Source organism: Sporolactobacillus putidus (assembly GCF_014647035.1).
Taxonomy (GTDB): domain Bacteria; phylum Bacillota; class Bacilli; order Bacillales; family Sporolactobacillaceae; genus Sporolactobacillus; species Sporolactobacillus putidus.
This window is the reverse complement of sequence record NZ_BMOK01000002.1, coordinates 1-57,671: the sequence shown is the minus strand read 5'-3', so window position 1 is coordinate 57,671 and position 57,671 is coordinate 1. Positions and strand designations below refer to the sequence as shown.

Sequence of the window (57,671 nt, the reverse complement as noted above, 5' to 3'; positions counted from 1 at the left end):
AAATGAAGGTTGACGAAGTTTCACAGGTCTTATCGGAAAGCCTGCTGTCGAATCTTCTTTCATTGGATGATGGTTCACCGACCGGTAGAAATGATTTTACTTCCGCAGCAATTGAAGATTTCGGGGCCGTTCTGCCTGATGCACACCTGATTGATCAGGAAAACAGAAAGAATCTTGCTGAAGAAATTGAGAAACTGGGAGAAAACGAACGTCTCGTGATTGCCTTGTTCTATTATGAAGAACTGACATTAACGGAAATTGGTCGGGTGCTCGGCTTATCGACCTCACGGATCTCCCAGATTCACAGCAAAGCTTTATTTAAATTGAGAAATTTTTTGAAGAGCCGGCCTTACGATTAATTCTGAGAAATGAAGGTGAGACCTGTGACGGCTGCGTGGATGATCTTTAATTTTGTCCTGATCATTTTGGCCTTATATCTAATTTTGCACCTGTACCAAAGAATCAGGGTACTTGAGCAGAAAAAAACAGATCGGATTATGGATGATATAAATGAAGTTTTTACGGCTTATTTGGAAGATGTTCGAAAAGAAAACGACCGGCTGGCCTCGGAAGTCAGGAATGTAATGAATAAAAATACAGTTATAAAAGAAGAAACGGAAGCGCAGCAGAACAAAACGGCTGCCTCTCCCTTTCCAGAGAGGGAGGAACAGGCCGAATCTCCGGGCTTTGGTCAATTGTTGAAGGAAAAGATAGCAGAAGGGCCAAGCGAACAAAATGTGGATCAAGTTACGGATCACACAACGGCTGCGAACGAAGCCGGGAACCTGAACCCATGGGTGCCGCCGATTGAGAAGATTCAGGACAGCCTCGAGGAGTCACCGTTTGTTCAGGCCGTGAAACTTCAGAAAAAAGGGTACACTGTCCATGAGATAGCAAAAAGACTGAACCGCGGAGAAGGGGAAATAGAACTGCTGTTAAAATTCAGAAACAAAGTGTCCCGCTGATCTTGTAACTGTATTCGGTTTGTGGTATAGTAACGTTTGGTGTCAATCACACACGCAGGCTGATTCATGCACCGGTGCTGGAATCGTTCAGCTGTGCACGAAGGAGAGGCCGGCGGAGGAATAAAACCAACAGGAGGCATTTGAAATGGCAGTTATTTCCATGAAACAGTTACTGGAATCCGGCGTGCATTTCGGTCATCAGACACGCCGCTGGAATCCGAAAATGAAACCTTTTATTTTTACAGAGAGAAACGGTATTTACATCATCGACCTTCAGAAGACGGTCAAAAAAGTTGAGGAAGCCTATCAGTTTGTCAGAAACATTGCGGCGGAGGGCGGAAAGATTCTCTTTGTCGGCACGAAGAAACAGGCGCAGGATTCAGTTAAGGCAGAAGCCGAACGTTCGGGGCAGTACTACATCAATCAGCGCTGGCTCGGCGGTACGCTGACGAACTTCGAAACAATCAGGAAACGGATCCGACGTCTGAAGGACATTGAGAAAATGCAGGAAGACGGTACATTCGACGTGCTCCCTAAAAAAGAAGTTGTCGGTCTCAAGAAAGAATTGGCCCGGCTTGAAAAATTTCTCGGGGGCATCAAGGAAATGGAAAGCCTGCCTCAGGCGCTGTTTGTGATCGATCCTCGCAAGGAAAGAATTGCAATTACTGAAGCACATAAGCTTGACATCCCGATCATTGCGATTGTGGATACAAACTGTGATCCTGACGAAGTTGATGTTATTATTCCGGGTAATGATGATGCGATCCGCGCTGTTAAACTCCTTACCGGGAAAATGGCCGATGCGGTTCTTGAAGCGAATCAGGGTGAGGAAACCGAGGAAGCTTCGGCTGCTCCGGAACAGGCGAAAGCTCCTGCTGAAGAACCCGTAAAAGCAGAATAAAAAAAGACATGGGACTATAACAGGGTGATAAGGGGAAAAGCCCTTTATCACTCTTTTAATGAAAAAAGCAAAATGACAAAGTGATAGGAGGATGTCCATTGGCTGCAATTAGTGCAAAAATGGTTAAAGAACTGCGTGATCTTACCGGAGCCGGAATTATGGATTGCAAAAGGGCACTCGCTGAAACGGAAGGCGACATTAAAAAAGCAATTGATGTACTGAGAGAGAAAGGAGTCGCCAAAGCGGCCAAAAAATCGGGTCGGATTGCTGCCGAGGGCTTGGCGGAAATCAAGATTGACGGTAACAAAGCTGTTGCGCTCGAGGTGAACTCCGAGACGGATTTCGTTGCCAAAAACGCTGAATTCAGGCAGTTAATTGAAACGCTGGCTGAACATCTGCTGAATCAGGAACCGGCGGATGTTGAAGAAGCTTTAAAACAGAACCTCGCCACAGGCGAAACAGTCGCCGAACATATAAACGCCGCCATTGCGAAAATCGGAGAAAAGTTGTCTCTGCGGCGTTTTACAGTTCTCCATAAAACGGATAGCGAAGTTTTTGGGGCGTATCTCCATATGGGCGGCCGAATCGCTGCACTGACTAAACTTGCTGGCGGAGATGCTGAAGCGGCAAAAGATGTGGCCATGCATGTCGCCGCTATTAAACCGCGTTATCTTACGGAGAAAGAAATTCCTGTTGACGTGGTTGCCCACGAAAAAGAAGTTTTGACTCAGGAAGCACTTGGAGAAGGAAAACCGGCTAATATTGTGGATAAAATGGTTGCCGGTCGGCTCAATAAATTTTTTAAGGAAATCTGCCTTGTCGATCAGCCGTTTGTTAAAGACGGCGACATCACCGTTAAAAACTATTTAAAGAGCAAAAATGCTGAAATCAGCGCATTTGTCCGCTATGAGGTCGGCGAGGGTATCGAAAAGAAAACCGAAAATTTTGCTGAAGAAGTCAAAGCTCAAATGAATCAATGATTGGCGCCCGCAGGTGTGTGCTGAAAAAGGAGACAAAAAGGATTGTTGGTGTTTTGCAACATTCAATGTGTTTTCAGCACCTCTGTGAGACAAAGAATGGACAAAATGGGGCACGGATCACGTGTCCCGTTTTTTAAAATTAGAACAAACACGGGCGAAGGGGTAGATGAAAGATGCCGGAGAATGCAAAATATAAGCGTGTCATCCTGAAATTGAGCGGGGAAGCGCTGGCAGGTTCAAGCGGATACGGAATCGACCCGAAAGTCATCCGTTCAATTACCGAACAGGTGAAAGAAGTGGTCGGCCTCGGCGTTGAAGTGGCAATTGTCGTCGGAGCAGGAAATATCTGGCGCGGGAAAACGGGCAGCGAAATGGGAATGGACCGCGCTCAGGCCGATTACATGGGAATGCTGGCAACCGTGCTCAATGCACTTGCTTTGCAGGACGGTCTGGAAGGGCTCGGCGTTGAAACTCGGGTACAGACTTCGATCGATATGAGGCAGGTAGCGGAACCCTATATTCGTAGACGGGCGATCAGGCATCTTGAAAAAGGGCGTGTGGTCATATTTGCTGCCGGAACAGGAAATCCCTATTTTTCAACAGACACCACAGCGGCTTTGAGAGCGGCCGAGATTGAGGCAGACGTGATATTAATGGCTAAGAACAATGTCGACGGTGTTTATTCAGCAGATCCGAAAGTGGATAAAAGTGCGAAAAAATATAAAGAAATCTCATATCTGCGTGTCCTGAATGAGGGCCTTCAAGTTATGGATTCAACCGCTTCCTCACTGAGCATGGATAACGATATTCCGCTTGTCGTTTTCTCTCTGGCAGCGGGAAATATAAAACGTGCCGTCCTGGGCGAAGACATCGGCACGGTCGTAAAGGGGAGATAACCAATGGCTCAAAATGATATTCTGAAAGAAGCACAAGAACGAATGGAAAAAGCAGTGAAGTCGTTTCAGCGTGAATTGGTGACGATTCGTGCGGGACGCGCCAATCCATCGATATTGAATAAAGTCACTGTTGAATATTATGGTGCGGAAACACCGCTGAAACAGATTGCCGCAATTACCGCACCTGAGGCAAGACTGCTTGTTGTTCAGCCTTATGACCGAACCGCTCTGGCAAATATTGAAAAAGGCATCCTGAAATCGGATCTGGGCATCACACCGACGAATGACGGGACGATCATCCGCATTGCCATTCCTCCGCTTACGGAAGAAAGGCGCACAGAACTTGTCAAACTCGTTAAAAAAATTGCTGAAGAAGCTAAAGTTGCCGTCCGAAACGTACGCCGGGATGCGAATGATCAATTGAAAAAGATGGAAAAAAACAATGAATTGACTAAGGACGATGTCCGCAGCGCTGAAGAAGACGTCCAGAAACTGACCGATGAAACGATTAAAAAAATTGATCGTATATCAGTTGAAAAAGAAAAGGAAATGATGGACATTTAATCCGCCGTGCGAATAATATGGATGTTCTCTTCCGTACATCTTGAGCGTAACGAAAATCAGACTGATCGATGCTGACTGATCCTTTTTAAAATTTATATTGTCTTCACTCAGTATCGACAATGGGGGAAAGAGGATGTTTGAGAAGTTTTCCTTTATCAGGACAGGAAAAGTAGGCGGACAGGAGCGGCTCGCGGGCAGCCTGCAAAGAGTTCCGGTGCATGTTGCGATTATCATGGACGGAAACGGGCGATGGGCCAAGAGACGAGGCCTGCCGAGAATTGCCGGACACCGGGAAGCATTAAAAACGGTTAAGAAAGTGACAAATGAGGCGAGACGGTTAGGCATTAAGGTGCTCACACTCTTTGCTTTTTCCACTGAAAATTGGAAACGGCCGAAAACTGAAGTTGAATTTTTAATGAAGCTTCCTGAGCAATTTCTCAACTCTTACCTTGCTGAATTAATTGAAAATAATATTCAGGTCCGCGCAATGGGAGACTTGTCGCTTATTCCGGCCCACACTATGAAAGCTGTGAATTACGCGATTGACCGGACAAAAAATAATAACGGACTGATTTTAAATTTCGCCCTTAATTATGGCGGTCGTTCAGAAATTGTTCAGGCAGTAAAGACTGTTGTACGAGATGTGCAGTCAGATAAGCTGAGGTCAGATACGATTGATGAAGATGTGCTTTCGAAATACATGATGAGCCGGGCATTGCCTGATCCTGATCTTTTGATACGGACAAGCGGTGAAATACGCCTCAGCAATTTTATGCTTTGGCAGCTCGCCTATACCGAACTTTTCTTTACGGACGTCTATTGGCCGGATTTTAATGAAGGGAACCTTCAGGAAGCTGTCCGCGAATTTGCATCCAGGCAGCGCCGATACGGGGGTATTGTTGAAAAAGGGAGCGAAAAGCGATGAAACTGAGAGTGATCACGGGAACTTTGGCCGGTGGATTATTTGTTGCGGTCATGGCTGTCGGTTCCGTCCCGTTTACACTCCTGTCCGCTGCCATTGCCGTTATCTGTTATATGGAACTTGCCGCACTGAAAAAGCTCCCTCTGCTCTCTCCCGGGGTATTGATGGGAGCATTTTGCGTAGCCGGTATCGTACTTGGCACGCTTTTGCCTTCAGAAGATGCGTTCGGCCTTCTGTTTATCAAATTACTTGCGGCCCTTGTGCTGCTGTTTGTCGGTACGACAGTCTTTTCTAAAAATCGTTTTCATTTTGAACAAGCTGCCTATCTCCTGATGTCGGTTTTTTACATAGGATTTTCTTATCATTTGCTCGTCCATGTGAGGCTCAGCAGCTTCTCCCTTGCTTTTTTTGTGCTGGTTATCATTTGGGCGGCAGACAGCGGGGCTTATTTTATCGGCAGAAGGTGGGGCAGGCACAAGCTCGCCCCGAAGATCAGCCCGAAGAAAACCAAGGAGGGAGCAGTCGGTGCACTGTTTACGGCTCTGATCGCGGCCGTCCTTTTCCAATTCGTTTTGCGTGATCCCATCTTTCCATCGTGGTGGTTACTTCTGCTCGTCACTTTACTTATCGCAACGTTCGGTCAGCTTGGAGATTTGGGAGAATCCGCGCTGAAACGTTATTATGGCGTTAAAGATTCCGGAAACATTCTTCCGGGCCACGGCGGATTGCTCGATCGATTCGACAGTCTGATTTTCGTTCTGCCGATTTTATATTTGATTGGCGTCATAAACTGAAAAAGGGGGATCGGCATTGAAACGAATCAGTTTACTTGGAGCAACCGGATCAGTAGGTACGCAAACGCTTGCAGTGATTCGCGAGCATCCGGAACATTTTTCAGTAGCTGCAATGGCTTTTGGCGAGAATATTGAAAAAGCGCTTCCGCTGATTGATGAATTCCGTCCAAAACTAGTTGCCGTGAAAAATAAATGGATTGCCGAACGGCTGAAGGCCGAACTGGGCGGCAGAGAAAAGATCGTCTATGGACTTGCGGGAATGATAGAGGCAGCGACTTTCGCAGACAGTGATATGCTGGTTAATGCGGTACTCGGAAGCATCGGGCTTGAACCGACGCTTGCCGCCATAGAAGCGGGGAAAACGATAGGTCTTGCCAATAAGGAAACGCTGGTAACCGCAGGACATCTTGTCATGGAACAGGCGAAAAAAGCGGGCGTTTCAGTTATTCCTATCGACAGTGAACATTCCGCCATTTTTCAGTCCATGCAGGGGCAAGACCGCACCGCTCTTTCCCGTCTGATCCTGACGGCGTCGGGAGGCAGTTTCCGTGACAAAACACGAGAAGAGCTGAAAAATGTGACCGTGGCCGATGCGCTGAAGCATCCGAACTGGTCGATGGGTGCAAAGATTACTGTCGATTCGGCAACATTGATAAATAAGGGTCTGGAAGTGATCGAAGCCCACTGGCTTTTTCAGGTGCCGTACGACCAAATTGATATTGTCATCCACAAGGAGAGTATTGTTCATTCGTTGGTCGAATATGCTGATCATAGTGTCATTGCCCAGCTCGGACTGCCGAGCATGCTCGTCCCGATTCAGTACGCGCTTACCTATCCCAAAAGACTTGAACTTAAACAGACAAAAAGGTTAAACTTATGGGAAATAGGATCGCTTCATTTTCAAGAGGTGGACAGGCAAAGATTTCCCGCTATGACACTGGCTTATGCAGCGGGAAGGGCCGGCGGGACGATGCCTGCCGTACTGAATGCGGCTAACGAAATAGCTGTACAGGCTTTTCTCGACGGAGAAATTTCATTTCTGGAAATTGAACCACTGGTTGAAGCAGCACTTGAACATCATAAACCTGACCGTGAACCGGGTCTCGAAGCGATAGAAGAAGCAGACCGGCAGGCACGTGCATTTGTCCGTTCACAGATCCGAAAAAAATAACCGCGAGTGAGGTGGAAGACATCGTGGAAACGTTGATCGTTGTTGTGCTTATTTTTGGGCTGCTCGTTTCAATTCATGAACTCGGCCATTTGCTTGTCGCCAAACGATCCGGAATTCTTTGCAGAGAATTTGCCATAGGTTTCGGGCCGAAAATTTTCGCGTTAAAAAAAGGTGAGACGGTTTATACTCTGCGGCTTCTTCCAATCGGCGGGTATGTGCGGATGGCCGGAGAGGACCCCGAAATTATCGAGATCAAGCCGGGGCAAAGCGTCGGTCTGTTTTTTGATTCTAAGGGTATGGTCACAAGAATCGTGACCAATCATCTCGAAAAATACGCGGATGCCCGTTTTATGACAGTGGAACATTGCGACTTGGAGAAAGGGCTGCACATTTCCGGTTACGAGGAAGAAGACGGACCTATTGTTCATTATAACCTGGATCGCAAGGCGACCTATGTGGTTGATGATCAGGACTTTCAGATTGCGCCGCTTGACAGACAGTTCGCTTCGAAAACCCTGCCGGCACGCTTTCTTACGATTTTTGCCGGCCCTTTTATGAATCTTTTGCTGGCCGTGGTTATTTTCATTGTCTACTTCAGCATTCAGGGTGTACCTTCCAATGCTCCGCTTCTCGGAAGCACGATCCCGGGCTATCCCGCGCAAAAAGCGGGGCTGCAGGCGAATGACCAAGTCATTGAAATCAATCGTCAGAAGATGAACAGCTGGCCGTCGATTCAGAACTACATCGGCGCCCACCCCAAACAAAAACTGTCTTTTACCGTTAAGCGTGACGGTAAAATTCGCACCATCAACGTGGTGGCCGACCAGCGAAAGGCGGAAAAGGGGATGGAAGGGTTCATCGGTGTTTATGGACCGACACATCATTCCATCCTTGCTTCTCTTGAAGGCGGTGTGACACAGACGGTTTACTGGATACAAATGGAGCTGAGCGGACTGAAAATGCTGGTTACCGGCGGATTTAACCTGAATCAGCTGGCCGGGCCGGTCGGCATCTATAAAGCGACGGGGCAGGTGGTCGCGCAGGGCTTCCTTCTTGTCTTGAACTGGACGGCGTTCCTCAGCGTCAATCTGGCGGTTATCAATCTGCTGCCGCTCCCTGCCCTGGACGGCGGCCGGCTGTTGTTTCTGATCGTTGAAGCGCTGAGAGGGAAACCGGTCGAACCGCAGAAAGAAGCGTTTGTTCACTTCATCGGTTTCGCATTTTTAATGCTGTTAATGATTCTTGTGACATGGAATGACATACAGAATTTATTCTTGCGTTAGACAGATATCTTAAAGTATGGGGTGCGATACATGAGACAGAGCCAAATGTTTATCCCGACATTGAAGGAAGTGCCGGCAGATGCTGAATCCGCCAGCCACCAGCTGCTTTTGCGCGGCGGTTTCATCAGGCAGAATGCGGCAGGTGTTTACTCCTATCTGCCGCTCGGGTATAAAGTCATTAAAAAGATTGAGGCTATTGTGCGCGAAGAGATGGATCGGGCCGGCGCCCAGGAACTTCTGATGCCGGCCATGCAGCCAGCCGAACTGTGGCATGAATCCGGCCGATGGGATGTCTACGGCCCGGAACTGATGCGGCTGAAGGACCGTCACGGCCGCTTCTTTGCTTTGGGTGCAACAGGGGAAGAGCTGATCACTAGTCTGGTGCGCGATACGCTCAACACCTATAAAAAACTGCCAGTCACACTTTATCAGATTCAGACGAAATACAGAGATGAAAAGAGACCGCGTTTCGGTTTGCTGCGCGGAAGAGAATTTATTATGAAGGATGCCTACTCCTTTCACGCGAATGCAGAAAGTCTTGACGAAGCGTATTGGGCCATATTCCATGCCTATTGCCGCATTTTTGATCGCTGCGGACTGAAGTACAGGGCTGTGCTTGCCGACTCGGGGGCAATGGGCGGCAAGGACACTCATGAGTTCCAGGCGCTCGCTGAAATCGGAGAAGACACGATCGCTTATTCAGACAGTTCGGATTTCGCAGCAAATCTGGAAATGGCAGAAGTTATGGATCAGGGGAAGGAAAGGGCTGAAGACAGTCTGCCTCTGGAGAAAAAAGCGGGCAGAGTGAGCACGGATGACAGCGACTGGGTAAAAGCCGAATGGTTTAAAGCCCGTTCGGAAACGGTTCTTGTTTTTTTGAGGGCCGGCGACGAAGTCAACGATGTTAAAGTGAAAAATGTTCTGGGGACGGATATGATTGAACCGCTTGACCCGGAGCAGAAACCGGATGCGTTTCATCCCGAGAAGGGCGTTCGGGTTCTGGCCGACAATGGAATAAAAGGGTTGACACGTGGCGTTTTATACAGCGAAAAGGAAGACGTGACATATATCCAAATTGATCCCGAGCGCGATTTGAACATTGAAAACTTTTTTGATCTACGCTTCATTAAGGAAGGTGATCCTTCGCCGGACGGTAAGGGAACGATTAAATTCGCAAAGGGAATCGAAATCGGGCAAGTGTTCAAGCTCGGAACAAAATATTCCGAGACGATGAATGCGCTTTTCCTTGATTCAGAGGGAAAGAATCAGCCGCTGATTATGGGGTGTTACGGAATCGGTATTTCACGCACACTATCGGCAATCTGCGAACAGTACCATGACGAGGACGGGCTGATCTGGCCGAAATCGCTTGCTCCGTTTGCGATTCATCTGATTACCGTCAATCCGAAAAACGAGGAGCAGCTTTCATTATCGGATAAACTCTATCATGATCTTCAGGATAAAGGATTTGATGTGCTCTGGGACGATCGGAAAGAGCGTCCGGGTGTAAAATTTGCCGACAGTGAGCTGATCGGATGTCCCGTTCAGGTCATTGTCGGCAAAAAAGCGGCCGATCACATCGTAGAAGTTGCGGACCGCAGGGAGAAGGAACGGGTTGAAACAGGTACTGACAGACTTGAACAGGCCATTACGGAATTACTGAATGGACGGAACTGATCGATTATTTGCCGGACAGGGAGCACAGCAGAAAACGCAGCTCCTTTTTCTTTTTTGATTTCGCTGTCTGCTGCTTCATCTAAAAGAGCAGATCAGCTCCGGTCCGGATGCGTCGTTTAATAGAATCATAGTGAAAGGAGATCATGAAAGATGACCGAACCGCTATCCAAATCGGCACGCTGGGTTATTCTGATGCAGCAGATTGAAGCTCCCGAGGACTGGATGAACAGTTATCTTCGCCGCGGTGAAATCGAAAAACTGACCGTATATAAGGAAGAGCGCCGATGGCATTTTGAATTCATCGTGGAGCGCTTACTGCCCCGCAATGTCTTTGAGTGGCTCGACACTCAGCTGAAGAAACACTTTCAGTCCGTGGTCAGAAGTGTAAGCTTTTCCTTGCAGACGCGGATTGAAGAAGGCTTTGGAGAGTTGTTCGAACAATACTGGCCTATGGCTTGCGCTCATCTCTCGGCAGAATTTCCTTCACTGAAAGGATGCCTCTCCAGACAGACTCCGAGTCTAATCGGAAAACAGCTCTGTCTTTCTGCCTCAAATGAAGCAGAGGCGGGTCTGATCAAGCGGAAACTGCCTCACGCGGTCAACGAAAAACTTCATCGCTGCGGTTTTCCGCCGCTGACGCTTGACGTTAAAGTCGATCAGGAGGATAAGGCGAGAGCCTACGATTCTTTTGTGAAAAAACGTGAAGAAGAAGATCAGCAGAAAGTCATTCAGACTATGATGGAAAGGAAAAAGGCGGAAGAAGCTGCTGATGAAGGAGTACCCGAGGGACCGTTTAAGATCGGTTACGACATTCATGATGAACCGGTCGCAATAGAAACGATACAAGATGAAGAGCGCCGTATAACCATTCAGGGTTATATTTTCGATGTAGAGACTCGTGAATTGCGCAGCGGGAGAACGCTGCTCCTTTTTAAGATGACGGATTACACGGATTCGCTGATCATCAAAATCTTTTCCAGGGATAAAGAAGATGCCGGGAAGTTTCAGGGCCTGAAGAAAGGCATGTGGGCAAAGGTCCGGGGCGGCGTGCAGAATGACAGTTTCGTCCGCGATCTGGTCATGATTGCCAATGACATAGAGGAAATTCCACCCCATAAAAAGCTTGATACAGCGTCTGAAGGCGAAAAAAGGGTGGAACTTCACGCGCATACGGTCATGAGTCAGATGGATGCCGTGGTCACGGCCGGTTCACTGATCAAGCGGGCTAAGGAATGGGGACATCGGGCGATCGCCATTACGGACCACGCGGTTGCCCAGTCTTTCCCGGAAGCTTATTCTGCCGGAAAGAAGTATGGCATCAAGGTTCTTTATGGTGTTGAAGCCAACCTGATCGATGACGGCGTGCCGATTGCCTATAATATGGCACACAGATTGCTTTCGGATGACACGTTTGTCGTATTCGATGTGGAGACAACGGGACTGTCCGCCGTCTATGACACGATCATCGAGCTGGCGGCCGTCAAGATAAAAAACGGCGAGGTGCTTGAAAAGTTTGACGAGTTTGCAAATCCCCATCACCCCCTCCCTAAAAAGATTACGGAATTAACGAGTATTACGGACGAAATGCTGAAAGACGCCCCGGATGCAGGTGAAGTCATCAAAGCGTTCAGAGCGTTCGCAGGCGAGGCCATCCTTGTTGCTCATAATGCGACTTTTGATATGGGGTTCTTAAATAATGGTTATAAAGGACTCGGTTATGAAAAAGCGGACAATCCGGTCATCGATACGCTTGAGCTCGGCCGTTTTCTTTACCCGGGCTTTAAAAACCATAAACTGGATACGCTTTGCAAAGCATTCAATATTGAGCTGACGCATCACCACCGCGCGATCTACGATACGGAAGCGACCGGCTATCTTGCGTGGAAAATGTTCCAAGATGCCGCGGCCAAAGGGATGGTCTACCATGATCAGCTGAACGATAATTTAGGAAAGGGCAACATGGACCGCATCCGTCCGTCGCACGTCATCCTGCTTGTGAAAAATCAGACCGGTCTCAAGAATCTCTATAAGCTGATTTCACTGGCTCATGTAAAGTATTTTTACCGTGTCCCCAGAATTCCCCGTTCCATTCTGGCCAAATACCGTGAAGGGCTGATCGTCGGATCGGGATGCGACAAAGGCGAGCTGTTCGAGGCGATGATGCAGAAGTCGGCGGAGGCTGCAGAAAAAGTCGCGGCATTTTATGATTACATAGAAATACAGCCTCCCTCCAATTACATGCATCTTGTTGAGAAAGGGATTGTACGTGACGAGCTTGCTCTTAAAGATATCATGATTAAGCTGGTGAAGCTCGGCGAAAAAATGGATAAACCGGTAGTGGCGACTGGCGATGTTCACTACCTGGATGAGCACGATAAAATCTATCGGAAAATCCTGATCGCGTCTCAGGCAGGCAACCCGCTCAACCGCCAGACGCAGCCCGATGTCCATTTCCGTACAACCGATGAGATGCTTGAATGCATGAGTTTTCTTGGAGAGGAAAAAGCGAAGAAAGTTGTTGTGGACGATCCGAATGCGATTGCCGAAATGATCAGCGAAGTGCTGCCTATGAAGGACAAACTTTACACACCGACGATCGACGGAGCAGAAGAGGAAGTCAGGGAGAAGACTTACGGACGGGCACATTTTCTGTATGGCGATCAGCTTCCTGAAATCGTCGAAAAAAGACTGGATAAAGAATTGAAGAGTATCATCGGGCATGGTTTTTCAGTTATTTACCTGATTGCCCATAAGCTCGTTAAAAAGTCGCTGTCCGACGGCTATCTGGTCGGATCAAGAGGTTCGGTCGGATCATCGCTCGTTGCGACCATGCTTGAGATCACCGAGGTGAACCCTCTGCCGCCCCACTATCTGTGTCCTGAATGCCATCATGTTGAATTTTTCACCGATGGATCGGTCGCCTGCGGGTTTGACCTTCCCGACCGGAACTGTCCCGAATGCGGCGCGGCGATGAAAAAAGAAGGGCATGACATTCCCTTTGAAACGTTTCTCGGTTTCAAAGGGGACAAAGTTCCGGACATTGATCTGAATTTTTCGGGGGATTATCAGCCGGTTGCCCATAACTATACGAAAGTGCTTTTCGGTGAGGACAAAGTTTTTCGTGCCGGTACGATAGGCACCATCGCTGATAAAACGGCATATGGCTATGTTAAGGGATATGAGGAGGATACGGGAGGCCGTCTCCGCGGGGCTGAACGCGACCGGCTCGCTGCGGGCTGCACCGGAGCCAAACGGACAACCGGCCAGCATCCCGGAGGCATCGTCGTCGTTCCCCGCGACATGGAAATTTATGATTTTACACCCGTTCAGTATCCGGCCGATGACCGGACAGCGGAATGGCAGACAACGCATTTTGATTTCCATTCGATTCATGACAACATTTTAAAACTGGACATTCTTGGGCACGACGATCCGACTGTCATCCGAATGCTGCAGGATCTGAGCGGTATCAACCCAAAATCGATTCCAACCGATGACAAGGAAGTCATAAAAATATTCAGTTCAACGGACTCCCTTGACGTCAGCCCGGAACAAATCCGCTGTAAAACGGGCACACTCGGCATACCCGAATTCGGCACCCGTTTTGTCCGGCAAATGCTGGAGGACACCAAGCCAACGACCTTCGCCGAACTTGTTCAGATATCCGGCCTGTCGCATGGAACGGATGTCTGGCTCGGAAATGCACAGACGCTGATTGACAACGGTACATGCGTCCTGAAAGACGTGATTTCGTGCCGTGACGACATCATGATTGATCTGATGCATAAAGGCCTGGAACCCTCGCACGCATTTAAAATCATGGAATCCGTGCGAAAGGGAAAGGGATTGAACGATGACTGGATTGCCGAGATGAAGGAGAATAATGTTCCGGACTGGTATATGGAATCATGCCTGAAGATTAAATATATGTTTCCTAAAGCTCACGCGACGGCATATGTGCTGATGGCTATACGTATTGCCTATTTTAAGGTGCACTATCCGATTCTTTTTTATGCCACTTATTTTTCTGTCAGAGCCGATGATTTTGATATTGATGTAATGAAACGTGGATCGGACGCGATCAACGAAAAAATGGATGAAATAGAGAAGAAGGGAAATGACGCGCTTCCGAAAGAAAAGAGCCTGCTGACTGTGCTGGAAATTGCGCTCGAAATGTGCGAACGCGGATTCAGTTTTCAGTCTGTCGACCTGTACCATTCGGATGCGACCCGTTTTCTTGTCGACGGTGACACACTGATTCCGCCTTTCAACGCCATTCCCGGCGTCGGAACAAACGCGGCAAAGGCGATTGCCCAAGCGCGGGAACAAGGGGAGTTTCTATCGAAGGAAGACCTGCAGAGGCGCGCAAAAATTTCAAAAACGGTGTTGGAATATCTCGAGAGTCAGGGATGTCTTGAAGGGATGCCTGATGCCAACCAGCTCTCTCTCTTTTGAGCGTCTTTGATGGCCGAAACACAACTTTTTCTGCCGTTCTTGCCTTAAAAAGACGGGTATGTTATAGTATCTATGGAAATACTGGAAATAGTTCGTCTGCAAAGAGTGGGAAATTCCCACTCTTTCGTTTTCCAAAGGAGGCTGAACATGGCTGGTGCGATCGCGAAGATGACGGATGAATTGATTTCTCCGATTTTACGTGAATTAAATCTTGAGCTTGTGAACATCGAGTACGTGAAAGAAGGAAAAAATCGGTTCCTGCGCGTCTTTATTGATTCGCCGCACGGTGTTGATCTGGATACCTGCGCGGCTGTCAGCGAGAAATTAAGCGAAGTGCTCGATGCACACGATCCGATCAAGGAGGCTTACTTTCTTGAAGTCTCATCTGCCGGTGCAGAGAGACCGCTGAAGAAATATGAAGACTTTGTAAGATCAGTGGGCAAAGACGTGCATTTGACAACCTACGAGCCCTTGCACGGTTCAAAAATTTTTGAAGGCCGGCTGACAGAGGTGAACAGGGAAAGTGTGACACTTTTGATTAAAAATAAAACAAAGACGGCTTCAGTCACGCTTCCGTTTGATAAGATTGCGAGCAGCAGGCTTGCGATCATTTTCTGACGCATGATTGCTGGAGTAAAAAGGGGGAAAAAAAATGAGCAGTGATTTGGTGGAAGCCATCACGGCACTGGAAAAAGATAAAGGAATCAGCAAAGAAGTCTTGCTTGAAGCGCTTGAGGCTGCGCTCATTTCGGCGTATAAACGCAATTTTGACCAGGCGCAGAATGTCCGTGTCGACATTAATGAAGGACTTGGCCAGATCAAAGTTTACGCACGAAAAGAAGTGGTTGAATCTGTTGAAAATGAAAACCTGCAGATGTCGCTGGAGCAGGCTAAAAATCTGAATTCACATTATCAGCTTGGCGATACGGTAGAAATCGAAGTCACCCCGCGAAACTTCGGGCGGATTGCCGCGCAGACTGCGAAGCAGGTTGTCACGCAGAGGGTGCGTGAAGCGGAGCGCGGTGTGATTTTTTCTGAATTTATCGACCGCGAGGACGACATTATGACGGGCATTGTCCAACGCCTTGACCATCGTTTCATTTATGTTGATCTTGGCCGTGTTGAAGCCCTTCTTCCTCAGTCCGAGCAGATGCCGAACGAGACCTACCGTCCGCACGACCGGATAAAAGTTTATATTACGAAAGTCGAAAATGCGAAAAAAGGTCCGATGATCACGGTGTCCCGGACACATCCCGGCCTGCTGAAGCGTCTTTTCGAACTTGAAGTGCCGGAAATTTATGATGGAACGGTTGAAATTAAATCAATCTCCCGCGAAGCAGGCGACCGGTCAAAAATTGCGGTACATGCCGAAGATCCGGCAATTGACGCGGTTGGAGCCTGTGTCGGCCAGAAAGGGGCCAGGGTTCAGACCATCGTGAACGAACTGAAAGGCGAGAAGATCGATATTGTCCGCTGGTCCGAAGATCCGGTTACCTATGTCGCTAATGCGCTCAGTCCTTCTAAAGTGGTCAGAGTCATCGTTCATGAAGAAGAAAAAGCGACAACGGTCATCGTACCCGACTACCAGCTCTCTCTTGCTATCGGCAAAAAAGGACAGAACGCGCGCCTTGCCGCAAAGCTTACCGGATGGAAAATCGATATAAAAAGCGAATCAGAAGCAGAAGAGGCCGGCCTGCTGGATGATTTTTCTGATGAAAGGACAGATATTGTTCCGGAAAATGAAGTGGCAGGACAAGAGGCATCTGACGAGTACGGTGAGCCGCTGCCAGAGGATCCTTCTGAAACGGAAAAATAAAGGGGGCTGATCGTATTGCCGAAGCAGCGGAAAATACCTATGCGAAAATGCATCGCCTGCCAGGAATCGACCGAGAAGAGGGGACTGTTCCGGATTGTGCGTTCTCCTGAGGGGGAGGTCTTTCTCGATCTTACCGGAAAGAAAAACGGACGAGGCGCCTATCTGTCGAAAAAAACGGCCTGCGTCCGGAAAGCAAAAGAGAAAAGTCTTCTCTCCCGCCATTTAGGTGTCCCCGTTCCCGACAGTGTTTTTGACGATATGTTCGCTTACCTGGAGGAACATCCCGACGATGCCGGAGAAAAATGAAAAATGGCATTCATTGCTGGGACTCGCAAGGCGGGCGGGAAAGGTCGTTTCGGGAGAAGAAACGGTTCTGAGAGCGATACGTGAGCAGAAGGCCAGAGTTGTGATCATGTCGGCGGACGCCTCGGACCGCACAAAAAAAACCGTGAACGACAAGTGTAATTTTTACAAAGTGCCGATTTTTGAAGCATCGGAAAGGGTGACGCTCGGTCAGGCGATCGGTCAGCCGCCGCGTGTATTGATTGCGGTAACGGACAGCGGATTTGCCGGAAAGCTGATCGAATGGCTTGGACCATCAACACGGGGGTGAATATATGAGCAAAATGCGTGTTTATGAATATGCCAAGGAGCATAAGCTAACGAGCAAAGAAATTATTTCAAATCTTGAAGGACTGGGCTATTCGGTCAAAAGCCATATGTCCATCATTGAAGATAATGCTATTAAACAATTGAATAAAAAGCTGAAAATAAAAACAGTTACTGTCCATCAGGCAGAGACAGCAAAACCGAAAAAAAAGAATGAAGAGGGTCCAGTGAGCCAAACTAAGATAAAAGATACTCGAGCAAACCGTCCAACCAGGGAAATGAATGAAAAACCATCAGGCGTGACAAAAGGAAGACAGGAAATTAATCGCAAAACCGGCACCGCAAACGACAGCAGCGACGGGAATCGCTTCGGCGGAGGTAGCAGGCGGAGCGGCGGCAGACGAAACAGCCGTTCAAATTCAAGAAGACGCGGCGCACAGCAGCATGGAAGCCATCAGAGACAGGAAATCAGGCTTCCGGAGAAAATAACGTTGTCCGGATCGCTTACCGTAGGGCAGTTTGCCGAGAAACTCGGCCGTCCGTCAACCGATATCATCAAGAAATTGATGGCGTTGGGTGTGATGGCAACAAAGAATCAGGATCTCGATAAAGAAACTGTAGAACTGCTCGCTGCGGATTATGGCGTTTCCGTCGAAGAGGAAGTTGTGGTCGATGAAGCAAGCTTTGAAGATGAGGGCCTGGGCATCGACGAAGAGACGGCTGTGATCCGGCCTCCTGTTGTGACGATCATGGGTCACGTCGACCATGGGAAAACGACGCTGCTTGACTCGATTCGCCACACGAAGATCACGGCCGGAGAAGCGGGCGGAATCACTCAGCATATCGGAGCTTACCAGGTCACTCACGATGGGAAAAAGATTACCTTCCTGGATACCCCCGGACACGCTGCCTTCACGACAATGCGTGCCAGGGGAGCCGAGATCACCGATATCACGGTTCTTGTGGTTGCGGCAGACGACGGGGTCATGCCACAGACGATTGAGGCGATTCACCATGCCCGGGCGGCCAAAGTTCCGATCATCGTTGCCGTCAACAAAATCGACAAACCGAATGCCAATCCGGATCATGTCATGCAGGAACTGTCGGAACAGGGACTTGTGCCTGAAGATTGGGGCGGAGATACGATCTTTGTAAAGATTTCCGCAAAAAAAGGCACGGGAATCGATGATCTTCTTGAGATGATCCTGCTTGTTGCGGAAATCGAGGAATTTAAGGCCAATCCTGAGAAACTGGCACGCGGAGCCGTCATCGAAGCACAGCTCGATAAAGGGAAAGGCCCGGTTGCCACTCTGCTCATTCAAAACGGAACACTGAAGATAGGCGACCCCATTGTTGTCGGCAATACGTTTGGCAGGGTTCGCGCTATGGTCAATGATGTCGGCCGTCGCGTCAAAAAAGTAGGGCCGTCGACACCGGTTGAAATCACCGGTTTGAATAATGTTCCGCTTGCCGGAGATCAGTTTATCGTTTTTGAGGATGAGAAAAAAGCACGCCAGATCGGTGAAATCCGGGCTGAACGCGCACTGATCACGGAACGGAAAGAAACGACGAGCAAGGTCAGCCTTGATGATTTATTTGAGAAAATAAAAGAAGGCGAAATGAAAGAAATCAATGTGGTCATCAAAGCAGATGTACAAGGCTCTGTCGAAGCACTCTCAGGATCGCTAAAGAAAATTGATGTGGACGGTGTCAAGATCAACATCATCCACGCGGGTGTCGGGGGCATCAGCGAGTCGGATATTATCCTCGCATCGGCTTCCAATGCCATCATCATCGGCTTTAATGTTCGTCCTGATAATCATGCAAAGAAAGTTGCTGAAGAAGAAAAGGTGGATATTCGCCTTTACCGTGTGATCTATGATGCGATCGATGAAATGGAAGCCGCCATGAAGGGCATGCTGGATCCTGAATATAAGGAAAAAGTGATTGGACAGCTCGAAGTCCGCACCATTTTCAAGGTGTCAAAAATTGGCACCATAGCCGGATGCTATGTTACGGACGGCAAGATCTCCAAGGACGCCGGTATACGGCTCGTTCGTAACGGTGTCGTTATCTACGAGGGGCATGTGGACACGCTGAAGCGTTTCAAAGACGACGCCAAAGAGGTCAAGTCAGGTTTTGAATGCGGCGTGACGCTGGAGAATTTCAATGACATCAAGGAGGGCGACACGATGGAGGCTTATATCATGGAGGAAGTTCAGCCGAAATGATCATCGGTCTCGTGCAGTGTGAATGCATGCTGTACAGTGCGCAGTCTCTAAAAGAAAAACGCGCCGTGATCTTGAGCATCCTGCGAAAAGCGGTAAACGGGCACAATCTCGCGGCCAGCGAGATTGCATATCAGGATGCCTGGCAGCGTACCAAACTGGCATTCGTTTCCATTGGAACGTCTAAGGTTCATGTGGAACGCGAATTAGCCCGGGCTTTGTCCCTCATTGACGGTCGCGTTGACATTGAACGCGCAGACACGGTTTATGAATGGCTTTGAGAAGGAGGATGAACCCATGGCAAATTTACGGGTGCATCGCGTTGCTGAACAGATGAAGAAGGAAATGAGCGACATCATTGAACACCGTATCAAGGATCCGCGGGTCGGCTTTGTTACAGTGACAGGGGTTGATGTAACCGGAGATCTTCAGGACGCTACCGTTTATATCAGCGTTTTTGGGGATGATCAAAAAAAGGCCGCGACGCTTGAGGGTCTGGATAAGGCAAAGGGATTTATACGGAGTGAAATCGGCAAACGGATCCGTCTGAGAAAAACGCCGGAAATTCAATTCAAGTTTGATCAATCTGTTGAATATGGGAACCACATTGACCAATTGATTAACGACCTGCACAAAAGAGAAAAAGAGTAAGGTGGGCTTTTCATGACCGAATATGAAGGGCTTCTGCCGCTCTACAAACCGCGGGGGATGACGTCCCACGACTGTGTCTTCCGCCTTCGGAAACTTCTGAGATTCAAAAAGATCGGGCACTCGGGAACCTTGGATCCTGACGTGGATGGTGTCCTGATTCTTTGCTTGGGAAGGGCCACCAAAGTGGCGCAGTACCTGCTTGAATATGGCAAAAAGTATAAGGGTGTGATCCGCTTCGGGACGTCGACGACAACTGAAGACGCGGGTGGTGAGATCGTTGAAAGGAAGGAAGCCCGGCTGCCGATTGCCAGAGCGCAGGTTGAACGGGTATTCGACGCTTTCAGGGGTGAGATCCGCCAGTCTCCGCCTATGTATTCCGCTGTGAAAGTGAACGGCAGAAAACTCTATGAATATGCCAGAGAGGGTATGACGGTCGAGCGTCCGGTTCGTCATGTACGCATTTTTAATCTAGTCATTGATGGTTGCGAAGATAGCTTCTTACCGGACATTCCCTTTGAGGTTATGTGCAGCAAAGGTACTTATGTGCGGACACTGGCAGTGGATATCGGTCGGAAACTGGGCTATCCCTCTCATCTGCATTCGCTGACGCGGATAAAAGAAGGCCCTTTTGAATTAAGAGATTGTCTGACATTTGAACAAGTTGAAGATCTGATTGCCAATCATCAGTTTGCCGGATACCTGAAACCGCTTGAATCGGGACTCGGCATGCTGGACAGCTGGACGGTTGATGATTTGCTTGAAAGAAAAATCATTCACGGGGCTGTTCTTCCCGCCCCAAAGGGATTTCAGAATCATGCCTGTGCGGTTTATAATAACAAGGGAAACTGTTTGGCTGTTTACCGCCCCCACCCTGACAAACAGGGGCTGGTCAAACCGGAAAAAGTGCTTGTGACCGGGGATTGCTGAATCAATGAGGAAGCGCCGACAGTATTTCAGTTTACGAAAGTAGAAGGTGCCTGCATTGGAAAGAGTTTTTTTGGAAAAGATCCCTTTTATCGAAAAAATTAACAGCAACGAAAAAGTGATTGCACTGGGGGATTTTGACGGTGTCCATCTTGGACACCAAAAAGTGATCCAAAAGGCTGTGGAAATTGCCGGAGAGAAAGGGCTGGCATCCGCGGTCATGACCTTTTACCCTCATCCGTCGGTCGTTCTCAAACCGTCAGCCAAGCGGGTGGATTTTCTTACATCTCTGGAAATGAAAGCCGGTTTGATTGAAAAATTAGGGGTTGACATCCTTTTTTTCGTTCGGTTCGACTTAGCGCTCAGCCAGCTTTCACCACAGGACTTTGTTGACAATTATTTGATCAAGCTGCATGCCAAGCATGTGGTCGCCGGGTACGATTTTACTTTCGGACGCATGGCCAGGGGAAATATGAACAATATAGACGAGTATTCGCGAAGCATGTTCAGTTACACGGTTGTTCCGAAGGTCGAGATGTTCGGTGAAAAAGTGAGCACCACACATATCCGCGCTCTGGTCGCAAAAGGCGCTGTTGATGATGCGGCACTGCTCCTTGGCCGTCCATACCGGACGACAGGCGTTGTCGGACACGGGGACAAGCGGGGAAGAACTCTTGGTTTCCCAACAGCAAACGTTGAATCTAAGGATGCGTTTCTGCTGCCCCCTAATGGAATTTACGCCGTTCGGCTGATCGTTGACGGAAAGGCCATGGCCGGCGCATGCAGTATCGGAACGCGCCCTACTTTTTACGATGAGATGCACGCGAAAACGACCGTTGAGGTTTATGTGCTGAATTACAGCGGAAATCTCTACGACAAAGAGGTTTCGATAGACTGGTATAAACGACTTCGGGCCGAGAAGAAGTTTCAAAGCGCGGATGCGCTGATTGCCCAGATGGAAAAGGACAAAGCGGATACCTCTGGCTATTTTGATTCGGAAAGAGCGGAAAGCAAGTAAGAAATGCTGAAGTTATCTTGAACTCGCAGCGGAAAACATGTATGATGGTACAGTACAGGTTTGATTGGTACAAGAACCTTCGCCCGGCTGCTCGCTCCACCGGCGGCAGCTGAGCTCAAGGGGATTCGAGATAGGGAGGTGAAAGCTCATGGCTTTAACAAAAGAACGCAAGACTCAGCTGATTCAAGAGTATCAGACACATGAGAACGATACCGGTTCACCGGAAGTTCAGATCGCCGTTCTGACGGAACAGATTAATGTACTTAACGAGCATTTGAAGTTGCACAAGAAGGACCACCATTCTCGTCGCGGCCTTCTGAAAATGGTTGGTAAGCGTCGCAATTTGCTGACTTATCTGCGCGGTGTGGATGTTAAAAGATACCGTGATTTAATTAACAAATTGGGACTGCGTCGATAAGAAAAACGAAAAAGCGGGCGATGTCCCGCTTTTTTATTAGCATAAAGATATTTCCCACTTATGGCGGAATTTATTCCTGCTGTTCAAATAAATCTGGAAAAGCCCGGATTGACGGGCTGTTTTGCTACGTTTACAGAAAAGAGGTGTTACAGGGACATGGAACAGGCAAAGCATGTTTTTGAGATGGAATGGGCCGGACGGCCGCTCCGCGTCGAGATTGGCGAGGTCGCTAAGCAGGCGAACGGTGCCGCACTTGTCTACTATGGCGACACGGTCATTCTTTCTACGGTAACGGCATCAAAAGAACCAAAGGAAGGTTCATTTTTCCCGCTGACGGTCAATTATGAAGAGCGTGCCTATGCAGTAGGGAAGATTCCGGGCGGCTTCATCAAAAGAGAGGGCAGGCCAAGCGATATGGCGACTCTTGCCGCCCGTTTGATTGACCGGCCGATACGCCCTCTTTTTCCCGATGGGTTCCGCAATGAAGTTCAGATTGTCAATATGGTCCTCAGTCTTGACCTGAACTGCAGCGCACAGATGGCGGCTATGCTCGGATCGTCTGTAGCTCTGTCGGTTTCCGACGTACCTTTCGGCGGGCCGGTTGCCGGTGTTGTTATCGGTCGCGTGGATGGAAAATTTGTTGTCAATCCTACCGTTGAACAGGCAAAAATAAGCGATATGAACCTGACCGTTGCAGGGACCAAAGAAGCCATTAATATGGTTGAGGCGGGCGCGGATCAGATTCCTGAAGAAGTCATGCTTGACGCGATTCTGTTTGCTCATGAACAGATCAGGCAGCTGATTATTTTTGAAGAACGGATAGTCTCTGAAGTCGGAAAAGAAAAAATGGAAACCAAGCTTTTCAAGGCAGATGCCGATCTGGAAATGCACATCCGGAGCCTTGTCGGCGACCGTCTGGACAAAGCCATGCGCACGGAAGAAAAACAGGCGCGGGACAAGGCGATCAGCGAGGTCAACCAATCAGTCATCTCGGTTTTTCAGACAGAGAACGAGCATGCCGAGGAGCCGATTGATACGGCGCTTGTTGAGGAGGTTCTACATAATATCCTGAAGGAAGAGGTGCGGCGGATGATCGTCGTCGAACATCTTCGTCCCGATGGACGCGCGATCGATGAAATCCGGCCGCTTTCAGCGCGTGTCGGTCTTCTGCCGAGGGCGCACGGATCAGGCCTGTTCACCCGGGGACAGACACAGGCGCTCAGCGTTTGCACACTGGGGCCGCTTGGGGATTTTCAGGCATTGGATGATTTCGCCGCTGAAGATTCCAAACGATTCCTGCATCATTATAATTTTCCCGGTTTCAGCACTGGCGAAGCCAGACCGGTACGCTCGCCCGGCCGCAGAGAAATCGGACACGGGGCGCTCGGTGAACGCGCGCTGGCACCGGTTATTCCTCCTGAAAAGGAATTCCCATATACGATCCGCTGTGTTTCTGAAGTACTGGAATCAAACGGGTCATCTTCCCAGGCAAGCATTTGCGGGAGCACGCTCGCACTGATGGATGCCGGGGTGCCGATCAAGGCGCCGGTGGCGGGAATTGCCATGGGCCTTGTCAAACACGGAGACGACGTCGTTGTGCTGACAGATATTCAGGGGATGGAAGACTCGCTCGGGGATATGGATTTTAAATGCGCCGGAACGGAAAAGGGTGTGACGGCACTTCAGATGGATATTAAGATTTCCGGTGTGACGCGCGATATTTTAGCCCGCGCTTTGAATCAGGCTAAGGAAGGCCGCATGAAGATCATGAAGACAATTCTGACGGCGATACCCGGGCCGCGCCTGCATCTCTCCGAATTTGCTCCGAAAATATTGAAGATGTCGATCAATCCTGAAAAAATCCGTGATGTCATTGGATCAGGCGGGAAAGTCATCAATAAAATAATTGATGAAACAGGTGTCAAAATCGACATTGAACAGGACGGCTCCATTGTCATTTTCTCAGCCGATGAAAAGGGAAGCAAGAAGGCAAAACAGATGATTGAGGATCTGGTTCGCGAGGCGAAGATCGGGGAAATCTACGTTGGAAAAGTAAAGCGGATAGAAAAGTTCGGAGCGTTTGTCGGCTTGTTCGGACACACAGACGGGCTGATTCACATCTCGGAACTGGACAGCAAACGTGTTGAAAAAGTAGAAGATGTCGTTAATATCGGCGACGAAGTCCGCGTCAAGGTTATCGATATTGATCATCAGGGCAGGATTAAACTTTCACGTAAAGCGGTTCTTTCAGACTCTGGAATACAAAAAGAAACAAACGTTCACTGAAACCGAAAATTCACGAATAATAGCAGGTCTTCTGCTGAAGCTGGCGCCGTGCCGGCTTCTTTTTTTAGGGAAAATTAACGCTTTTAACCGATCGTCAATTGTTGTCCTCATAATCTTAATGAAAAATACATAAAAGAATATGAATCTATTTGTCTGCTATTTTTCATCGTGCTATAGTATATAGTAATTTAGAATTAGAATATTGAGTGAGAAGAGAAACGGGAGGATTTTTCGTGGTTATAAAACATAAATGTTCGAACGGTGTTCGCGTTTTGCTGGAAAAGATGCCGTTTGTCCGATCGGCGAGCATCGGCATCTGGATCGGAACAGGTTCAAGATATGAAAATGAATCGAACAACGGCATTTCACATTTTATCGAACATATGCTCTTTAAAGGGACCGAAACGCGAAGCGCGCGGGAAATTGCCGAGGCGTTTGACCGAATCGGAGGTCAGGTCAATGCCTTTACCTCAAAAGAGTGCACGTGTTTTTACGCCAAGGTGATGGACAACGATTCATCCTATGCGATTCATGTGCTCGCCGATATGCTGTTTCACTCCCGCTTCGACCGTGCGGATCTCGAGAAAGAAAAACAGGTAATCGGTGAAGAGATCAAGATGTACGAGGATACCCCGGACGATCTCGTTCATGATTTGCTCAGCGCTGCAAGTTTTGCTCATCATCCTCTCGGTTATCCGATCCTCGGTACAAAGCAGACGCTGGCGGATTTCAGTCCGGACGACTTGAGATCGCATATGCATACACATTATACGCCGGATAACATCGTAGTCTCCGTAGCCGGAAACATCGACGAATCATTCATTGATGAAATCGACCGGATTTTTGTAGATTACGAGGTACCGGAAAGTGAAGAGCGGCAGCCTGCCCCTTCGTTTAGTCCAGGCAAAATAGCGCGCAAAAAGGAAACGGAACAGGCTCATGTCTGTCTCGGTTATGCCGGGGTTTCAAGCAGCGATGAAACGATGGTTCCGCTGATGGTGATGAACAATGCACTGGGAGGGAGCATGAGCAGCCGCCTGTTTCAGAATGTTCGCGAGGAACGGGGCCTTGCATACTCCGTATTTTCATTCCACACCGCCTTTAAGGACAGCGGTCTTTTGACGGTCTACGGAGGCACAGGAGCCGATCAGATTGAAGAACTTGGAGAGACGATTCTTGAGACGATCCAGACGATGACAAGGGAAGGTCTGACAGAGAAAGAGCTGGACAGCAGCAAGGCACAGATCAAGGGCAATATAATCCTCGGTCTGGAAAGCACAAACAGCCGGATGAGCAGAAATGCAAAGAATGAGCTGATTCTCGGACGCGACCGTTCGATCGATGAAATGATCGATAGAATCGATGCTGTGACTCTGGCCGATGTGCGTGAAGTGGCGGAATCAATCTTTGATAAACCGTACTCATGTTCCATCGTCAGCCCGACCGGAGACGTGCCGGCCGCACTTTGATTCATTATTGAATCAGCAAATAGAGTAAAGTCCCTGAAAAATTTCATGATTTTTCGGGGACTTTTTCTATGGCCTAAAGCCCAATCATTTTCACAACAGCGGGCGTTTGTCATACCATAGAGTGTTGAAAGAAAATTAGGCTATGTATTGAAAGACAGCCATGCGGAGGGAAAGTCGATGCTGACAAACAGGCACATCGTGATCTTGGGAGGGGACGCTCGGCAGATTGAAGTGATTGACAAACTGACTGCGCTGGATGCTCGTCTGTCGCTTATCGGTTTTGATCAGCTGAACCGGAATTTCAACGGAGCAATTAAAATGAATATGGAAGAGGTCAGAGCGAAAGAAGTAGACAGTCTGATTCTTCCCGTCAGCGGAACGGATAAAGAAGGGAATGTCGAGACCACATTTTCCGTTGAAACGATCAAATTGACCAAAGACTGGCTTCAAGAGACTCCGGCACACTGCACCATCTATTCTGGCATCTCGACACCTTATCTTGATAAAATCTCACGCGAAACGGGGCGTGAGGTCGTAAAATTATTTGAGCGTGACGATGTCGCAATCTATAATTCTATTCCGACGGTTGAGGGAACGCTCATGATGGTCATCCAGCATACGGATATCACGATTCATCACGCTAATGTGATCATTCTTGGGCTCGGCCGAACGGGAATGAGTCTGGCCAGGGCATTTGCGGCGCTTGGCGCCCATGTAAAAGTAGGTGCCCGCCGTTCGGAACATCTCGCCCGTGCAGTGGAAATGGGGCTGGAAGCGTTTTACCTGAAGGATCTTGCAGATCAGGTACAGGATAACGAAATATGCATCAACACGATTCCGGCAATGGTGCTGACCAGCAAGGTTCTTTCCTGTATGCCTGCCAGCAGTTTTATCATGGACGTCGCTTCGCTTCCCGGCGGAACGGACTTTCGCTATGCAAAAAAGCGCGGCATCAAAGCTATTATTACGCCGGGACTTCCCGGACTTGTTGCTCCGAGAACAGCGGGTCAGATTATTGCAAATGTGATGACGGAGTTGTTGCTGGATAAATTTTCAGAGGAGGCGGAATAAGATGAGCCTTGAAGGGAAGCATATCGGTTTCGGAATCACCGGATCGCATTGCACCTACAGCCAGGTTGTTCCTGAAGTCGAAAAACTGGTGGAAGCGGGATGCGAAGTGACGGCGTTTGTCACGTATTCGGTGAGGCAGACAGTCACCCGTTTTGGGAGCGGAGAAGACTGGGTGGGGAAGGTGGAAGCCATCACAGGAAACGAAGTTGTCGATTCAATTGTCAAAGCTGAACCGTATGGGCCGAGAAAGCCGCTTGACTGTATGATTATTGCTCCCCTTACCGGAAACTCGCTGAGTAAATTCGCCAATGCGCAAACCGATAGCCCCGTGCTGATGGCGGCCAAGGCAACATTGAGGAACGGCCGCCCTGTAGTGCTCGGCATTTCAACGAACGACGGGCTCGGACTTAATCTGCAAAATATTGCTAAACTGATTGTTACAAAAAACATTTATTTTATTCCGTTTGGCCAGGATGATCCAGTGCACAAGCCGAATTCCCTGGTCGGTCGAATGGACGCGATGATGGAAACAGTAGAATCTGCCGTGCTTGGAAAACAGCTTCAGCCGATACTTGTCGATAAAACAAAGCAAGATTGATGTTTAATGTTTTCTCCAGGGCTGAATATGATAAAATAGAACTGGATTTCCAAGGGAGAAGGCTGTTTTCTGCGATTCTCCCTTTCTTTCGACTATCAGTGATTATATAATAGATAAAATGATACGTATCGTTCAGGGAGAGATCAGTTTGTTAAATACAGAAGGACTGAATGTGGCTGTAGTCGGAGTTACAGGGGCTGTAGGTACAAGAATGCTTGAAATGCTCGAAGGTTCACCGCTTCCGGTAAAGAAGCTCCTCCCGCTTGCCTCAAAACGCTCTGCAGGCAAGAAAGTCGTGTTCGGCGGCAAGGAGTGGATCATTGCGGAAGCGAAGCCTGAATCTTTTAAGAATATAGATATTGCACTGTTCAGCGCAGGGGGATCCGTATCAAAGGAACTTGCTCCGGAAGCTGCGGAGCGCGGAGCTGTCGTTATTGATAATACAAGTGCGTTTCGGATGGACAAAGATGTCCCGCTTGTCGTTCCGGAAGTGAATGAGGAGGCGCTGCATGGGCATCACGGTATTATCGCCAATCCAAACTGTTCAACAATCCAGATGGTCGCGGCGCTTGAGCCGATTCGACAGGCATACGGCCTGAACCGCATTATTGTTTCTACCTACCAGGCGGTCGGAGGCGCGGGTGCCAAAGCGATGGCGGAACTTGAAAGGCAGACAAGGGATGTTCTGGAGGGCAAACAGCCGGAGGCAGCCATTCTTCCGGTCAAAGGGGACAAAAAACATTACCAGATGGCATTTAACTCGATTCCGCAAATTGATATGTTTCAGCCGAACGATTACACTTTTGAAGAAATGAAAATGATCAACGAAACGAAAAAAATCATGGACGACCGGCAGCTGAAAGTTTCGGCCACTTGTGTACGTGTGCCTGTTCCGATCAGCCACGGAGAGTCAGTCTATATAGAAATTAATAAAAACAACGTTGAATCCTCGGACATAAAAGCCCTTCTTTCCGATGCGCCGGGAATTGTATTGCAGGATGATCCGGCACACCAGATTTATCCGATGCAAATGAACGCTGTAGGAAAGAAAGAGGTCTTCGTCGGCCGTATCAGGAAAGACCCTGATGTGGAAAATGGTTTTCACATGTGGATTGTTTCCGATAACCTACTCAAGGGCGCTGCATGGAATTCGGTCCAAATTGCGGAAAGTCTTCTGAAGCTAGGACTGATCGAAGCCTGAGAGAGATGGCAAAGCGGTTTACTTGGGATATTCTCCTGAAGAGAAAGGATGATAGCGATTTGAAAATCATTGTGCAAAAATTTGGCGGAACATCCGTCCAGACTCAGGATATGAGGGATCATGCGGTTCAGCACGTGATGAACGCCATAAATGACGGCTACAAGGTGATTGTTGTTGTCTCCGCGATGGGCCGTTCGGGGGATCCTTACGCGACCGACACATTGCTCGGCCTTGTCGATGAAAATGAGAGTTCGCCGCGCGAGAGGGACATTCTGATGTCCTGCGGAGAAACGATTTCGATGGTTGTCTTTTCGAACCTGCTGAAAAAGGCAGGCATTCGTTCCGAGGCGATGACAGGCGCACAGGCGGGTTTTCGGACGAATAAAATGTTTAACGAGGCGAAGATCATTGAGATGAAGGTTAGCCACCTGCTGAAAAAACTTGAAAGTCTCGATGCTGTAGTTGTCGCCGGTTTTCAGGGACAGACGGCAGATGGTGAAATAACAACCCTTGGACGCGGGGGCAGCGATACATCGGCTGCAGCACTGGGCGCGGCTGTCGATGCGGAATGGATTGATATTTTTACAGATGTTAACGGCGTCATGACTGCGGATCCGCGTATTGTAAGCGATGCACGCAAACTTTCGGTTCTTACTTACAATGAGGTTTGCAACCTCGCCTACCAAGGGGCGAAAGTGATCCACCCGCGGGCAGTTGAGATTGCCATGACGGCCAAAATTCCGATACACATCCGTTCGACAATGTCTGACGGACTTGGTACGCTCGTCACAACGATGAACCGTGCAAGCCGCGGACAGGATATTCAGGAACGGCCGGTAACCGGGATAACGTATGTCAGAGGAGTGACACAGATCCGTGTGCGTGCCGGTAAAGAGGAGTACGATCTTCAGGCGAAAGTGTTCAAAGCGATGGCGGAGAAAGGGATCAGTGTTGACCTGATTAATATCAGTCCGAACGGTGTTGTTTACACGGTCATGGAAAAAGTGACGGATCTTGCCGTTGCGACGCTGAAAAAATTGGGCTATTCGCCGGATGTGCTGGGCGGATGTGCCAAAGTCTCGGCTGTAGGAGCGGGAATGGCCGGTGTTCCCGGAGTTGCTTCGCGAATCGTGAACGCTCTTACGGAACAGGGAATCCGTATCCTGCAGTCCGCCGATTCCCACAATACAATTTGGGTTCTGGTTGAACAGGCGAAGATGAATAATGCCGTTAACGCACTGCACCGCGCTTTCCATCTAGAAAAAGAGCAAGAAGAAGCAGGTTTGGAACAACCAAAACAGGAGTGAGAGAAATGGATTTTGGCAGATTGTTGACTGCAATGGTCACGCCATTTGATGAGAACGGAAAACTCAGTCTTGAAAGAACGACTGATCTTTTGGAACATTTGATACGAAATGGATCGGATGGCGTAGTCGTTGCCGGGACAACGGGGGAGTCACCAACACTTTCAAGTGAAGAAAAACTGCTGCTATTCGAACATGTCGTAAAAGTAGCAGCCGGACGTCTGAAGGTTATTGTAGGCACCGGAGGAAATAATACAAAGCAATCCGCCGAGTTTTCGAGAGAGGCCGCAAAGCTTGGCGTGGATGCAGTCATGGCAGTGGCGCCTTATTATAATAAGCCGAATCAGGAAGGGCTTTATGCACATTACAGGACTATTGCCGAAAACGTCGACGTGCCGGTTGTCGTGTATAATATTCCCGGCCGTTCAAAAGTGAATATATCCGCTGAGACGATGATTCGACTCTCTAAAATCGATAATATTGTTGCCGTCAAAGAGGCAAGCGGGGATCTGGATCAAATGGCGGAAATTATCAGTGGGACAGATGAGGATTTTCATCTGTACAGCGGCGACGACGGTCTGACCCTGCCTATTCTCGCGATTGGCGGTCAGGGTGTGATTTCTGTCTCGTCACATATCATCGGATCCGAGATGAAAAACATGATTACGGCTTTTCTGGATGGAGATATCAAAGAGGCGGCATTCTTGCATCGGGCGATGCTTCCGCTTATGCGGGAACTTTTTGCGGCGCCTAATCCTGCGCCGATGAAAACGATGCTTAATCATCTGGGCATTCCGGTCGGAGGTGTCCGTCTGCCGATGGTTGATCTGACAGATGGGGAGCGGGCCTCGCTGGTCGATGTATACAGTCGTTTTAAAAGCCTCTCTGAACAGAAAATCAAAAACAGCTGAATTTGAAGACAAAGGGTGAATAGGAACACGGTTTCCTTATTCACCTTTTTATTCATCCAAAATAAATTAGAGTCAAGGAGCGATCGGCATGAGAGTCTTGTTAAGCGGGTTCGCGCCTTATGGTGAGGATCATGTCAACCCTTCCTGGGAAGCGGTACGGCGGCTGGACGGCATTCAGGCTGCGGAAAACGTGACACTCTTTGCGACGAGGCTGCCTGTGGTTTACGGAGAAGCGATAAAAAGACTGATTTCATCGATTCGTGTCATCAGGCCGGAGGTGACGATCGCTGTCGGACAGGCCGGGGGGAGAATGCAGATTACTCCGGAGCGTGTTGCGATCAACGTTAGCGATGCGCCGATTCCTGATAATGCGGGCCGGGTGCTGACCGATAAAGTGATTATTTCAGACGGGCCGGCGGCGTATTGGTCGACTCTGCCGGTCCGCAAAATTGTCCGTGCTATCAAGGACCTCGGTATTCCCGCGGGGCTCTCCAATACGGCAGGAACCTTTGTCTGCAATCAGGTTTTCTATGGACTGATGCATGAACTGAGCCATTCCGGGCAGACGAAAATCGGCGGCTTTATTCATATTCCTTATATTCCTGAGCAGACTTTGGACAAACTTGCGCCCTGCCTTTCACTCGATACGATCACCAAGGCGCTGAAGCGAGCGGCCGTTGTCTCTGCCGAAGCACTGATGCCGGAGCACAAATTCACCGAAATCAATTAGGAGCGGATATGCCTACCCGTTTGGCTGTTTTGGGTAAGTGAGATGTTTTTTATTTAAAATTGTACTTTGCTCAAGGGTTTGGTTATAATAAAAACAATGATTAGTTCGGGTCAAAAGCGATGACTGCTCAACTTAATAGGAGGAATGCCCATTGACACACTCGAAGCAAGACAGTGTGAGAATCTATCCAATGGGCGGCGTTGGCGAAATTGGAAGTAATATGACAGTCATTGAGGTCAATCATGACATCTATATTATTGACGCGGGATTGATGCACCCGCATGAAGATATGCTCGGAGTCGATACTGTGATTCCCGATGTATCCTATCTGGCTGAAAACCGGGAACGGATTCAGGCCATATTACTGACACATGGGCATCAGGCGAATATCGGCGCCCTCCCTTACTTGCTGAAGGAATTAAAGGTGCCGGTTTATGGGACGAAACTGACCCTGGCTCTTGTCAGGGAAAGCCTGAAGGATTCAGGGGAAAGTGTACGCAAGGATCTGCTGGTAATGATTGATCCCGATAAGAATTTGAAAATCGGCCACTGTATTTTTTCATTCTTTCGTACTTACCATAGTGTTCCGGATGCGATCGGCATTGCTGTTCAGACAACGCAGGGAATGATTGTCCATACAGGCGATTATAAATTTGATTTTACGCCGGTAGGGGGAGTGCGGACTGATGTCAGCAAGATAGCGGAGATAGGAGATAAAGGTGTGCTTTGCCTGCTTTCCGACAGCAAACATGCGGAGATTCCGGGAAAGGCGCCTTCAGATTCGATGATCGGCGATCAGTTCAGCCATATGCTCTACTCGGCTACCGGCCGGGTCATTATGACGATTCATGCGACCAATCTTCACCGCATCCAGCAATTTGTAAATGCCTGCATGCAGCATCACCGGAAAGTGACCATTGACGGACGTCTTCTGGAAAGAATCATTTCAATAGCTGTCAATGAAGGATTTCTTGACGTACCGAGGAATTTTTTCCTTTCCTGGGAAAAGGCATTGAAGTGTCCCAAAGAAGAACTGGCTGTCATTACGAGCGGTCCTGACGGCGATCCGCTTACCCCTTTGACCGGCATAGCTAATCATTTGCACAAAAAACTGAAGTTGCTGGAAAACGATTTGATTATTTACGCGGCGTCGCTGACCCCGAGCAATGAAAAGACGGTCACGAATGCGATTGATCAGTTAATGAGTGAGGGAGCCCAAGTCGTCTTTGGAAAGAGTGTGCACGTTTCGGGGCACGGTTCTGCCGAAGATATAAAACTGATGCTCCAGCTGACCCGCCCCAAATACTTGATTCCGATTGACGGAGAATTCAAAATGATGAAGGCTCATCAGACGATTGCCGAATCCATGGGACTTTCGCCGCATCAAGTTTTTCTTCTCGACAAGGGCGATGTTGTGGAATTCGTCAAGGGGGAGGCAAAACAGTCTGAAGCGGTTCCTGCCGGCCAGCTGCTTGTTGACGGCCTGGGGGTCGGCGATGTCGGAAACATTGTATTAAGGGACCGGCGGATGCTTTCACAGGATGGCACAGTGATTGTTGTTGTGACTCTGGGGCGCCGGACGAAACGGATCCTCGCAGGACCGGAAATCATTACCCGCGGTTTTGTGTATGTTCGGGAATCAGAAGATTTATTGGAAGAAGCTAATCATATTGTTTCAGAAGTGCTCTCAAAGGCACTGACACAGCATGTATCCGAGTGGTCATCGCTTAAAAGCGGAATACGCGACGCATTAAGCCGTTACTTTTTTGACAAAACCAAACGCCGTCCAATGATATTGCCAATTATCATGGAATATTAAAAAGATGAGCCGCGATCACGGCTCATCTTTTTACATAAATAAAGGGAGGCGCCATCCGGAGTCCGGAAAATTGCGGAATTTTGTGAAAGCAGAATGGAGCCCTGAACCATGCGGCTGACCGCCTGCATCCGTTCTGTCGGAAGGCGGTTTTGAAAACTTTGCGAAATACGGAGTTATAGAGTAAATTAAGGACAGTAGTTACCGCATGAAGGACACTCTTAAAAAAATTTTTAAAACGTGCACTTCTATTTTTCTCAGGTGTGACATGCTCCATCTAAACTAACTGATTTCACTTTTTCATTGAATCGAGGTAAGATTATGCCCAATAAAAAGCGGAAGAAGGCCCGGCCCAGGAAGGGATGGAAAGAAACGCTCATCTATGAAGTCGGCGGTCTTGCCATGTTCGCACTGACCTGTATCGGGATCAGCAGCCTGGGGGCGGCAGGAGAGGTGCTCAAAGAAGCCTGCCGTTTTTTAGCCGGGGACTGGTGGAACATTCTTCTTCTTTTTTCTCTGGCTCTGTCAATCTATTATATTCTCATGCGGAAGCAGCCCGTCTTTTTTACAAGAAAACTGACCGGTGTCTATCTGCTCACCTTCTCCCTGCTTCTTTTCAGCCATGTGAGGTTGTTTGAGACACTTTCCGCAACGAATGTGTTGCAGAACAGATCGGTTATATTCAATACATTTGTTTTATTTCAGAGTGAATTGTCGGGAACTGTTCCGAGTCAGGGCTTAGGAGGAGGAATGATCGGCGCAGTCGGTTTTGCCTTTTTTCATTATCTTTTCTCAACGACAGGAACGCTATTCATGGCTGCCTTCCTGTCTCTTGTTTCCCTGATTTTGATTACAGGGCTTTCCCTACGGGATACCGGAAAAAAGTTATTCGGTTGGCTGTTCACTGGTATGGCAAGAAGTGTTAAGGAAAGCGCGGGACGTCTGAAGCCCATTTTTCAAAAGAAAGTAAAAAAGGGGGAACGGCCGGATTCTGCAGGCCTGAACAGGCAAAAGGAAAATAGTACAGATGTGGGTCCGTCTCAAGAACCGGAGATTCATGATTTCAATGAGCGTGTGACCGTCCCGGCCGACTCTTCGGCCGATCAACCGAAAATTGAGGCGAAACGCGAGCCTGAAGAAAATCGGACGGTTGAGGCCGGACCTGACTTTACACAAACGTCGCTTGAGAATGAAGACTACCAGCTGCCCCAACTCGATCTTCTTCATCATCCGAGAAAGAACGCGCAAAATAATGAGCGAAAACATATCGCTGAAAACGTACGTACACTTGAGCGAACGTTCGAAAGCTTCGGGGTTCGGGCAGCTGTGCGCGAAGTGCATCTCGGCCCTGCCGTGACGCGTTACGAGGTTTATCCTGAAGCCGGAGTCAAGGTCAGCCGCATCCTGAGTTTAAGTGATGATCTTGCTCTTGCGCTTGCCGCAAAAGATATCCGCATTGAGGCGCCGATTCCGGGCAAATCGGCCGTCGGTATTGAAGTGCCTAACCGGGAAGTAGCAATGGTCGGCCTTCGGGAAGTGCTGGAGTCGAAGAGCGCAACGCGTGCGGCTTCGAAACTTACCATCGGTTTGGGGCGCGATATATCAGGTGAACCGATTCTGGCCGATCTGAACAAGATGCCTCATTTGCTGGTCGCTGGTGCAACGGGCAGCGGGAAAAGCGTTTGTATCAACAGTATTATTATTACGATTCTGATGAGGACCAAGCCGAGCGAAGTAAAACTTTTCATGATTGATCCTAAAATGGTCGAATTGAACGTATACAACGGCATCCCTCATTTGCTGACACCGGTTGTCACTGATCCGGCAAAAGCAGCCCAAGGGCTGAAAAATGTTGTCGGTGAAATGGAAAGACGCTATGAACTTTTTTCAGAAAGCGGGACACGCAATCTTGAGAGCTACAATGAGGCGGTCAGAAAGTTTAATGAAAAGCATGAAGAAAAGCAGCCGTTGATGCCTTATATTGTCGTCATTATTGATGAACTTGCCGATCTGATGATGGTAGCCTCCAAAGATGTTGAAGAGACGGTCACACGCCTGGCGCAAATGGCCAGAGCCGCCGGCATCCACTTAATCATAGCGACCCAGCGTCCTTCAGTAGATATTATCACCGGAGTGATTAAAGCCAATATCCCGTCGAGGATCGCCTTCAGCGTGTCGTCAATGATGGACTCGCGCACGATTCTAGATTCCGGAGGGGCCGAAAAGCTTCTTGGAAAAGGGGACATGCTGTTTCTGCCGATCGGGGCTTCCAAACCGACGCGCATACAAGGCGCTTTCCTTTCGGATGATGAAGTTGAAAATGTGGTTCAGTATGTGATCGGGCAACAAAAAGCAAACTACAGAAAAGACATGATCCCTGGCGACCAGCAGGAAAGCAGCCAGGAGAAAGTGGACGACGAGCTGTTTGACGACGCCGTTCAGCTGGTGGCCGCCATGCAGACCGCGAGTGTATCCATGCTGCAGCGCCGTTTCCGTATCGGCTATGCGCGTGCCGCCCGTTTGATTGATGCCATGGAGGATCGTCATATTGTCGGCCCTTATGAAGGAAGCAAACCCCGGGCCGTGCTTATTCCAAAACAGGACGATGAAGCCTCAACACGCTGACGGGCAGATTGGCCGGCTGCTTGAGCCCGGGGAATGGTTTATGCGGTGATAAAAAGAGAAAGGCAAGCCAGGTGATGAAATTGGGCAGAACACTGATTACCGGAGCAAGCGGAGCAATCGGAGGGGCAGCGGCGAAAAAACTTGCCGACGCCGGAAAATCTTTGTTTCTCCATTACAATAAGGGAGAAAAAGCGGCTTTCCGGCTCGCGGAAGAATTGGCGGAAACACATCCGGATCAGACATTTTCTTGCGTCCGGGCAGACCTTTCAAGAGCGTCGGGTCCTGAAGAACTGCTTGCACGCCTCGACGGCCCCGTAAGCGGCGTTGTTTATAATTGCGGAAAAAGCCAGGTCGGGCTCTTTCAGGAAGTTGCCCCCGAAACAGTCACAGAGTTTATTCAGCTTCAGCTCATCAGCCCGTTTCGGCTGATTCAGGAGTTGATCCGTCCGATGATCCATGAGAAGAAAGGCAGTATTGTCTTTGTTTCATCCATCTGGGGGCTGACCGGAGCTTCGATGGAGGTGCTTTACTCGATGGTAAAGGGGGGGCAGAACACTTTTGTCAAGGCGCTGGCCAAGGAGCTCGCGCCAAGCGGGATTACCGTCAACGCAGTTGCTCCCGGAGCGGTGGACACACCGATGATGGCTGATTTCAATGAAGAAGATATTGATCTGGTTAAAGAAGAAATTCCAATGGGGAGATTTGGCCGCCCTGATGAAATTGCCGCACTGATTGCCTATCTGATGAGCCCTGACTCTGCTTATATCAGCGGACAGATTATCTCTGTGAACGGCGCGTGGTACTGCTGACTGGATGAGTTTTCCTGTATAAGCCAAACCATGTAAGGCACTCTATTAAAAGTAACGCATAAGTTTTTAAGGAGGTTCAGGGTATGTCTGTTTTGGATAATTGGAATCAGTGGAAAGACTTTCTCGGCGACCGGATTCAGCAAGCCGAGAGCTTAGGCGTTAATGAGGAGGCGCTGACAGGTTTCGCAAAAAAAATCGGGGATTATCTGAGTGAAAACGTCGATCCAAAAACAGAACAGGAACGTGTTCTGTCTGATTTATGGCATGTGGCTGGCGAGAACGAACGACTGGTCCTGGCAAGGCTGATGATGAAATTGGTCACTTCAGATACCCATGCCGTGCAGGGGTCTGTTTAAACTTACGAATGCGGGAAATATAAAGGGAAAGGGATGCCGAACGGTATCTCTTTTTTTGAAGAACGATATCGTTAAACGGGATAAATTATGATAAAATTAAGAATGTGGTTCCATGTAGAAAATCCTATCTCCGTCTCCCTACAATGCGGATGGGGTTGGAAAGCCATCGTTATTTTTTTCATCGGACACAGGAAATACCTCTTGAAAACCAGGATATTTTAAGATAAATTGAACTGGGCCGCTTTTTAAAGGGAGGATCTCCATGGCAGACGGTAAGGAATGGTATCTGGAGTACGAAATACATAGAAACAGACCTGGTTTGCTTGGAGATGTTTCATCGCTGCTTGGTATGCTTGGGATCAATATTCTGACAATAAATGGCGTAGATCATGAACGAAGAGGATTACTCGTTGCAGCTCGCGAAGATAAGCAGATCGAACGTTTTCTTGCCATCGCCGAAACGATGGAAACGATTCATCTGACCAAAGTGCGTCCGCCGACTTTAAGCGACCGCCTGGCGGTTCGCCATGGGCGCTATATTGAAAGAGACACGGGGGACCGCAAGACTTTTCGGTTCACAAGGGATGAGATAGGTCTGCTTGTCGATTTTATGGCCGAACTGATTAAAAAGCCTGAGCATCTTCTGCTGGGCATAAGAGGGCTCCCCCGGGTCGGCAAATCAGAATCAATCATCGCTGCGAGTGTTTCCGCAAATAAACGATGGATATTTATTTCTTCGACATTGCTTAAACAAACCGTACGCACCCGGCTGTCCGATGATGAGCGTTCGGCTGATCACATTTATGTTATTGACGGTGTTGTCTCCAAAAGAAGGGGTTCGGAAAGCCACTGGGACCTGATACGGCAGCTGATGCGAAGCCCCGTGACCAAGGTGATCGAACATCCCGATGATTTTGTAAAAGAAACAGAATACACTCTGGAAAATTTTGACTACATTCTGGAATTGCGCAATCATCGGGATGAGCAGATCAGAAGCAGCGGCGATTCTATTCATTCGGATTTTCCCTGGTCTGATTTTAATTAACAATGGCAGGTGTTATTAGTGAGTGAATTAGGTCAAACATTGAAGGAGGCCCGTGAAGCAAAGGGGCTCTCTCTGGACGATCTGCAGGAAGAGACGAAGATCCAGAAGCGCTATCTTCAGGCAATTGAAGACGGCGATTTTAAGCAACTGCCCGGAGATTTCTACACAAGAGCATTTATCAAGAGCTATGCAGAATCCGTAGGGCTGGATTTTGGCGAGCTGTCCGCGCAAAATGCTGGTGAACTTCCCAAAATGTATCGGGAGCATACCGAAATCCGCACGCTCCCGCCTGACGGAAGTGAAGAGATGCCCGCTTCGAGAACCGTACGGCGTCGGACAACCCGTTCCGGTACGGACGGCTGGTCCTCTTTTCTCAGTAAAGCAATCATTGCTGTTTTTGTCCTGATTGCGATCATGATTGTCTATATTCTGGTAACTAATTTGATGAGCGGACATCCTAACCAGACTCCGAAGAACGGTCAGGGAAGTGCTTCCTCAGTTTCCTTTAAGGGAAGCAGCGCTTCAGCGGCAAGTTCCGGAAGTTCAAGTGCGAAATCGGGTTCTTCGGCTCAGAAAAACAGTTCCTCTTCCTCATCGATGCAGCAGAGTCTGAAAATGGATAGTACACAGGGTTCAACGACAACATACACGCTCTCCGGCACAACGAAATTTGCTGTATCCATCTCGGCGACAAATGGTAATAGTTCATGGATCAGCGCTACGGATGTGAAAAGCGGCAATCAACTTGTACAAGGGATCGCGTCGGGATCCAAGACTTTTAACTTTGACGCATCCAATGTTCAGTCCCTCCGCATTGATATCGGCAACGTTCCGAATACTGTGCTGAAAATCAACGGGCAGGATTTCACATTTCCAAATCAGACGATTGTTCAGACGATTGTCATTAATTTTACGAAATAAACAGACCATTGAGTTGGAGTCAGCCGGATCCGGCGGCTCTTTTTTTTTCATGTGGCCGGTAAAATGTGAAAGTTGTGTGTCCATGAATACAGGATAGATATTTTTTACTCTTAAAAAGGAGGATTTTATCATGAACATCGCCAATAAGTTAACAGTATCCCGTATGATCATGATCCCCGTTTTTCTGGTTTTTCTCCTCGCACCGATCAATCTGGGCACCGCAGGTTCAGGGGGCTTTACGCTTCCGCTTTCTCAAATGTTCGCAGGTTTCCTCTTCATTATCGCTTCCGTAACCGATTGGCTTGACGGCCGGATTGCGAGAAAACGGCATCTGATTACAAATTTTGGAAAATTTTCCGATCCGCTGGCCGATAAGCTGCTCGTGATGAGCGCCTTTGTGTCGTTTGCCGGTATGGGAAGAATAGCTTCCTGGATGGTCATCATTATTCTTGCCCGCGAGTTTGCGGTTACCGGCCTGCGTCTTGTCGCTGCTGGCGAGGGCGATGTGATTGCGGCCGGTCAGCTTGGAAAATGGAAGACATTTTTTCAAATGCTCGCAATCATTTCCTTTTTATTCAACAACATTCCTTTCGGCCTGAACGGGTTTCCTTTAAATCAGGTTCTTCTTTGGATCGCCGTGATTCTGACCATTCTTTCCGGAGCCGATTATTTCTACAAGAATCGCGAAGTCTTGCTTCGCTCAAAGTGAATCTTTCCGGTTGCACTTCGCGCTGCAGTACCAGATAATAGGATGAGAGAAAGCGAGTTTGGAAGGGGAGGACACTGGTTTTATGAATGCTGAGATCATTGCGGTAGGTTCAGAATTGCTGCTTGGCCAGATCGCCAATACAAACGCCCAGTTTATTTCGGAACAGCTGGCTTTGCTGGGTATTAATGTTTACTTTCATACGGTGTGCGGGGACAACAAAGGGCGTCTTCTTAATGCGATACAAAATGCCGAGTCACGCGCGGATCTGCTGATTTTTACCGGAGGTCTCGGTCCGACGAAAGATGATCTTACGAAAGAGACGGTCGCAGAAGCGCTCGGCAGAGCCCTTGTGACGGATCAGGAAGCGATGGACAGCATGCTCGTCTATTTTCGGGTGACCGGACGTGAAATGACGGAAAATAATCGGAAACAGGCCCTCGTAATCGAAGGCAGCCATGTCCTTCGGAACCGGCAGGGGATGGCTCCGGGAATGATTGCCGAGAGCAACGGCCATACGTATTTGCTCATGCCCGGAGTTCCTTCCGAGATGAAACCGATGTTTCTCGACTTCGCGAGAGGTTATCTTGCCCATCGTCACACTCAGCACATTCAGTCGCGTGTCCTCCGTTTCTTTGGAATCGGGGAGTCGCAGCTTGAAACGAAAATTCTCGATCTGATTGATGCTCAGTCCAATCCGACGATCGCTCCGCTGGCCAAGGAAAGCGAAGTGACGCTCAGGCTTACGGCGAAACATGAAAATTCGGCAGAAGCCGTTAAAATGCTTGACCGGATAGAAAAACAAATCAATCAAAGGGTCGGTCGGTATCTATACGGATATGGGGAGCAGACGTTGGCCGAGGTCGTGTTCAGGCTTTTGGTAAACCAGCAAAAGACGATTGCCTTTGCGGAAAGTCTGACCGGCGGCATGGCCGCAGAATGGATGACCGGGCTTCCCGGCGCTTCTTCCGTGCTGACCGGCGGTGTGGTCTGCTATACAAACACGGTAAAAGAACGCGTGCTGAAAGTGCCCTTATCTGTATTGAACGGGGAAGGCGCTGTAAGCGGAAGATGCGCCGAAATGATAGCGGCCTCAGTCAGGGAGCTGTGCGGTTCAGATCTTGGCGTCGGCTTTACCGGTGTGGCCGGACCGGATAAAAGTGAGGGGAAAGAGGTCGGAACAGTATACATCGGTTTTGCAGATGCCCGAGGAGCGAAAAGTTATTTGTTTCATTTCAATGGGTCACGCCGGAAAATCAGGACCCAGTCCGTTAAAACCGGGTATGACCTGATCAGACGCTATCTTTGCCATTTGCCGGTTCTTGAGGAGTAAAATCCGCACAGATAAAGGACAGGCAAATGGATGCGAATAAATATTCCCAGAACACTTGTGCTGTTTTCGGAAAAAGGTTATGATGATAAAAGGATGTCTAAGGAGATGAATCGAAAATGGCTGAAAAGAACGAGAGAAAAGCGGCACTTGACAATGCCCTGCGTCAGATTGAAAAACAGTTTGGCAAAGGTTCGATTATGAGGCTGGGAGAACAGCCGGAACAGCGTGTTTCCACGGTATCGAGCGGTTCGCTGGCCCTGGATATTGCGATGGGGGTCGGCGGCTACCCGCGCGGCCGTATTATTGAAATTTACGGTCCTGAGTCTTCAGGAAAAACAACAGTGGCGCTCCACGCGATTGCCGAGGCCCAGAAAGGCGGCGGTCAGGCGGCTTTTATTGATGCCGAGCACGCGCTGGATCCCATATATGCGGAACATCTCGGTGTAAACATCGATGAACTGCTTCTGTCGCAGCCGGACACCGGCGAACAGGCGCTTGAAATTTGCGAAGCCTTGGTCCGGAGCGGTGCAATCGATATCATTGTCATCGACTCCGTTGCAGCGCTTGTTCCCAAGGCGGAAATTGAAGGAGAAATGGGTGATGCGCACGTCGGGCTGCAGGCCCGGCTGATGTCGCAGGCTTTGCGAAAACTGTCCGGTGCGATCAGCAAATCAAAGACAACAGCCATTTTCATCAATCAGATTCGCGAGAAGGTCGGTGTGATGTTCGGCAATCCGGAAACCACACCGGGCGGACGGGCACTGAAATTTTACGCGTCGGTCCGTCTTGAAGTGCGCCGTGCAGAAGCACTCAAGGTCGGCAATGACATTGTCGGGAACCGTGCAAGAATTAAAGTGGTGAAGAACAAGGTTGCTCCCCCGTTCAAGCAGGCGGAGGTCGATATCATGTACGGCCAGGGAATTTCTCAGGAGGGAGAAATTCTCGATATCGGCGCGGAGCTTGATATCGTTGAGAAAAGCGGCGCCTGGTATTCATACAATAAAGAGCGTCTCGGCCAGGGTCGTGAAAATGCAAAACTGTTTTTAAAAGAAAATGAACCGATCAAGGACGAGATCAAGAAACAAATTCGTGCCCATTATCATCTGGATGATGCCGCTGACGATGAGACGGTCTCTGAAGATGCGGAACAGCCTGCGGGCAAGGAATTGAATTAAGCCTTCCGAAAACTTGCGGACAGGCAGTGACCCTTTGAAAACGATGCACTGTGTAAAAGACTGATTGTGCTGGATGACGGGTGGACACAACAATTGTCACGTTCGTTCCCTGAGACAGCGCAGTCATTTTTTTTAAAAACAAATTACAGAAAATTAGTGAAAATTAGTCTGCAATCCATTTATTGCTTTCGTTATTTTGCGCAAGGTTGACAACCCAAAATCTCGACTATAAAATGAAACTGTAACATCCATGTTATTGATTTGTGAATATGTAAACTTTTCTAAAAGTATGTGCTTAAAAAGCGGCGGTTAAGAATATCAGGGATCAGCGGATCGTTTCATTGTGTCCGGAGAACGCTCTTCTTCGCAAAAAAGAAACAAAACCGCGATGATTTTTTCCGGTTTCTTATATTGTTCCTTTGCTAAGCTCATTCAAAAGTAAAAGTGAATGATTGGACTTCTTGACGATATGGGAAGGCAAGGAGGTGAAAAGATGACTAGTTTTGTTACAATCATCTCCATTGCGCTTGTCTCTGTAGTTTGTCTATTTGTTGGGTACACGATCCGAAAAAAAATTGCTGAGGCGAAAATTGCTTCCGCGGAGACCGCAGCACATCAGATCATTGAAGAAGCACATCGTGATGCGGAAGCGCTGAAGAAAGAAGCGCTCCTTGAAGCAAGGGATGAAATTCATACCTTCAGGTCTCAAGCTGAAAGCGAAGCCCGGGAACGCAGAAATGAACTTCAAAGGCAGGAAAATCGCCTGGTACAGAAAGAGGATCTGCTGGATCGAAAAAGCGAATCTCTTGATAATAAGGAAAGTTCATTGGAAAAAAGGGAGGAAACACTTAGCAAGAAACATCGACAAATTGAAGAGATGGAGAGCAAAGTGGAGGAATTGCTGCAAAAACAGCAGTCAGAGTTAGAACGCATTTCCGGATTTACGAACGAAGAAGCAAAAGAGCTGATCCTGAATCAGGTCAGACAGGAAACGGTTCATGAGGCTTCCCAAATTGCCAAGGATATTGAGACCCGGGCGAGGGAAGAGGCTGAAAAGAAGGCGAAAAGCATTCTTTCTCTGGCGATTCAGCGCTGTGCGGCGGATCATGTTGCCGAGACGACCGTATCCGTTGTCAATCTGCCCAATGATGAAATGAAGGGACGGATTATCGGAAGGGAAGGTCGGAATATCCGTACACTCGAAACATTGACAGGGATCGATTTGATTATCGATGATACGCCCGAAGCTGTAATCCTGTCCGGATTTGATCCGATTCGGCGTGAAGTCGCGAGAATTGCACTGGAAAAGCTTGTTCAGGACGGACGGATTCATCCTGCGCGTATTGAAGAAATGGTTGAAAAAGCGCGCCATGAAGTGGATGAGAAAATCCGGGATTACGGTGAACAGACGACGTTTGAGGTTGGTATACACAGTCTGCATCCGGATCTGATCAAGATTTTGGGCCGCCTGCATTTCAGAACAAGTTACGGCCAGAATGTCCTCAAGCACTCTGTGGAAGTTGCTTTCCTGTGCGGCATGATGGCCGCAGAGCTCGGCGAAGACGAGACACTGGCAAGGCGCGCAGGGTTGCTTCATGACATTGGAAAAGCGATCGATCATGAAGTTGAGGGAAGTCATGTCGAGATCGGTGTAGAACTGGCAACAAAATATAAAGAACACCCTACTGTAATTAACAGCATTGCTTCTCATCACGGAGATACGGAAGCTACATCTGTAATATCCATTCTGGTCGCAGCAGCTGATGCGCTGTCGGCGGCAAGGCCGGGAGCCCGGCGCGAGACACTGGAAACGTACATTCATCGTCTGGAAAAACTTGAGGAAATATCCGAGTCCTTTGAAGGCGTTGAAAAGTCGTATGCAATACAGGCGGGACGCGAGATTCGCATTATCGTTCAGCCGGATATTATTGATGACGCAAAATCCTATCAACTGGCGCATGATATAACCAAGAAAATTGAGAACGAGCTCGATTATCCGGGGAATATCAAGGTCACTGTGATTCGCGAGACGCGGGCAGTAGAGTATGCAAAATAAAAAAAGCGGCGATCAGCCGCTTTTTTTATTCAACTCTGCTCCGTTAGCTTCGAGACACCTTAGGAAACTTGTGCCGATCGGTTTTGGTCAGGCTGTGACAGTTTTTGAGCATCGCGCGAACCGATCAGTTAAAAAGAAAAGAGCGAGTCATATGAGATTATTATTTATCGGAGACGTCTACGGAAAGACAGGACGTGAAATGGTCGAACAGTATCTTCCCAGACTGAAGGACTTTTATCACCCAACTGTGACGATTATCAATGCGGAAAATGCTGCCCATGGAAAGGGCATTACAAAAAAAATATACAACCGGTTGACGGAACTCGGTGCAGACATGATCACAATGGGCAACCATACATGGGATAACCGTGAAATTTTCGAGTTTATTGACGACGCAAAACAGATCGTCCGTCCGGCAAATTTTCCTGAAGGGACGCCCGGCAAGGGCCTGCAAATGTTTCCGGTCAATAAAATTCACGTTGCAGTGATCAATATTCAGGGGCGCGTCTTTCTACCTGCAATTGATGATCCGTTTCGGACGGCCGATCGGCTCGTTTCTGAAGCGCGGGAAAAAACGCCGATTATTTTTGTGGATATTCACGCGGAGACGACAAGTGAAAAACTGGCTATGGGCCGGTATCTTGACGGACGTGTTTCGGCTGTGATCGGGACACACACTCATGTCCAGACTGCGGATGAACGAATTTTTCCGGGCGGCACCGCTTACTTATCCGATGTCGGAATGACAGGGCCGTATAACGGCATTATCGGAGTGGAGCGGGCGGCGGTAACCAGAAGATTCCTCACTTCGATGCCGGTTCGCTTTGAGAGCGAAGAAGGTTCGGGCCAGCTGAGCGCGGTCATTATCGATATTGATGGGCAAACCGGGAAAGCAAAACATATAGAGCGCCGGCTGATTAACGATGACCACCCTTTTTTTGAGTGAGCGCGGCATTCACGGCCGGATACAATACGGAAACCGGATAAATGGCAGGAATAGTCATCCTTAAGGGGAATATAGTAAATTATGGGCAATCCTCATAAGGAGATGACAAACGGAAATGGATGTGTTAAAAGTTTCAGCAAAATCTATACCCAACTCTGTTGCCGGTGCCCTTGCCCACGCGATGAGGGAACAAAAAACGGCAGAAATTCAGGCGATCGGAGCGGGCGCTCTCAATCAGGCAGTCAAGGCTGTTGCGATTGCCAGGGGATTTGTCGCTCCAAGCGGACTCGATTTGATCTGTATTCCTGCTTTTACGGATATTATAATCGACGGTGAAGAACGGACTGCAATCAAGCTGATTGTCGAGCCCAGGTGAAAAAACCAATGGCGTTAAGAGATTTTCAAGTGATTTATTTTTGCGAGTGACATAAAAGTGACAAACTAAATGACTTCATTAAAAACGCTCATTTTCCCGGGCGTTTTTTTTTAGAGTGATCTCGCCACGATCGGTCCTTTTCAGACTGTTTCCGATCTTCCCTGAACTTCCTTCATGAATAAAGAAATCGTTGTTCTTTAAAAATGACTAACAGAAGAAAATAGTAAAAAACAGGAAATTATGATATCATATTAATATAAAGATAATATATAAAATATAAAGGAGGGGTTTGTTTTGAAAGAAATAAAAGCTTGGAAAATGAACGGTTTCATCGGTCTGCTGGCTATACTTGTTTTACTTGGGGCGGGGGTTGCCGCAGGAGTATCGACTATTCTTTGGGCCGCCGCATTTTTCTGGCTCGCCGCTTTTGCACTGATGACCGGCATGACCGTTGTTCCCCCGAACAAAACCAAAGTCGTCACTTTTTTTGGGCGTTATGTGGGAAGCGTTCAGGACAATGGGATCTTTCTGACCGTGCCTTTGTCCGCAAGAAGGACGGTGTCGCTCCGTGTCCGCAACTTCAATAGTCAGAAGCTGAAAGTCAATGACGTGGAAGGCAATCCGATCGAAATCGCGGCCGTTGTTGTATTTAAAGTCGTGGATTCGGCAAAGGCGCTGTTTGATGTGGATAATTACAGTCAGTTCGTTGAGATTCAAAGCGAGACGGCAGTTCGCCATATAGCTTCCCAGTATCCTTACGATAATTTTGAAGAAAAGGGCCTGTCTCTTAGAAGCAATGCAGCAGAAATTTCCGATCTGCTGAAAGAAGAACTACAGAATCGGCTTACTCTTGCCGGAGTCGCGGTCATCGAAACAAGGCTGACGCATCTTGCCTACTCAACGGAAGTGGCACAGGCGATGCTTCAGCGCCAGCAGGCAGCGGCAATCATTTCTGCCAGGCAGAAAATTGTCGAGGGAGCTGTGGGCATGGCTCAGATGGCGATTCAGCGTCTCGAAGAGGATCATGTGATTGAGCTGGACGAAGAAAGAAAAGTAAGTATGGTTAATAATCTGATGGTTGCCATCGTTTCAGAAAAAGGAACCCAGCCGGTTGTAAATACGGGAAGTCTTTATTGATAAATGGGGTTTTTACATGGCACAGAAAAAAAGCTTTTTATTGAGAATAGATCACGACCTTTATGATATTCTGCAGAGATGGTCGGCTGACGAATTCCGCAGTGTCAACGGTCAGATTGAATTTTTGCTTCGCGAGGCTGCGAAACGGTCGGGAAGAGCGGATAAAAAAGAAAAGTAAAGATACCGAGCGCTTCGTTTTCAACGTTACGGTGCCTGCCTTTATTGTCAGACATTCCTTTTCTCGAATTTTATTGAGCTCATCTTATTAATCAACCCTCCCAACTTTTGAATGATTGCCTGAAGCCGGCTCAGGCGTGTATGAAACGTATTTCAGACGCGGGATCCAAAATCGTTTTGATCAACTCTTGTTAGCAGAAACGTTGTGAATAAAACGTTTTCATTTGCAGCGGTCTATTGTAAAATGGGATATAGAAGGGGCAGACACTATCAGGGGGTGGTGCTGGTGCTTGTTGAAGATCTGATGATTAAAGATGTGATTTCGGTGCATGAGAATGACACGATTGAATCGCTGATCAAGACATTGATTGCATGCAAGATCGGCAGCGTACCCGTTCTGGACGATCAGGATAAGCTGGCCGGCTTTGTAACTGACGGGGATATTCTTCGTGCCGTCTCGCCGAAACAGCAGACTATTTATGATTTTTATACGATGATCGCAGCCATTGAGGTTGAAGTCTCACGTGACAAGATCAAAGATCTTTTAAACAAAAAAGTAAAAGAGATTATGAAAAAAAAGAATCTCCAGACTGTTTATGTGAATAAGGATCTGGACGCCGTTCTGAAAATCCTGTCCCATCATCATTTCAAGAAATTACCGGTCATCGACAGTGAACGGCATGTCGTAGGCATGATCAGCCGGAGCAACATCATCCGTTATTTCGGAGAACTGGCGATCGGTCAAAAGTAATGTTCACGCAGTCCGGCAACGACAGATCTGACGGACACCTCGGCTTTCTGCAGGCAAATGGGAGTGTTACCAGATCTTGAAAAAGAACCGATTATGGTTCTTTTTTTTTGCCTTTTGACGCTCAACTTCAAACGAATTCTTGAACTTGATAACTGACAATAAAGTTGTTTTATAACGAAGCCATGAACACACATTTCTACGCTGTGAAATTGTTCCATTTTTATAAAATGGTTTAAAAATATCGGTAGCGCAATAAACGGTAGACGTTAATAGCGCAGCGGTCAAACTTGAATAACAGAATCTAATCCGCATATCGAATCTAAATTTATCTATATACTTTGGCACCCTTTGATACTTTTTCGGCTACTATCAGTGCTCTATCTTTGACCGACCACTTGGTTCAATCCAGCTTCAAGTTGGTCCTAACAACGGTAAAGTTGGTTCTAACTGTCTGGAAGTCGGTTTTAACTTGGGTTTGTCATTAAAAGAGAATTATTTTAATAGAATTAAAGACTTAAGAAAAATTTATTTTTTGGAGGCAAAGGAATTCGGGCTCTTGATCGTGAAATATAGGGGGGCATGCAGTTGAACAGGATTTTAATAAGAAACATCTTTCTTTACACATTATTCATGAAAGCGATATCATAAAATAGCACGAATAAACTTTTTCGAATTATCGGAAACAAATGATGACAGGGGCGAGTGTATGTCGATTCCAAGAAACGCTTTTCAACAAATGAAAATGATCATTCGTGATCAAAGCCGTGTACTGGCAAGTGAAGAAGATCTGGTCAGCTATGGTTATGATGCGTCATTCGGATTCTACCTTCCGGATTTAGTGGTTCAGGTCAACTCCGCCGAAGAAACGGCCGGAATTTTAAAATTGGCCAACCGTTTTAAAATTCCCGTAACGCCCAGGGGGCAGGCATCCAGTTTGAGCGGAGGACCGCTTCCCGTAAAGGGAGGAATTGTTCTCGATGTCTCGCAATGGAATAAGAAGCTGATCGTGGACAGTGAAGACCTGGTTGCCGTTGTCTCCCCGGGTGTTGTTACGGCCCAGATCGACAAAGCGGCGGCAAAGTACGGTCTGATGTATCCTCCCGATCCGGGAAGTTCGCAGATGTCGACAATTGCAGGAAATCTGGCTGAAAATTCCGGAGGGCCGAGATGCCTGAAGTACGGGGTAACGAAAGATTATGTAATCGGGCTTGAAGTCGTAACACCGCAGGGAGAAATTATGCGGACCGGCGGGCGTACCGTAAAAAATGTCAGCGGTTATGATTTGACAAAGCTGATTGTCGGATCGGAAGGGACATTAGGCGTGATAACGGAAGCAACCTTGCGTCTTGTCCCGAGGCCGCCGTCATCCCGGACGCTGATGATTATTTTCGATCACTTTATCGATTCAGGAAAAATGGTGACCAAAATACTGACATCCGGCATTTTACCGGCCAAAATCGAAATGATGGATGGCGCGTCGATTCGGGCAGTCGAAGCCTACAAACCTCTCGGACTGCCGACGGACGCCGAGGCGATTCTGCTTGTCGCTCTCGACGGGCATCCTGCCGCCGTGAAAGATGAGTCGGAGAAAATCGCTGAGATAGCGAAGAACACTGGCGCAAAGGAGATAAAAGTCGCCAAAACGGATCAGGAGGCCGGCGAGTTATGGCAGGCCCGCAAGCTTGTCTCACCGGCCATTGTCCGTACAAAACCGACAAAGATTTCAGAGGATGCAACGGTTCCGCGAAGCAAAATACCTGAGTTCTGCGCGCGTCTTCAGGAAATCAAAATGAAATACCGGATTGATCTGGTTGTGTTCGGTCACGCGGGCGACGGCAACCTCCACCCGAATATCATCTGCGACAAAAGGGACAAGAAAGAGATGGAAAGAGTCGAAAAGGCGATTGAGGCAATCTTTCACGCGGCGCTCGACCTGGGAGGTACCTTATCCGGAGAACATGGCATAGGCACGATGAAAAGCGCGTTCATGCCTTGGGAATTTTCGCCTGAGGCGCTGGACATGATGAAACGGATCAAGACAGCGTGGGATCCCAACAATATATTGAACCCTTCGAAAATCTTTCCGGTTCCGGGACAAAGGCTGGTGTTGTCGGAATGAGCGGGGATCCGAGAAAGAAACTGGCTTATAATGAAACGTTTGACTGCATTCAATGCGGCAGCTGCCTTCCAGCGTGCCCGACCTATAAAACAATGGGCAAAGAAACTCAGTCGCCGCGCGGGCGGATTAATCTCGTAAAAATGGCGGCGGAGGGTAAAATCTCACTCGATAAACTGAAAGGACCGATCAATCTCTGCCTGGGCTGCCGGGCATGTGAGCGTGTCTGTCCGACAAATGTCAAGTACGGTAAAATTCTTGAATCTGCTAAGGAAGCGCTCTATGAGCAGGAAATGGATATGGTGTCACCCGTCAAGAGATTTGAAGAAGACTTGTTTTACAAACAGATTTTTCCAAAAAGACATATGTTGAATACGGCGAGCAATATCCTTTGGTTTTATCAAAAATCAGGATTGAAAACCGTCGCTCATTTAACCGGCATGAATAAGCTGCTGCCCCATAGTCTGGAAACTTTTGAACAGGCGACGCCCAAGATTTCCAGTCCGAGTCATCGGCATCATAGGCCGAAAAGGTTGTTCCCCGAAGGCAAACCGCTATTTAAAGTCGGATTCTTTACCGGCTGTGTTATGGATGCCGTGTTCGACAGAATTAACGACCTGAGCATGGAACTACTTGCGGCCTGCGGCTGCGAGGTGGTCGCAGCGGAAGGTCAGACGTGCTGCGGGGCGCTCCACGATCACGGCGGACGGACGGACCTGACTCAGGAACTTGCCAAACGGAATATTGAAGTGTTTGAACAGGAATCATTCGATTATATTGTGAATAATGCGGGAGGATGCGGCGCGATGCTTGGCGAATATGCTCATCTGTTTGAGGATGATGAAGAATGGAAGCAGCGTGCCGAACGTTTTGCAAAAAAATCCGTGGATATCAGTGTGCTTTTAGCGCAGCTGCCGCTCCCTATTAAGAAGGAGATTCACTGCCGGGTTACTTTTCAGCCATCCTGCCATATGACAAACGTTCAGAAAGTGATTCACGAACCGCTGCAGCTGATCCGTACAATTAAAGGCCTCGATTTTCATCCACTGGACGATCCCGATTTTTGCTGCGGATCCGCCGGTGTTTACAATATCGTTAACTATGAAGAATCAATGAAGATTCTCGACGTGAAAATGGCGGATGTGAAAGACAAGAACCCGGATCTTATTGTCACCACCAATCCGGGTTGTCTTCTGCAAATGAAGGCCGGAATTGAACGTGAGCATCTCGGGGACCACGTCCGGGCTGTACACCTCGTTGAGCTTCTGGCGGAAGCGTGCGGCCTCAATTAACTCTGATTTGAAGCGGCATCGCCGGCAGTCGCCTGTCCGTCTGTTTTCTTCTTTGATAACGGGTCTGTGATCATACGAAAACCCATTAATGCCACTCGCCGATCTGTTTTTCGCTTCACCCTTTTTATGTGAGTGTTCCATTCACGGCCCATGCACTTTCTCACGGCAATTTTAAGAAGAACGGTGCATTCCCGAAATGCTGTCTGAACCTTGCCTATGGACAAAAATTAAAGGCATGACGCATTTACCAAAAAGAGGGGGAAAACGGGTGGATCTTTTCGCTGCAGAAAACAGGAGATATGTGACATTGAGCGTCCTTTTTATTACCTGGTTTATTGGCTATTTTGACCGAATGGCGATCAATATTGCGATTATCCCGATTGGGAAAGAGTTTTCCTTGTCGGCCGCGCAATCCGGATTGATCTTAAGCAGTTTTTTTCTCGGTTATTCGATCATGCAGCTTTTTGGGGGATGGTTCGCCGATCTCTTCGGCTCGAGAAAAGTTTTAATTCTTTGTGTTTTGGCCTGGTCGCTTTTTACCGGATTGACCGGTCTCGTCACTTCCTTCATCACTCTGTTTGCCGTTCGCTTTATGTTTGGCCTCGGCGAAGGCAGCTTTTCTCCGGCAAGTTCGGTAGCTGTCGCCGAAAATTTTCCAAGATCGGAACGTGCGAGGGCGAAATCCATACTGCTCTCTTCCTATCAGCTTGCAGGAATTGTCGGTTCATTTGGCGTCGCCACACTGATGGTACTCTACAATTGGAGAAATACGTTTCACATTTTAGCCCTGCTGGGTATCATCATTACCATTCTCTTATGGTTCTCTCTCCCCGTTCATCGAAAAAATAACGAAACGAAGCAACCGGCTGCAACCCGGATTTCTGCGGGTGAACTCGTCAAAATGGATCTGGTGTGGAAGGTGCTTATTGTCTGGTTCGGCATCAGTATTGTAAACTGGGGACTCGCGACCTGGATGCCCTCATATTTAATCGAGGTTCGTCATCTGAAACTGCTGAAAATGGGACTATTGTCCGCTATCCCCTCGACGGCTGGCTTTCTCTCGATCATGCTGACTGGCTGGGTGCTGGACAAATTTATGAATGGACGGGAAAAGATTTTTCTTGTTTACGGCTCGGTTTTTACAGCTCTGTTTTTATATTTGATGTTTGCCTCCCAGTCGATTACGATGGCTATTCTTTTCTGGTCGTTGTGCCAGTTTTCGTTATGCACGGTATTTGTGACCGTGTTCGCCGTACCGTTAAAATATTTTCCGGGAAAATCCATAGGGACGGCAACAGGTTATATCAACTTCGGCGGCCAGATTGCCGGAGTAGTCGCACCCTCTCTTATCGGAATCATGATCAGCCTGTTTCATGGATCTTTCCAGGCGGCTTTTTGGTCGTTAGTCGTTGCTGCTCTCGTATCCGCGATCGTTGGCGCGACGCTCAATATGAACAGACATTTCATTCAAGTAACAGAAAAAATTTAACCAGCCTTCCAGATGAAAATGTCCGGAACGCTGATTTTTCTGCATCACCTTATCTAAAAAGACAGGGCATTGCTGCGCGCGTAGTAAAATAAAGAAAGAGGAAAACACAGTCCCGAATTCGGGAAGTCCGGCGGGGGGAGCAGCAGATATGGACCACCCGATCAAGAAAAAGACGATTATTGAGAGAAAAATACGGTACGATGGCACCATTGCGGAATACAGCTGCCAGCGGCTAAAAATCGGAAAAGATGATGCGGTTCTTTATTATCGATTGGAAAAATCTGTTTCACTGCGGCGCGGCGAGACGGAGCTGACCATTCCTGAAGGCAGCCATACTATTTCTTTTTATTGGACGGAAAGGCCTTACAACGTCTATATCTGGATAGGACCGGAGGGAAACTACAGGGGTTCTTACCTTAATATTGTCAGAAATACGCATATCTCAGACCGCGTTGTTTCCTATGAAGATCTGATTCTTGACGTTTTGGTCCTTCCTGACGGGCGTTATAGTGTTTTAGATGAAGATGAGCTGCCGGAACCTCTGGAACAATTTGAGCAGGGGCATGTAAACCATGTCCTGTGCACATTAATCCAGTCTCTCGATTCCCTGATTCCGCCGCTCGTAGCGGAATCGGAAGGCCTTAGCAAAAAAACGACCTCAGGGCCGTGGACATAATCGCACATGCCGAGAGGCCGTAAAAGCTGTAAGGACGGTCGTCATAGCCCGTCCTTACAGCTTTTACTTTAATAATCCTATTGTAAATCCTTTAATCGGAAAGACAGGATTTGAACCTGCGACCACATGGCCCCCAGCCATGTGCTCTACCAAGCTGAGCTACTTTCCGATGATTGATGATGAGGTTCAGCATTTTTCAGAACTCATGTAAACAGTCAGTGTATACATTATAATGCGCTTGCGCCATAAGGTCAAGAATTTTGAACCGGTAACTCCGGAGGTGAAAGAGTGTGTACATTTACTGAATAGAGAACCGAAGCTATGACGCACTGAGTCCAGCCTCGATAAAAACATACATGCTGCAACAAACCCATCTTTTTATTTTCATCTGCTCACCGGGACAACTGTTTCGGCTTTTTCTTTATGTAAATGAGTTTTTGAATGTCCTGTAATTCATGGTCGTTTTCCACCGGATAGTGTATCCAGCCTCCCTCGCCGCAAGGATAGCGCTTTTCCCATAGAGTTTTGGTTTTGGGGAGCATATTATCTAATTCTTGATACAGTCCTTTCAGTTCGCGTTTTCCAATCGTGATCGTAACCGTAAACGAACCTTTTTCAAAGAACAAATAACACAGCATTTTGCTTTTGTGAGTATATTTATATCCCCAACCGTAATTATTTCCAAAGGGAAATTTCAACTCCCGAACGAAATCATAATGGCTGGTTAAAAAGTTCTCAAATTTATTCAGTCTCTGAATGGCCTTATCGCCTAACAAATTTTCTATTTCCAGTGATGATGGAATGGCATTCTTATTCATCAATCTTTCTTTTGTACGAGTATCCATTGTTTAGGCCTCTAATGTATTGGTGTCCACAGTTCGTAAGCCTTATGACTGCCATCGGGGTAATATTCAAAATTAAAGCCATGTTCAGCGTTAGGAGTATACCCCGCATCTGGCAAAGTTTTCTCATAATAATCTGTCCAGGCATCAACAGCAGACATGCCCGCCGGTACTTGACCGACTGCATAATTCGCTCCTGGTATACACTTACACACAGCTTCTTTCGGCGCTTGAATTTTATCATTACCTTCAATTCCTATCAAATAGTAATACCGACCCGAGTGAGCAGAGGGCCACATCAGTCCATAGAAATCCCTTTTGAAGCCATAAGCGTTAAATAGTTCCTCTTTTTGGGTATCATAATCGCGCCATAGTTTGGACAGTTCTTTTTCACAAGTTTCCAGACTGGTTTCTTTATAATATCCGCAAATGTAAAATGCTTGGCGTTTTTTTAACTTTAGGCTCAGCATGAATATTCATCTCCTTTTCAATTAAGTATAAAACAATGTTCAGCGCTAATTTGTGACAATAATGTATAAATTGAAAATATGATTGTAAAAGAGCTTATTTCAATTGTGTGACAAAAGTGATTTCAATGAAATACACTTTCTATTGGTAATCCAAGGAAAATATGTTGTTATTTTGCTACTTTAAAATAAAGTTTTTTTAAAATAACGGTTATAAATGGCTTACAATGAACATAGACGGAAATGTTCTGCAGCACCCATAAGCAAGATCTAATTGAGGGGCGTATATGTGACAAAAGAGTTATAAGTCAAAAAAGAACATACTTTCTCCTCTAAAATTGATCTAAGTTGCTGCTCAGTACGTATTTTGTTGCGCAATCGACGGATACTGCGCATCTAGTTATAAAACGATAGAAAGTGAGGGGATAAAACATTGGCCGATATATTGACGTTTGATTGTTATGGAACATTAATTGATACTTCTGCTTTTTGGGAAGAACTTGAAAGGGTTGCTTCTGAACAAGGGATTAATAAAACATCCATGGTCAATACATATGGTAAATTTGAGGAACGTTTAATGTATGGCGAGGGATTGTTTACTGCGTATAGTGATATTATCTATAAGGCTCTGCAGTATTGCGAGATGGAACTGAATGTGGAAAAACTAACCGATCAATATGATCGATTAATAAAGGTGCATCAGAAGCTATCTCCATACCCTGAGGTCATTGATACATTGAAATCCCTAAAATCAAAGGGGTATCGGACAGCTATCATGTCGAACTCTGACTGGAATATTATGAGATACAATTTAAAATCGCTTGTACATGAATTTGATGCTGTTTATCTTGCTGAAGACTTGCACGCCTATAAACCTCAATTGAGTTTTTTTGAACAGGTTCAAAACAAACTGACAACGAATCACCATGTACATATAGCGGCTGGCTTTTGGTGGGATATAGTCCCTGCACAAAGAATGAATTGGAGAAGGATTTGGATTAATCGACGATCTAAAAAAGGGCTCCAAAATTGCATGCCGTACACGGAAGTAAAAAATCTGGATGAAACATTAAAATATCTATAAACAAGTTACTTTGCAGTTCGTTTGTATTGCAAAAAATCATGTATACTCTACGTATATGAAAATCCTTGAGGAAGTTCATTACCAAATAATATAATTGATCATCATTAAGCCAGTGTATTTTGCTTTTAATGCAATTTGGGTTTATCCATAACATGAAAAAAGATTTAAGGACTCATTAAACTTTCCCAAGACTTCTATCAATAACCCAAAAAATCCACATTTTTATTGTCAAAGCCATGGAATTTTGGGTGATAAAGTTTTGATTATGAAAGCTTAATTTAGACAATATGGCAATTTCACCGTCGGTATAATACCAGTCTCCCCCACCATTGACACCGAAAAGCGTTGGTTGTGTAAAAGACGAAATGGAGGAAAAAGGGAAATACGGTCTTAATGTTTGAAAAACCCTTCCCCTTTCACGATCAATGGATGAATCCACATGATGTGTAGGCATGTAGGTTTTAGAACTCACTTTTATTCCGTTATCAAAGGTTGCCGAACCTAACCATATTTTTTCTTTTCCCAAATACGTGCCGGTATCCCATAATCGAATATGATCCCGGATTTGAACATCATTCGTTGGCTTCTCAAAAGCTAAATCCTGTTTTCTATTGTAAAGATACAAGCTGCTTACCGGTGCAGTTGGATAGGGCAACTGGGCGAGCGAATCAAAAGATATTCGTGCACTGGTCTCTGGTGTTATCGGATCAGGAATCACCCACCCGGCTTTGATGAAAGCATCTGTTATCTCAGACTGACTTCCAATGATCATAATGTTAATGGGATCTCCCTTTTTTTCGGACTTTATGGTTGTAACAGCAGGGTAATTTGCATTTTCAAAGCGTTGACTTTTTGGGAAGGGATAAAATTGTACGAAGGCCACACAGAGGGCACAAAGTATCAACACAAGTGAAAATATGATGGCAGTTCGATAGAGAATAACTTTAATCATGGCTATTTCCAACTTCCTAAGCTATTAGAATGGAGAACCATTCGATGGAGAGTAAATTCTTTATACGGATGGCTTTATACCGTTGATTCATCAGAAATCATCGTCATTGTGGTTACACAACGGGAAAGAAAGCGAGTGAACTTAGTAGCCCGCACAGTTCGTATTTTTTGTGCAGCTTTATTGTAAAAGAAACGATCTTATTTTGTAATTAACTATTTTTAACATTCGTTAACAATAGTTTAGAAAAGGGCACGCAGGGGGATAGAAATGGGAGATTTATTTTTAGCAATGCCAAGTAAAGAATACCAACAGAGTTTTGAAAATTATGTACTGTCCTATAAAAAAGCAAACGATGATTTTTATTTTCATCTATATGAAAAGGCATTGTCAAATTTTGATGGATATATAAACGACTTAGACGCTCATTCTAAAGGAATAAATGTACCCCGAGACTGGGTGACAACGTCAACATTTTGGCTAATTGATGCTCATGAAGTAGTGGGAGTCGCACGAGTCAGACACCGGGAAGTAGAATGTGCAGGTCACATAGGCTATGATATATCACCTTGCTGCAGAAATAAAGGCTATGGTACGCAAATTCTTAAATTAGCATTGGGAGTGTCAAGTATTTTGTGTAAATGGCAGCCTTCCCGATCAAGCAACTATCAGTGAAACATGGATT

Annotated in this window: 54 protein-coding genes and 1 tRNA gene (1 of these 55 running past the window's edge); 51 read left to right on the top strand and 4 right to left on the bottom strand. The window is 47.6% G+C overall.

The annotated features are described in order from the left end of the window. From IEX81_RS02505 to IEX81_RS02265, 49 genes are all read left to right on the top strand, one after another. Positions 1-359 carry the 3' portion of a FliA/WhiG family RNA polymerase sigma factor gene (locus IEX81_RS02505; protein WP_188801487.1) on the top strand. 406 nt of this gene lie to the left of the window's left edge, so the window shows 359 of its 765 coding nt (coding positions 407-765); the start codon falls outside the window, past its left edge; it ends in the stop codon at positions 357-359. A 24-nt stretch (positions 360-383) separates the two neighbouring features. After that, the gene (locus tag IEX81_RS02500; protein WP_188801486.1) at positions 384-965 is read left to right on the top strand and encodes a hypothetical protein; all 582 of its coding nucleotides are present in this window, start codon (positions 384-386) and stop codon (positions 963-965) included. A 145-nt stretch (positions 966-1,110) separates the two neighbouring features. Beyond that, positions 1,111-1,866: a 30S ribosomal protein S2 gene (rpsB, locus tag IEX81_RS02495; protein ID WP_188801485.1), complete on the top strand. Its 756-nt coding sequence runs from the start codon at positions 1,111-1,113 to the stop codon at positions 1,864-1,866. A 98-nt stretch (positions 1,867-1,964) separates the two neighbouring features. Next, positions 1,965-2,846 carry a translation elongation factor Ts gene (tsf, locus tag IEX81_RS02490; protein WP_188801484.1) on the top strand — a complete coding sequence of 294 codons (882 nt, stop codon included), beginning with the start codon at positions 1,965-1,967 and terminating at the stop codon, positions 2,844-2,846. Between the two features lie 173 nt (positions 2,847-3,019). Next, positions 3,020-3,742 (top strand): UMP kinase, encoded by a 723-nt coding sequence (gene pyrH / locus IEX81_RS02485; protein ID WP_188801483.1) that lies wholly within the window; start codon positions 3,020-3,022, stop codon positions 3,740-3,742. A gap of 3 nt (positions 3,743-3,745) precedes the next feature. After that, the gene (gene frr, locus IEX81_RS02480) at positions 3,746-4,306 is read left to right on the top strand and encodes a ribosome recycling factor (protein WP_188801482.1); all 561 of its coding nucleotides are present in this window, start codon (positions 3,746-3,748) and stop codon (positions 4,304-4,306) included. Positions 4,307-4,439: 133 nt separating this feature from the next. Next, positions 4,440-5,231 (top strand): undecaprenyl pyrophosphate synthase, encoded by a 792-nt coding sequence (gene uppS, locus IEX81_RS02475; protein ID WP_188801481.1) that lies wholly within the window; start codon positions 4,440-4,442, stop codon positions 5,229-5,231. Then, a complete protein-coding gene (locus IEX81_RS02470) occupies positions 5,228-6,022 on the top strand; it encodes a phosphatidate cytidylyltransferase (RefSeq protein ID WP_188801480.1) in 795 nt (264 codons plus the stop codon). Before uppS ends, IEX81_RS02470 begins: the two co-directional genes overlap by 4 nt. Before the next feature lie 16 nt (positions 6,023-6,038). Continuing rightward, a complete protein-coding gene (locus IEX81_RS02465; protein WP_188801479.1) occupies positions 6,039-7,193 on the top strand; it encodes a 1-deoxy-D-xylulose-5-phosphate reductoisomerase in 1,155 nt (384 codons plus the stop codon). Positions 7,194-7,216: 23 nt separating this feature from the next. After that, entirely contained in the window at positions 7,217-8,476 is a 1,260-nt protein-coding gene (gene rseP, locus IEX81_RS02460) for an RIP metalloprotease RseP (protein ID WP_188801478.1), read from the top strand. Positions 8,477-8,506: 30 nt separating this feature from the next. Then, the gene (locus IEX81_RS02455; protein WP_188801477.1) at positions 8,507-10,153 is read left to right on the top strand and encodes a proline--tRNA ligase; all 1,647 of its coding nucleotides are present in this window, start codon (positions 8,507-8,509) and stop codon (positions 10,151-10,153) included. 150 nt (positions 10,154-10,303) lie between these two features. Continuing rightward, positions 10,304-14,608, top strand: a complete 4,305-nt coding sequence (locus IEX81_RS02450) for a PolC-type DNA polymerase III (protein ID WP_188801476.1) — start codon at positions 10,304-10,306, stop codon at positions 14,606-14,608. Between the two features lie 147 nt (positions 14,609-14,755). Beyond that, on the top strand, positions 14,756-15,226 hold the full coding sequence (gene rimP / locus IEX81_RS02445) for a ribosome maturation factor RimP (protein WP_188801475.1): 471 nt from the start codon (positions 14,756-14,758) through the stop codon (positions 15,224-15,226). Between the two features lie 34 nt (positions 15,227-15,260). Further along, positions 15,261-16,424 carry a transcription termination factor NusA gene (gene nusA / locus IEX81_RS02440; protein WP_188801474.1) on the top strand — a complete coding sequence of 388 codons (1,164 nt, stop codon included), beginning with the start codon at positions 15,261-15,263 and terminating at the stop codon, positions 16,422-16,424. Between the two features lie 15 nt (positions 16,425-16,439). After that, positions 16,440-16,730 (top strand): RNase P modulator RnpM, encoded by a 291-nt coding sequence (gene rnpM / locus IEX81_RS02435; RefSeq protein ID WP_188801473.1) that lies wholly within the window; start codon positions 16,440-16,442, stop codon positions 16,728-16,730. Then, positions 16,714-17,037, top strand: a complete 324-nt coding sequence (locus IEX81_RS02430; protein WP_188801472.1) for a YlxQ family RNA-binding protein — start codon at positions 16,714-16,716, stop codon at positions 17,035-17,037. The genes rnpM and IEX81_RS02430 overlap by 17 nt, the downstream gene beginning before the upstream one ends. A gap of 4 nt (positions 17,038-17,041) precedes the next feature. After that, positions 17,042-19,264, top strand: coding sequence for a translation initiation factor IF-2 (infB, locus tag IEX81_RS02425; RefSeq protein ID WP_188801471.1), 2,223 nt, complete (start codon positions 17,042-17,044; stop codon positions 19,262-19,264). Further along, on the top strand, positions 19,261-19,542 hold the full coding sequence (locus IEX81_RS02420; protein ID WP_188801470.1) for a DUF503 domain-containing protein: 282 nt from the start codon (positions 19,261-19,263) through the stop codon (positions 19,540-19,542). The genes infB and IEX81_RS02420 overlap by 4 nt, the downstream gene beginning before the upstream one ends. 16 nt (positions 19,543-19,558) lie before the next feature. Continuing rightward, on the top strand, positions 19,559-19,912 hold the full coding sequence (gene rbfA / locus IEX81_RS02415; RefSeq protein WP_188801469.1) for a 30S ribosome-binding factor RbfA: 354 nt from the start codon (positions 19,559-19,561) through the stop codon (positions 19,910-19,912). A gap of 12 nt (positions 19,913-19,924) precedes the next feature. Next, complete coding sequence (gene truB, locus IEX81_RS02410; RefSeq protein ID WP_188801468.1) at positions 19,925-20,839, top strand: tRNA pseudouridine(55) synthase TruB; 915 nt, start codon at positions 19,925-19,927, stop codon at positions 20,837-20,839. A gap of 55 nt (positions 20,840-20,894) precedes the next feature. Further along, positions 20,895-21,854 (top strand): bifunctional riboflavin kinase/FAD synthetase, encoded by a 960-nt coding sequence (locus IEX81_RS02405; protein ID WP_188801467.1) that lies wholly within the window; start codon positions 20,895-20,897, stop codon positions 21,852-21,854. Positions 21,855-22,002: 148 nt separating this feature from the next. After that, positions 22,003-22,272 carry a 30S ribosomal protein S15 gene (gene rpsO / locus IEX81_RS02400; RefSeq protein ID WP_188801466.1) on the top strand — a complete coding sequence of 90 codons (270 nt, stop codon included), beginning with the start codon at positions 22,003-22,005 and terminating at the stop codon, positions 22,270-22,272. A 156-nt stretch (positions 22,273-22,428) separates the two neighbouring features. Then, positions 22,429-24,558 carry a polyribonucleotide nucleotidyltransferase gene (pnp, locus tag IEX81_RS02395; RefSeq protein WP_188801465.1) on the top strand — a complete coding sequence of 710 codons (2,130 nt, stop codon included), beginning with the start codon at positions 22,429-22,431 and terminating at the stop codon, positions 24,556-24,558. Positions 24,559-24,791: 233 nt separating this feature from the next. Further along, a complete protein-coding gene (locus tag IEX81_RS02390; RefSeq protein ID WP_188801464.1) occupies positions 24,792-26,027 on the top strand; it encodes a M16 family metallopeptidase in 1,236 nt (411 codons plus the stop codon). Positions 26,028-26,204: 177 nt separating this feature from the next. Further along, a complete protein-coding gene (gene dpaA / locus IEX81_RS02385) occupies positions 26,205-27,098 on the top strand; it encodes a dipicolinic acid synthetase subunit A (RefSeq protein ID WP_188801463.1) in 894 nt (297 codons plus the stop codon). Between the two features lies 1 nt (position 27,099). Beyond that, entirely contained in the window at positions 27,100-27,696 is a 597-nt protein-coding gene (locus IEX81_RS02380) for a dipicolinate synthase subunit B (protein WP_188801462.1), read from the top strand. 118 nt (positions 27,697-27,814) lie between these two features. Continuing rightward, positions 27,815-28,897, top strand: a complete 1,083-nt coding sequence (locus tag IEX81_RS02375) for an aspartate-semialdehyde dehydrogenase (protein WP_188801461.1) — start codon at positions 27,815-27,817, stop codon at positions 28,895-28,897. 59 nt (positions 28,898-28,956) lie between these two features. After that, complete coding sequence (gene dapG / locus IEX81_RS02370; RefSeq protein WP_188801460.1) at positions 28,957-30,204, top strand: aspartate kinase; 1,248 nt, start codon at positions 28,957-28,959, stop codon at positions 30,202-30,204. A 5-nt stretch (positions 30,205-30,209) separates the two neighbouring features. Then, complete coding sequence (dapA, locus tag IEX81_RS02365; RefSeq protein WP_188801459.1) at positions 30,210-31,112, top strand: 4-hydroxy-tetrahydrodipicolinate synthase; 903 nt, start codon at positions 30,210-30,212, stop codon at positions 31,110-31,112. Positions 31,113-31,194: 82 nt separating this feature from the next. Next, complete coding sequence (gene pcp, locus IEX81_RS02360) at positions 31,195-31,842, top strand: pyroglutamyl-peptidase I (RefSeq protein WP_188801778.1); 648 nt, start codon at positions 31,195-31,197, stop codon at positions 31,840-31,842. 151 nt (positions 31,843-31,993) lie between these two features. Beyond that, positions 31,994-33,661 (top strand): ribonuclease J, encoded by a 1,668-nt coding sequence (locus IEX81_RS02355; RefSeq protein WP_188801458.1) that lies wholly within the window; start codon positions 31,994-31,996, stop codon positions 33,659-33,661. Positions 33,662-33,979: 318 nt separating this feature from the next. Continuing rightward, a complete protein-coding gene (locus IEX81_RS02350) occupies positions 33,980-36,283 on the top strand; it encodes a DNA translocase FtsK (RefSeq protein WP_188801457.1) in 2,304 nt (767 codons plus the stop codon). Between the two features lie 74 nt (positions 36,284-36,357). Continuing rightward, complete coding sequence (gene ymfI, locus IEX81_RS02345) at positions 36,358-37,092, top strand: elongation factor P 5-aminopentanone reductase (RefSeq protein ID WP_308424057.1); 735 nt, start codon at positions 36,358-36,360, stop codon at positions 37,090-37,092. Positions 37,093-37,175: 83 nt separating this feature from the next. Next, positions 37,176-37,448 (top strand): DUF3243 domain-containing protein, encoded by a 273-nt coding sequence (locus IEX81_RS02340; RefSeq protein WP_188801456.1) that lies wholly within the window; start codon positions 37,176-37,178, stop codon positions 37,446-37,448. A gap of 262 nt (positions 37,449-37,710) precedes the next feature. Continuing rightward, complete coding sequence (locus tag IEX81_RS02335) at positions 37,711-38,493, top strand: DUF3388 domain-containing protein (protein ID WP_188801455.1); 783 nt, start codon at positions 37,711-37,713, stop codon at positions 38,491-38,493. Positions 38,494-38,511: 18 nt separating this feature from the next. Next, positions 38,512-39,414: a helix-turn-helix domain-containing protein gene (locus IEX81_RS02330; RefSeq protein ID WP_188801454.1), complete on the top strand. Its 903-nt coding sequence runs from the start codon at positions 38,512-38,514 to the stop codon at positions 39,412-39,414. Positions 39,415-39,544: 130 nt separating this feature from the next. Further along, positions 39,545-40,123: a CDP-diacylglycerol--glycerol-3-phosphate 3-phosphatidyltransferase gene (gene pgsA / locus IEX81_RS02325; protein ID WP_188801453.1), complete on the top strand. Its 579-nt coding sequence runs from the start codon at positions 39,545-39,547 to the stop codon at positions 40,121-40,123. A gap of 82 nt (positions 40,124-40,205) precedes the next feature. After that, the gene (locus tag IEX81_RS02320; protein WP_188801452.1) at positions 40,206-41,453 is read left to right on the top strand and encodes a competence/damage-inducible protein A; all 1,248 of its coding nucleotides are present in this window, start codon (positions 40,206-40,208) and stop codon (positions 41,451-41,453) included. A gap of 116 nt (positions 41,454-41,569) precedes the next feature. Beyond that, the gene (gene recA, locus IEX81_RS02315; RefSeq protein ID WP_188801451.1) at positions 41,570-42,628 is read left to right on the top strand and encodes a recombinase RecA; all 1,059 of its coding nucleotides are present in this window, start codon (positions 41,570-41,572) and stop codon (positions 42,626-42,628) included. A gap of 493 nt (positions 42,629-43,121) precedes the next feature. Next, positions 43,122-44,684: a ribonuclease Y gene (gene rny, locus IEX81_RS02310; protein WP_188801450.1), complete on the top strand. Its 1,563-nt coding sequence runs from the start codon at positions 43,122-43,124 to the stop codon at positions 44,682-44,684. Between the two features lie 151 nt (positions 44,685-44,835). Continuing rightward, a complete protein-coding gene (locus IEX81_RS02305; protein ID WP_188801449.1) occupies positions 44,836-45,630 on the top strand; it encodes a TIGR00282 family metallophosphoesterase in 795 nt (264 codons plus the stop codon). Positions 45,631-45,745: 115 nt separating this feature from the next. Continuing rightward, positions 45,746-46,006, top strand: coding sequence for a stage V sporulation protein S (locus IEX81_RS02300; protein ID WP_188801448.1), 261 nt, complete (start codon positions 45,746-45,748; stop codon positions 46,004-46,006). A gap of 294 nt (positions 46,007-46,300) precedes the next feature. Next, a complete protein-coding gene (locus IEX81_RS02295) occupies positions 46,301-47,143 on the top strand; it encodes an SPFH domain-containing protein (RefSeq protein WP_188801447.1) in 843 nt (280 codons plus the stop codon). Between the two features lie 16 nt (positions 47,144-47,159). Next, positions 47,160-47,321, top strand: a complete 162-nt coding sequence (locus tag IEX81_RS02290; RefSeq protein WP_188801446.1) for a type II toxin-antitoxin system antitoxin — start codon at positions 47,160-47,162, stop codon at positions 47,319-47,321. A gap of 285 nt (positions 47,322-47,606) precedes the next feature. Beyond that, a complete protein-coding gene (locus tag IEX81_RS02285) occupies positions 47,607-48,071 on the top strand; it encodes a CBS domain-containing protein (RefSeq protein WP_188801445.1) in 465 nt (154 codons plus the stop codon). Between the two features lie 706 nt (positions 48,072-48,777). Continuing rightward, a complete protein-coding gene (locus tag IEX81_RS02280) occupies positions 48,778-50,190 on the top strand; it encodes an FAD-binding oxidoreductase (protein WP_188801444.1) in 1,413 nt (470 codons plus the stop codon). Next, positions 50,187-51,479, top strand: coding sequence for a (Fe-S)-binding protein (locus IEX81_RS02275; RefSeq protein WP_188801443.1), 1,293 nt, complete (start codon positions 50,187-50,189; stop codon positions 51,477-51,479). Before IEX81_RS02280 ends, IEX81_RS02275 begins: the two co-directional genes overlap by 4 nt. A 268-nt stretch (positions 51,480-51,747) precedes the next feature. Further along, positions 51,748-52,968 (top strand): MFS transporter, encoded by a 1,221-nt coding sequence (locus tag IEX81_RS02270; RefSeq protein ID WP_188801442.1) that lies wholly within the window; start codon positions 51,748-51,750, stop codon positions 52,966-52,968. Positions 52,969-53,116: 148 nt separating this feature from the next. Then, positions 53,117-53,644: a ribonuclease FAU-1 family protein gene (locus tag IEX81_RS02265; RefSeq protein WP_188801441.1), complete on the top strand. Its 528-nt coding sequence runs from the start codon at positions 53,117-53,119 to the stop codon at positions 53,642-53,644. 95 nt (positions 53,645-53,739) lie between these two features. Here the strand turns inward: IEX81_RS02265 and IEX81_RS02260 are convergent. The 3 genes from IEX81_RS02260 to IEX81_RS02250 form a co-directional block, all read right to left on the bottom strand. Then, positions 53,740-53,813, bottom strand: a tRNA-Pro gene (locus IEX81_RS02260). A gap of 223 nt (positions 53,814-54,036) precedes the next feature. After that, positions 54,037-54,489 (bottom strand): DUF3788 family protein, encoded by a 453-nt coding sequence (locus IEX81_RS02255; RefSeq protein ID WP_188801440.1) that lies wholly within the window; start codon positions 54,487-54,489, stop codon positions 54,037-54,039. A gap of 11 nt (positions 54,490-54,500) precedes the next feature. Further along, the gene (locus tag IEX81_RS02250; RefSeq protein WP_188801439.1) at positions 54,501-54,956 is read right to left on the bottom strand and encodes a GyrI-like domain-containing protein; all 456 of its coding nucleotides are present in this window, start codon (positions 54,954-54,956) and stop codon (positions 54,501-54,503) included. 430 nt (positions 54,957-55,386) lie between these two features. Here IEX81_RS02250 and IEX81_RS02245 point away from each other — a divergent pair, with 430 nt between their 5' ends. Further along, positions 55,387-56,037 (top strand): HAD family hydrolase, encoded by a 651-nt coding sequence (locus tag IEX81_RS02245; protein ID WP_188801438.1) that lies wholly within the window; start codon positions 55,387-55,389, stop codon positions 56,035-56,037. A 175-nt stretch (positions 56,038-56,212) separates the two neighbouring features. Here the strand turns inward: IEX81_RS02245 and IEX81_RS02240 are convergent, their stop codons facing one another. Next, the gene (locus IEX81_RS02240) at positions 56,213-56,989 is read right to left on the bottom strand and encodes an LssY C-terminal domain-containing protein (protein ID WP_188801437.1); all 777 of its coding nucleotides are present in this window, start codon (positions 56,987-56,989) and stop codon (positions 56,213-56,215) included. A 267-nt stretch (positions 56,990-57,256) separates the two neighbouring features. Here IEX81_RS02240 and IEX81_RS02235 point away from each other — a divergent pair, with 267 nt between their 5' ends. Beyond that, entirely contained in the window at positions 57,257-57,661 is a 405-nt protein-coding gene (locus tag IEX81_RS02235) for a GNAT family N-acetyltransferase (RefSeq protein ID WP_188801436.1), read from the top strand. Positions 57,662-57,671: the final 10 nt, after the last annotated feature.

Bases quoted from the DNA above. Each gene is read 5' to 3' on its own strand.
- rpsB (WP_188801485.1), top strand. From the start codon at position 1,111: ATGGCAGTTATTTCCATGAAACAGTTACTGGAATCCGGCGTGCATTTC.
- pyrH (WP_188801483.1), top strand. From the start codon at position 3,020: ATGCCGGAGAATGCAAAATATAAGCGTGTCATCCTGAAATTGAGCGGG.
- frr (WP_188801482.1), top strand. From the start codon at position 3,746: ATGGCTCAAAATGATATTCTGAAAGAAGCACAAGAACGAATGGAAAAA.
- uppS (WP_188801481.1), top strand. From the start codon at position 4,440: ATGTTTGAGAAGTTTTCCTTTATCAGGACAGGAAAAGTAGGCGGACAG.
- IEX81_RS02470 (WP_188801480.1), top strand. From the start codon at position 5,228: ATGAAACTGAGAGTGATCACGGGAACTTTGGCCGGTGGATTATTTGTT.
- IEX81_RS02455 (WP_188801477.1), top strand. From the start codon at position 8,507: ATGAGACAGAGCCAAATGTTTATCCCGACATTGAAGGAAGTGCCGGCA.
- IEX81_RS02450 (WP_188801476.1), top strand. From the start codon at position 10,304: ATGACCGAACCGCTATCCAAATCGGCACGCTGGGTTATTCTGATGCAG.
- rimP (WP_188801475.1), top strand. From the start codon at position 14,756: ATGGCTGGTGCGATCGCGAAGATGACGGATGAATTGATTTCTCCGATT.
- nusA (WP_188801474.1), top strand. From the start codon at position 15,261: ATGAGCAGTGATTTGGTGGAAGCCATCACGGCACTGGAAAAAGATAAA.
- IEX81_RS02430 (WP_188801472.1), top strand. From the start codon at position 16,714: ATGCCGGAGAAAAATGAAAAATGGCATTCATTGCTGGGACTCGCAAGG.
- infB (WP_188801471.1), top strand. From the start codon at position 17,042: ATGAGCAAAATGCGTGTTTATGAATATGCCAAGGAGCATAAGCTAACG.
- IEX81_RS02420 (WP_188801470.1), top strand. From the start codon at position 19,261: ATGATCATCGGTCTCGTGCAGTGTGAATGCATGCTGTACAGTGCGCAG.
- rbfA (WP_188801469.1), top strand. From the start codon at position 19,559: ATGGCAAATTTACGGGTGCATCGCGTTGCTGAACAGATGAAGAAGGAA.
- truB (WP_188801468.1), top strand. From the start codon at position 19,925: ATGACCGAATATGAAGGGCTTCTGCCGCTCTACAAACCGCGGGGGATG.
- rpsO (WP_188801466.1), top strand. From the start codon at position 22,003: ATGGCTTTAACAAAAGAACGCAAGACTCAGCTGATTCAAGAGTATCAG.
- pnp (WP_188801465.1), top strand. From the start codon at position 22,429: ATGGAACAGGCAAAGCATGTTTTTGAGATGGAATGGGCCGGACGGCCG.
- dpaA (WP_188801463.1), top strand. From the start codon at position 26,205: ATGCTGACAAACAGGCACATCGTGATCTTGGGAGGGGACGCTCGGCAG.
- IEX81_RS02380 (WP_188801462.1), top strand. From the start codon at position 27,100: ATGAGCCTTGAAGGGAAGCATATCGGTTTCGGAATCACCGGATCGCAT.
- IEX81_RS02375 (WP_188801461.1), top strand. From the start codon at position 27,815: ATGATACGTATCGTTCAGGGAGAGATCAGTTTGTTAAATACAGAAGGA.
- dapA (WP_188801459.1), top strand. From the start codon at position 30,210: ATGGATTTTGGCAGATTGTTGACTGCAATGGTCACGCCATTTGATGAG.
- IEX81_RS02350 (WP_188801457.1), top strand. From the start codon at position 33,980: ATGCCCAATAAAAAGCGGAAGAAGGCCCGGCCCAGGAAGGGATGGAAA.
- ymfI (WP_308424057.1), top strand. From the start codon at position 36,358: ATGAAATTGGGCAGAACACTGATTACCGGAGCAAGCGGAGCAATCGGA.
- IEX81_RS02340 (WP_188801456.1), top strand. From the start codon at position 37,176: ATGTCTGTTTTGGATAATTGGAATCAGTGGAAAGACTTTCTCGGCGAC.
- IEX81_RS02335 (WP_188801455.1), top strand. From the start codon at position 37,711: ATGGCAGACGGTAAGGAATGGTATCTGGAGTACGAAATACATAGAAAC.
- pgsA (WP_188801453.1), top strand. From the start codon at position 39,545: ATGAACATCGCCAATAAGTTAACAGTATCCCGTATGATCATGATCCCC.
- IEX81_RS02320 (WP_188801452.1), top strand. From the start codon at position 40,206: ATGAATGCTGAGATCATTGCGGTAGGTTCAGAATTGCTGCTTGGCCAG.
- recA (WP_188801451.1), top strand. From the start codon at position 41,570: ATGGCTGAAAAGAACGAGAGAAAAGCGGCACTTGACAATGCCCTGCGT.
- rny (WP_188801450.1), top strand. From the start codon at position 43,122: ATGACTAGTTTTGTTACAATCATCTCCATTGCGCTTGTCTCTGTAGTT.
- IEX81_RS02305 (WP_188801449.1), top strand. From the start codon at position 44,836: ATGAGATTATTATTTATCGGAGACGTCTACGGAAAGACAGGACGTGAA.
- IEX81_RS02300 (WP_188801448.1), top strand. From the start codon at position 45,746: ATGGATGTGTTAAAAGTTTCAGCAAAATCTATACCCAACTCTGTTGCC.
- IEX81_RS02290 (WP_188801446.1), top strand. From the start codon at position 47,160: ATGGCACAGAAAAAAAGCTTTTTATTGAGAATAGATCACGACCTTTAT.
- IEX81_RS02280 (WP_188801444.1), top strand. From the start codon at position 48,778: ATGTCGATTCCAAGAAACGCTTTTCAACAAATGAAAATGATCATTCGT.
- IEX81_RS02275 (WP_188801443.1), top strand. From the start codon at position 50,187: ATGAGCGGGGATCCGAGAAAGAAACTGGCTTATAATGAAACGTTTGAC.
- IEX81_RS02265 (WP_188801441.1), top strand. From the start codon at position 53,117: ATGGACCACCCGATCAAGAAAAAGACGATTATTGAGAGAAAAATACGG.
- IEX81_RS02255 (WP_188801440.1), bottom strand. From the start codon at position 54,489: ATGGATACTCGTACAAAAGAAAGATTGATGAATAAGAATGCCATTCCA.
- IEX81_RS02250 (WP_188801439.1), bottom strand. From the start codon at position 54,956: ATGCTGAGCCTAAAGTTAAAAAAACGCCAAGCATTTTACATTTGCGGA.
- IEX81_RS02240 (WP_188801437.1), bottom strand. From the start codon at position 56,989: ATGATTAAAGTTATTCTCTATCGAACTGCCATCATATTTTCACTTGTG.
- IEX81_RS02235 (WP_188801436.1), top strand. From the start codon at position 57,257: ATGGGAGATTTATTTTTAGCAATGCCAAGTAAAGAATACCAACAGAGT.